Origin of the sequence: Cryobacterium sp. N19, assembly GCF_002929595.1 — a bacterium.
In the GTDB taxonomy this organism is placed as follows: domain Bacteria; phylum Actinomycetota; class Actinomycetes; order Actinomycetales; family Microbacteriaceae; genus Cryobacterium; species Cryobacterium flavum.
In genome coordinates, this window is record NZ_PJJR01000049.1 from 227494 (window position 1) to 285164 (window position 57671).

At 59.9% G+C, this 57671-nt stretch carries 51 protein-coding genes and 6 pseudogenes (2 of these 57 only partly in view); 41 read left to right on the forward strand and 16 right to left on the reverse strand.

Features of this window, described 5'->3' with window-relative positions:
• The 7 genes from CXY78_RS08990 to CXY78_RS09020 all read left to right on the forward strand — a co-directional run.
• On the forward strand, positions 1-676 hold the 3' portion of the coding sequence (locus CXY78_RS08990; RefSeq protein WP_158253296.1) for an ABC transporter substrate-binding protein. The gene continues 581 nt to the left of window position 1, outside the view; only the last 676 of its 1257 coding nucleotides appear in the window; its start codon lies beyond the left edge, outside the window; the stop codon is at positions 674-676.
• Positions 677-756: 80 nt separating this feature from the next.
• Positions 757-1680, forward strand: a complete 924-nt coding sequence (locus CXY78_RS08995) for a carbohydrate ABC transporter permease (RefSeq protein WP_104089047.1) — start codon at positions 757-759, stop codon at positions 1678-1680.
• On the forward strand, positions 1677-2513 hold the full coding sequence (locus tag CXY78_RS09000) for a carbohydrate ABC transporter permease (RefSeq protein WP_092340278.1): 837 nt from the start codon (positions 1677-1679) through the stop codon (positions 2511-2513). Before CXY78_RS08995 ends, CXY78_RS09000 begins: the two co-directional genes overlap by 4 nt.
• Positions 2514-2518: 5 nt before the next feature.
• On the forward strand, positions 2519-3694 hold the full coding sequence (locus CXY78_RS09005) for an ABC transporter ATP-binding protein (RefSeq protein WP_092340277.1): 1176 nt from the start codon (positions 2519-2521) through the stop codon (positions 3692-3694).
• Between the two features lies 1 nt (position 3695).
• Positions 3696-5273, forward strand: a complete 1578-nt coding sequence (locus CXY78_RS09010; RefSeq protein ID WP_104089048.1) for an amidohydrolase family protein — start codon at positions 3696-3698, stop codon at positions 5271-5273.
• Between the two features lie 60 nt (positions 5274-5333).
• On the forward strand, positions 5334-6065 hold the full coding sequence (locus CXY78_RS09015; RefSeq protein ID WP_092340275.1) for an IclR family transcriptional regulator: 732 nt from the start codon (positions 5334-5336) through the stop codon (positions 6063-6065).
• 52 nt (positions 6066-6117) lie between these two features.
• Positions 6118-6504: a RidA family protein gene (locus CXY78_RS09020; protein ID WP_104089050.1), complete on the forward strand. Its 387-nt coding sequence runs from the start codon at positions 6118-6120 to the stop codon at positions 6502-6504.
• Positions 6505-6529: 25 nt separating this feature from the next.
• Here CXY78_RS09020 and CXY78_RS09025 read toward each other — a convergent pair whose 3' ends face one another.
• From CXY78_RS09025 to CXY78_RS09035, 3 genes are all read right to left on the reverse strand, one after another.
• Positions 6530-6877 carry a DUF202 domain-containing protein gene (locus CXY78_RS09025; RefSeq protein ID WP_104089052.1) on the reverse strand — a complete coding sequence of 116 codons (348 nt, stop codon included), beginning with the start codon at positions 6875-6877 and terminating at the stop codon, positions 6530-6532.
• Positions 6878-6882: 5 nt separating this feature from the next.
• Positions 6883-7242 (reverse strand): YidH family protein, encoded by a 360-nt coding sequence (locus tag CXY78_RS09030; protein ID WP_104089053.1) that lies wholly within the window; start codon positions 7240-7242, stop codon positions 6883-6885.
• 288 nt (positions 7243-7530) lie between these two features.
• The gene (locus tag CXY78_RS09035) at positions 7531-8568 is read right to left on the reverse strand and encodes a LacI family DNA-binding transcriptional regulator (RefSeq protein WP_104089203.1); all 1038 of its coding nucleotides are present in this window, start codon (positions 8566-8568) and stop codon (positions 7531-7533) included.
• Positions 8569-8770: 202 nt separating this feature from the next.
• Here CXY78_RS09035 and CXY78_RS09040 point away from each other — a divergent pair, with 202 nt between their 5' ends.
• The 7 genes from CXY78_RS09040 to CXY78_RS09070 all read left to right on the forward strand — a co-directional run bounded on the left by CXY78_RS09040 (position 8771) and on the right by CXY78_RS09070 (position 14653).
• Positions 8771-9844 carry an asparaginase gene (locus CXY78_RS09040; protein WP_233206137.1) on the forward strand — a complete coding sequence of 358 codons (1074 nt, stop codon included), beginning with the start codon at positions 8771-8773 and terminating at the stop codon, positions 9842-9844.
• A complete protein-coding gene (locus CXY78_RS09045) occupies positions 9841-10731 on the forward strand; it encodes a polysaccharide deacetylase (RefSeq protein ID WP_104089055.1) in 891 nt (296 codons plus the stop codon). The genes CXY78_RS09040 and CXY78_RS09045 overlap by 4 nt, the downstream gene beginning before the upstream one ends.
• Positions 10728-12134, forward strand: a complete 1407-nt coding sequence (locus tag CXY78_RS09050) for an MFS transporter (RefSeq protein WP_104089056.1) — start codon at positions 10728-10730, stop codon at positions 12132-12134. The genes CXY78_RS09045 and CXY78_RS09050 overlap by 4 nt, the downstream gene beginning before the upstream one ends.
• Entirely contained in the window at positions 12127-12891 is a 765-nt protein-coding gene (locus CXY78_RS09055; protein ID WP_104089058.1) for an SDR family NAD(P)-dependent oxidoreductase, read from the forward strand. The genes CXY78_RS09050 and CXY78_RS09055 overlap by 8 nt, the downstream gene beginning before the upstream one ends.
• 2 nt (positions 12892-12893) lie before the next feature.
• Positions 12894-13598 carry an SDR family NAD(P)-dependent oxidoreductase gene (locus CXY78_RS09060; protein WP_104089059.1) on the forward strand — a complete coding sequence of 235 codons (705 nt, stop codon included), beginning with the start codon at positions 12894-12896 and terminating at the stop codon, positions 13596-13598.
• A gap of 70 nt (positions 13599-13668) precedes the next feature.
• Positions 13669-14037, forward strand: a complete 369-nt coding sequence (locus CXY78_RS21020; RefSeq protein ID WP_140425558.1) for a hypothetical protein — start codon at positions 13669-13671, stop codon at positions 14035-14037.
• 19 nt (positions 14038-14056) lie between these two features.
• Positions 14057-14653, forward strand: a complete 597-nt coding sequence (locus CXY78_RS09070) for an ArsR family transcriptional regulator (protein ID WP_140425557.1) — start codon at positions 14057-14059, stop codon at positions 14651-14653.
• A gap of 213 nt (positions 14654-14866) precedes the next feature.
• On the opposite strand, the gene CXY78_RS09075 is transcribed toward CXY78_RS09070, so the two are convergent.
• From CXY78_RS09075 to CXY78_RS09085, 3 genes are all read right to left on the reverse strand, one after another.
• Positions 14867-15478 (reverse strand): DUF916 domain-containing protein, encoded by a 612-nt coding sequence (locus tag CXY78_RS09075; RefSeq protein ID WP_104089064.1) that lies wholly within the window; start codon positions 15476-15478, stop codon positions 14867-14869.
• Complete coding sequence (locus CXY78_RS09080; RefSeq protein ID WP_104130450.1) at positions 15475-15795, reverse strand: hypothetical protein; 321 nt, start codon at positions 15793-15795, stop codon at positions 15475-15477. The genes CXY78_RS09075 and CXY78_RS09080 overlap by 4 nt, the downstream gene beginning before the upstream one ends.
• A 528-nt stretch (positions 15796-16323) precedes the next feature.
• Positions 16324-16803 carry a hypothetical protein gene (locus CXY78_RS09085; RefSeq protein ID WP_104089067.1) on the reverse strand — a complete coding sequence of 160 codons (480 nt, stop codon included), beginning with the start codon at positions 16801-16803 and terminating at the stop codon, positions 16324-16326.
• A gap of 877 nt (positions 16804-17680) precedes the next feature.
• On the opposite strand from CXY78_RS09085, the pseudogene CXY78_RS09090 reads away from it, so the two are divergent.
• Both CXY78_RS09090 and CXY78_RS09095 read left to right on the forward strand, forming a co-directional pair.
• Positions 17681-17896 (forward strand): annotated as a pseudogene (locus CXY78_RS09090) (transposase); the annotation flags it as partial.
• 349 nt (positions 17897-18245) lie between these two features.
• Positions 18246-18770, forward strand: coding sequence for a transposase (locus CXY78_RS09095; protein WP_104089070.1), 525 nt, complete (start codon positions 18246-18248; stop codon positions 18768-18770).
• Between the two features lie 125 nt (positions 18771-18895).
• Here CXY78_RS09095 and CXY78_RS09100 read toward each other — a convergent pair whose 3' ends face one another.
• Positions 18896-20500, reverse strand: coding sequence for a glycosyl hydrolase family 18 (locus tag CXY78_RS09100; RefSeq protein WP_104089071.1), 1605 nt, complete (start codon positions 20498-20500; stop codon positions 18896-18898).
• Positions 20497-22683: a glycosyltransferase family 2 protein gene (locus CXY78_RS09105; protein WP_369827289.1), complete on the reverse strand. Its 2187-nt coding sequence runs from the start codon at positions 22681-22683 to the stop codon at positions 20497-20499. Before CXY78_RS09105 ends, CXY78_RS09100 begins: the two co-directional genes overlap by 4 nt.
• A 386-nt stretch (positions 22684-23069) precedes the next feature.
• Here CXY78_RS09105 and CXY78_RS09110 point away from each other — a divergent pair, with 386 nt between their 5' ends.
• Together CXY78_RS09110 and CXY78_RS09115 are read left to right on the forward strand one after the other, a co-directional pair.
• Positions 23070-23270 (forward strand): hypothetical protein, encoded by a 201-nt coding sequence (locus CXY78_RS09110; RefSeq protein WP_104089073.1) that lies wholly within the window; start codon positions 23070-23072, stop codon positions 23268-23270.
• A 372-nt stretch (positions 23271-23642) separates the two neighbouring features.
• On the forward strand, positions 23643-24149 hold the full coding sequence (locus CXY78_RS09115; protein ID WP_158252857.1) for a winged helix-turn-helix domain-containing protein: 507 nt from the start codon (positions 23643-23645) through the stop codon (positions 24147-24149).
• Between the two features lie 27 nt (positions 24150-24176).
• On the opposite strand, the gene CXY78_RS09120 is transcribed toward CXY78_RS09115, so the two are convergent.
• Both CXY78_RS09120 and CXY78_RS09125 read right to left on the reverse strand, forming a co-directional pair.
• Entirely contained in the window at positions 24177-24926 is a 750-nt protein-coding gene (locus CXY78_RS09120; RefSeq protein WP_104089076.1) for a response regulator transcription factor, read from the reverse strand.
• 85 nt (positions 24927-25011) lie between these two features.
• Complete coding sequence (locus tag CXY78_RS09125) at positions 25012-26304, reverse strand: cell wall metabolism sensor histidine kinase WalK (protein ID WP_104089077.1); 1293 nt, start codon at positions 26302-26304, stop codon at positions 25012-25014.
• 233 nt (positions 26305-26537) lie between these two features.
• Between CXY78_RS09125 and CXY78_RS21025 the strand changes: the two genes are divergently transcribed.
• The 10 genes and pseudogenes from CXY78_RS21025 to CXY78_RS09175 all read left to right on the forward strand — a co-directional run bounded on the left by CXY78_RS21025 (position 26538) and on the right by CXY78_RS09175 (position 36926).
• A complete protein-coding gene (locus CXY78_RS21025) occupies positions 26538-26822 on the forward strand; it encodes a hypothetical protein (RefSeq protein WP_140425555.1) in 285 nt (94 codons plus the stop codon).
• A 79-nt stretch (positions 26823-26901) separates the two neighbouring features.
• Positions 26902-28139 (forward strand): annotated as a pseudogene (locus tag CXY78_RS09135) (IS30 family transposase).
• A 25-nt stretch (positions 28140-28164) separates the two neighbouring features.
• Positions 28165-28433: pseudogene (locus CXY78_RS09140) on the forward strand (integrase core domain-containing protein); the annotation flags it as partial.
• A 442-nt stretch (positions 28434-28875) separates the two neighbouring features.
• A complete protein-coding gene (locus CXY78_RS09145; protein ID WP_104089082.1) occupies positions 28876-30726 on the forward strand; it encodes a nucleoside-diphosphate sugar epimerase/dehydratase in 1851 nt (616 codons plus the stop codon).
• Positions 30719-31855 carry a DegT/DnrJ/EryC1/StrS aminotransferase family protein gene (locus tag CXY78_RS09150; protein ID WP_104089084.1) on the forward strand — a complete coding sequence of 379 codons (1137 nt, stop codon included), beginning with the start codon at positions 30719-30721 and terminating at the stop codon, positions 31853-31855. The genes CXY78_RS09145 and CXY78_RS09150 overlap by 8 nt, the downstream gene beginning before the upstream one ends.
• Entirely contained in the window at positions 31852-32490 is a 639-nt protein-coding gene (locus CXY78_RS09155) for a sugar transferase (protein ID WP_199182605.1), read from the forward strand. Before CXY78_RS09150 ends, CXY78_RS09155 begins: the two co-directional genes overlap by 4 nt.
• The gene (locus CXY78_RS09160) at positions 32477-33457 is read left to right on the forward strand and encodes an ATP-grasp domain-containing protein (RefSeq protein WP_104089086.1); all 981 of its coding nucleotides are present in this window, start codon (positions 32477-32479) and stop codon (positions 33455-33457) included. The genes CXY78_RS09155 and CXY78_RS09160 overlap by 14 nt, the downstream gene beginning before the upstream one ends.
• The gene (locus CXY78_RS09165) at positions 33448-34167 is read left to right on the forward strand and encodes an HAD family hydrolase (protein WP_104089088.1); all 720 of its coding nucleotides are present in this window, start codon (positions 33448-33450) and stop codon (positions 34165-34167) included. Before CXY78_RS09160 ends, CXY78_RS09165 begins: the two co-directional genes overlap by 10 nt.
• A gap of 142 nt (positions 34168-34309) precedes the next feature.
• Positions 34310-35350, forward strand: a complete 1041-nt coding sequence (locus tag CXY78_RS09170; protein WP_158253298.1) for a glycosyltransferase — start codon at positions 34310-34312, stop codon at positions 35348-35350.
• 505 nt (positions 35351-35855) lie between these two features.
• Positions 35856-36926 (forward strand): glycosyltransferase, encoded by a 1071-nt coding sequence (locus CXY78_RS09175; RefSeq protein ID WP_104089092.1) that lies wholly within the window; start codon positions 35856-35858, stop codon positions 36924-36926.
• Positions 36927-37033: 107 nt separating this feature from the next.
• Here CXY78_RS09175 and CXY78_RS09180 read toward each other — a convergent pair whose 3' ends face one another.
• Together CXY78_RS09180 and CXY78_RS09185 are read right to left on the reverse strand one after the other, a co-directional pair.
• Positions 37034-37237, reverse strand: a complete 204-nt coding sequence (locus tag CXY78_RS09180; protein ID WP_104089094.1) for an IS3 family transposase — start codon at positions 37235-37237, stop codon at positions 37034-37036.
• Between the two features lie 21 nt (positions 37238-37258).
• On the reverse strand, positions 37259-38284 hold the full coding sequence (locus tag CXY78_RS09185) for an IS110 family transposase (protein WP_199182606.1): 1026 nt from the start codon (positions 38282-38284) through the stop codon (positions 37259-37261).
• Between the two features lie 813 nt (positions 38285-39097).
• Between CXY78_RS09185 and CXY78_RS09190 the strand changes: the two are divergent.
• Positions 39098-40128 (forward strand): annotated as a pseudogene (locus tag CXY78_RS09190) (IS30 family transposase).
• A 41-nt stretch (positions 40129-40169) separates the two neighbouring features.
• On the opposite strand, the gene CXY78_RS09195 reads toward CXY78_RS09190, so the two are convergent.
• Both CXY78_RS09195 and CXY78_RS09200 read right to left on the reverse strand, forming a co-directional pair.
• Positions 40170-40850: a DDE-type integrase/transposase/recombinase gene (locus tag CXY78_RS09195; RefSeq protein WP_104089097.1), complete on the reverse strand. Its 681-nt coding sequence runs from the start codon at positions 40848-40850 to the stop codon at positions 40170-40172.
• A gap of 11 nt (positions 40851-40861) precedes the next feature.
• Complete coding sequence (locus CXY78_RS09200; RefSeq protein ID WP_104089209.1) at positions 40862-41152, reverse strand: transposase; 291 nt, start codon at positions 41150-41152, stop codon at positions 40862-40864.
• A 4-nt stretch (positions 41153-41156) separates the two neighbouring features.
• Between CXY78_RS09200 and CXY78_RS21640 the strand changes: the two are divergent.
• Positions 41157-41471, forward strand: a pseudogene (locus CXY78_RS21640) (transposase); the annotation flags it as partial.
• Positions 41472-41952: 481 nt separating this feature from the next.
• Here CXY78_RS21640 and CXY78_RS09210 read toward each other — a convergent pair.
• Both CXY78_RS09210 and glf read right to left on the reverse strand, forming a co-directional pair.
• On the reverse strand, positions 41953-42348 hold the full coding sequence (locus tag CXY78_RS09210) for a hypothetical protein (RefSeq protein ID WP_104089100.1): 396 nt from the start codon (positions 42346-42348) through the stop codon (positions 41953-41955).
• A 530-nt stretch (positions 42349-42878) separates the two neighbouring features.
• Positions 42879-44045, reverse strand: a complete 1167-nt coding sequence (gene glf / locus CXY78_RS09220) for a UDP-galactopyranose mutase (protein ID WP_104089102.1) — start codon at positions 44043-44045, stop codon at positions 42879-42881.
• 565 nt (positions 44046-44610) lie between these two features.
• Between glf and CXY78_RS20745 the strand changes: the two genes are divergently transcribed.
• The 11 genes and pseudogenes from CXY78_RS20745 to CXY78_RS09280 form a co-directional block, all read left to right on the forward strand.
• Positions 44611-45657 (forward strand): hypothetical protein, encoded by a 1047-nt coding sequence (locus CXY78_RS20745; RefSeq protein WP_140425683.1) that lies wholly within the window; start codon positions 44611-44613, stop codon positions 45655-45657.
• Positions 45654-46895: a hypothetical protein gene (locus CXY78_RS09230; RefSeq protein WP_140425684.1), complete on the forward strand. Its 1242-nt coding sequence runs from the start codon at positions 45654-45656 to the stop codon at positions 46893-46895. The genes CXY78_RS20745 and CXY78_RS09230 overlap by 4 nt, the downstream gene beginning before the upstream one ends.
• Positions 46896-46977: 82 nt before the next feature.
• The gene (locus tag CXY78_RS09235; protein WP_158253300.1) at positions 46978-48090 is read left to right on the forward strand and encodes an EpsG family protein; all 1113 of its coding nucleotides are present in this window, start codon (positions 46978-46980) and stop codon (positions 48088-48090) included.
• A gap of 396 nt (positions 48091-48486) precedes the next feature.
• Positions 48487-49299: a glycosyltransferase gene (locus CXY78_RS22110; RefSeq protein WP_104089108.1), complete on the forward strand. Its 813-nt coding sequence runs from the start codon at positions 48487-48489 to the stop codon at positions 49297-49299.
• 418 nt (positions 49300-49717) lie between these two features.
• A pseudogene (locus tag CXY78_RS09250) lies at positions 49718-51137 on the forward strand (IS3 family transposase).
• Positions 51138-51364: 227 nt separating this feature from the next.
• Positions 51365-53083, forward strand: a complete 1719-nt coding sequence (locus tag CXY78_RS09255; RefSeq protein WP_158253302.1) for a DUF4012 domain-containing protein — start codon at positions 51365-51367, stop codon at positions 53081-53083.
• A gap of 60 nt (positions 53084-53143) precedes the next feature.
• Positions 53144-53332 (forward strand): hypothetical protein, encoded by a 189-nt coding sequence (locus CXY78_RS20750; RefSeq protein ID WP_140425686.1) that lies wholly within the window; start codon positions 53144-53146, stop codon positions 53330-53332.
• Between the two features lie 387 nt (positions 53333-53719).
• Positions 53720-55156 (forward strand): integrase core domain-containing protein, encoded by a 1437-nt coding sequence (locus CXY78_RS09265; protein WP_104089114.1) that lies wholly within the window; start codon positions 53720-53722, stop codon positions 55154-55156.
• Positions 55157-55733: 577 nt separating this feature from the next.
• Positions 55734-56855, forward strand: a complete 1122-nt coding sequence (locus CXY78_RS09270; protein ID WP_104089115.1) for a helix-turn-helix domain-containing protein — start codon at positions 55734-55736, stop codon at positions 56853-56855.
• Between the two features lie 105 nt (positions 56856-56960).
• A complete protein-coding gene (locus tag CXY78_RS09275; protein ID WP_233206138.1) occupies positions 56961-57398 on the forward strand; it encodes a nucleotide-binding protein in 438 nt (145 codons plus the stop codon).
• A 200-nt stretch (positions 57399-57598) separates the two neighbouring features.
• Positions 57599-57671 carry the 5' end (the start) of a DUF262 domain-containing protein gene (locus CXY78_RS09280; RefSeq protein ID WP_104089117.1) on the forward strand. The gene runs 818 nt beyond the window's last position, so only the first 73 of its 891 coding nucleotides appear in the window; the start codon lies at positions 57599-57601; its stop codon lies off the right edge, out of view.

Genomic DNA, 57671 nt, shown 5'->3' on the forward strand with positions numbered 1-57671 from the left:
GATGAACGAGGAAACCCCGTGGTGGACCGACCAGTCCAACTGGGAATTCGGCTACGGCGGCGAGTGGTCAGACGGTGAGAAGCTCACCATCGACTCCGACGAGAACATCGAAGCGGTCGAGGCCTTCAAGTCGGTCTACGACTCCTCGGGCTTCGGCAAGGGCCAGGACGCCTCCACCTACCGCTCGGCTTTCGCAGCCGGCGAACTGGGAATGGCCATCGACAACTCCTCGGCCGTCATGACCCTGGTCGGCGACGCGGTTCCGGCCGACAAGATCGGTTCCGCCGTGCTGCCCTTCCCCGAGGGCGGCTCGGCCTACGCCGGCTTCTCCATCGGTGTCAACGCCAACTCCAAGAACAAGGAAGCGGCCAAAGACTTTATCAAGTGGATGCTCACCGACGACGCCCAGCAGGGCCTCGCCGATACGCTCTTCCCGTCGGCCATCGCCACCGAGATTGCCGCCTCCGAGGAACTGCTGGGCGCCAACCCCTGGGTTGCCGCGTTCCACGAGCAGGTCAACGACGCCAGCAGCGTCATCATCGCCGGATTCGAGGCCGACACCGCGGCCATTCGCACGATCGTGCTCACGCAGATCGAACGCGTGCTCACCGAGGGCATCTCCGCTGAAGAAGCGCTCGCCGAAGCCCAGAAACAGGCTGAAGCACTTACCCAGTAAAACAGCCTGCTCGGGTGTGGTGGCTTTTAGCCGCCGCACCCGAGCAGGGTCGCTCTCCACCCGACTTTTCGAGGAGTCGCATGGTCTCCGTAATGCCCCAGGCGCGGCCCGCTCGTACCAAGAAACGCGTGCGCTCGGCGCCCTACATCTTCATCGGCCTCGCCGTGCTCTACCTGCTCTTCTTCACGGCGTTCCCGCTGCTGACCGGGGTGAACCTCAGCTTCACGAACAGCAAACTGCTCAACCCCTCGGCCGGTTCTTACGTGGGCTTCGACAACTACACCGCTCTCATCACGAGCGGTGCCTTCATGAAGAGCGTCTACACGACGCTCATCTACACGGCGGCGACCGTGATCGGCTGCCTCGTTCTCGGCACGGCCTCTGCGCTCGTCATCAATGGGTTTCTGCCCGGCCGCGCGATCGCCCGCACCATCATGGTGCTGCCCTGGGCTGTGCCGACCGTTGCCCTCGCACTGGTCTTTCGCTGGATTTACAACGACACCAACGGCATCGCCGGCGACGTCACCCAGGGGCTCGGCCTCGGTCAGGTCGGCTGGCTCATCGACCCCAATTACGGCATGCTGGCCGTGGTCATCGCCACGGTCTGGAAGCTCGCACCCTTCGTCATGCTCATCGTGCTCGCTGCCCTGCAGTCCGTTCCCGAGGAACTCTACGAAGCCACCCGGGTCGACGGGGCGGATGCCTTCACCACCTTCAAACAGATCGTCCTGCCGCAGATTGCGCCCACCATGCGCGTCGTCGCCCTGCTCATGACGATCTGGTCGTTCCGTCGCTTTGAGATCATCTGGCTGCTCACCGGAGGAGGCCCGGTCGACGCGACGACGACGATCGTCATTAACGTGTACCGCCAGGCCTTCAATAACGGAAACCTGGGACTGGCCGCGGCGGCCGGCGTGCTGGGGCTGCTGCTCTCGCTCATCGTCACCGTCGTCTACTTCTTCGTCGAACAACGCGCGACCAAAGCGAACGGGATCGAATCATGATCGGCAGGCGCAATCTCAGCATCGGGGTGCGCAGTCTGCTCGCCCTCGTGCTCGTCATCCTCGCGGGCTTCCCCGTGTTCTGGATGATCAACACGGCCATGACGCCGGTCGGCGATCTCTACTCCAACAACCAGCGCATAATCCCCGACTTCAGCCGCACGCTGAACATCTTCCAGGTGCTCGTGAGCGACTCGCCCTTTTTGCGCTGGCTCGGCAACTCCGCCCTGGTGGCCGGGGGAACCACACTGCTGAGTCTGCTGCTGGCCTGCCTGGCCGCCTACGCGCTCTCCCGCTACAAGTTCGTCGGCAAGGGCCTGATGACCTTCGGCTTCTTCGCCACCCAGATGTTGCCCGAAGCCCTGCTCATCGTTCCCCTCTATTCCATGTTCATGACCCTCGGGCTGCTCAACGAGCTCTACGGGCTCGTGCTCGTGAACACGGCCTTCGCCATGCCGGTCGCGGTGTTCCTGCTGAAATCGGCGATGGACACGGTGCCCTACGAGATCGAAGAATCTGCGCGGGTCGACGGCTGCAACGCCCTCACGATTCTGCAGGTCATGTTCATCCCGCTGATTGCGCCCTCCCTCGCGGCGGCAGCCGTCATCACCTTCTTCGACGGCTGGAATGAATACCTGTTCGCGACCACCTTCATTCACGACACCGCGAATTGGGTCGCCTCCACCGGGCTCGCCTCCTTCATCGGCGAATTCACCACGCCGCTCGACATGGTCTTCAGCGGGGCGATCGTCTTCACGATTCCCGCAGCCATCTTTTTCCTTCTAATGCAACGCAAGATCGTCGCCGGTCTCACCGCCGGCTCTGTGAAAGGCTGACCCCGATGGCATCGCTCACATTTGACGCCCTGTCCAAGAGCTATGGCGCCAACACCGTCATCAGCGACTTCAGCGCCACGGTCGACGACAAGGAATTCCTGGTTCTGCTCGGCCCGTCGGGCTGCGGCAAATCCACCATGCTGCGCATGGTCGCCGGGCTCACCGACATCAGCTCCGGCACCCTGAAATTCGGCGACGACGTTGTGAACGCCCTCACCCCGAAGCAGCGCAATATCGCGTTCGTGTTCCAGTCTTACGCGCTGTACCCGCACATGACCGTGCGGGCAAACATCGCATTTCCGCTCATCATGGACAACTTTCGCTGGTGGCACCACCTGCCGTTCTGGGGCGCGTTGATGCGGTCACGGCTACTGAAGCGCCCCGACATCAAGGCCAAGATCGAGCGCACCGCCGAGATGCTCGAACTCACCGACTACCTCGAACGCCGCCCGAAAGCACTCTCCGGCGGCCAGCGTCAGCGGGTGGCCGTTGCCCGCTCGATCATTCGCGAACCCGCGATCTACCTGTTCGACGAACCACTGTCGAACCTCGACGCCAAACTGCGCATGCAGATGCGCGCCGAAATTTCGGCCCTGCACGCGCGCGTGCAGAAAACCTTCGTCTACGTCACCCACGACCAGGTCGAGGCGATGACCATGGGCACCCGTATCATCGTCATGAACGAGGGCGTCGTGCAGCAATACGGCACCCCCGCCGAGATCTACAGCGCTCCCGCCAACGAATTCGTCGCCCGGTTCATCGGCTCCCCGCCGATGAACATCTTCGCGGCGACGGTGCGCGACGGACTGCTCTATGTCGGCGATGTGCCGGTGCTAAATTCCGCCGGCTGGGCGGCATCCGTTGTGGCGCTGGGGTTGCAGACGGTGTCGCTGGGGGTGCGGGCCGAGAAGATCGGGCTCGATTCGCCAAGCGGCGACCTGCTCTCGATCGAGGCGCACACCCTTGTGGTGGAACACCTCGGTGCCGAAACCATCGTGGGCGTCAAGACCGGGCCGGTCGGTAGCACCGTCGACGTGGGGGTCGGTGCCAGCCGCGGCCTGCACTACGCCCGCATCGCCGGTGAAGAGCAGTTCACGACCAATAGCGGATGCCGCATCACCTTCGCCAGCGACGCCGTTCACCTGTTTGACCCCGAGACCGGCAAACGACTGGAGCCCTGACATGACCCGACTGGTGCTGCGTAACGGCACGATCGTCGACGGCAGCGCGACGGAGCCGTACCGCGGCGACCTCGCGATGCGCGGCGACCGCATCGAAGCCGTCGGCGAGGTCCCGGCCGAGCCCGGAGACATAGATGTGGACTGCACCGGCCGGCTCGTGCTGCCCGGTTTCGTCGACGCTCACTCGCACGGCGACGGCAAGGTCTTCGATCCAGCGGTGCAGCTCGCGCTGCTGCGCCAGGGCGTGACGACCATCATCGGCGGCCAGGACGGCATCTCCTACGCGCCCGGAGACGGCGCCTACGCGTCGGAGTACTTCGCCGCGATTAACGGCGAGCACCCGACCTATCGGGGCCCGCGCGTTGCCCACCTGCTCGCCACCTACGATCACACCACCCGGCTGAACGTGGCCTACCTCGTGCCGGCAGGAACCGTGCGGCACGAGGTGATGGCGCGCAGTACCGAGCCCGCCACCCCGGAGCAGCTGGGCCGCATGCGCGACCTCGTCACCGAGGGGCTGCGTGACGGCGCTATCGGCCTGTCGAGCGGGCTCGACTACGTGCCGGGGATCTACTCGGACACCGCCGAACTGGCTGCCCTGTGCGAGCCGGTCGCGGCCGTCGGCGCGGTGTATGTCACCCATATGCGCGGCGGCTATGAGGCCAATTCGGCCGCCGGAGTCGACGAGATCGCCGCGATTAGCCGGCACTCGGGGGTGCGCACCCACATCTCGCACTTTCACGCCGAAGCCGACACGCTCCTTCCCCTGCTGGATCGGTTGCGGGGCGCCGGCATCGACACCACTTTTGACGCGTACCCCTATACCCGCGGATGCACGCTGCTGGCCATGCCGCTGTTGCCGCCGGAATTGGCGATTCGCCCGGTGCACGAGATTCTGCTCGAGCTGGCCCGGCCCGAAGCGCGCGAGGCGCTCCGCCGGGAGTGGTTCCCGCAGATCGACCAGAAGCCGAGTCTCGGGCCGGACTGGCCCACCATGATTACCCTCGGCCACATCCGGGCGCCCGAATACGCCTGGGCGCACGGCCTCACGATCGCTGAGGGAGCCGCGCGGGCAGGCGTCGACACGATCGACTTCGCGCTCGACCTGCTCCTGGCCTCGCGGCTTGAAGTGAACGCCATCATGGCTGTGCGCTACGCCCGTCCGGTCGAGGAGCTGGGTCGCATCCTCTCGCACGAGCGGCACGTCGGCGGGTCGGACGGCATCTTTGTGGGTGCGCACCCGCATCCGCGGGCCCACGGAACCTTCGCCCGCTACCTGCGCGAATTCGTGTGGGAACACGGCTTCTACACCTGGACCGCGGCCGTGGCGCACCTCGCCACCCGGCCGGTCGACACCTTCGAACTCGGTGAGCGCGGGCGGTTGGCACCCGGGCAGATCGCCGACATCATTGTCGTCGACGGGGCCGCGGTGGCCGATCATGCCACCTACGAAGCGCCGTTCGCGCTGGCCACCGGCATCGACGATGTCTTCGTCGCCGGCCGGCCGGTGCTGCGCGACGGCCAGCTCACCTCCGAATTGGCCGGGCGGGGATTACGACGGGTCCCGATAGGGCGATAACGTCGCAGTGTTGCAGTATTTGCATCAACCGGTTCGGTCCTCAGACGAGAAAGTAGTCACATGTCGAAAAGCGTTCGTCGCGCCGCGCTCATCATCGACTCCATCGCGGAGGGGCCGAAGACGGTCGTGGAACTGTCGCAAATGTTCGAGCTGCACCGCTCCACCATGTTCCGCGAGCTGCAATCACTCGAAGAGGTGGGCTACGTGCACCGACGCAAGTCGGGCCAGTACACCCTGGGCCTGCACCTCATCTCGCTCTCCAAACTGGCCTTCGACAACCTCGACCTGAGAGAGGCAGCGCACGACCATATCCGTCGCCTGCACAAGGTGGTCGGCAATACCGTGCACCTGGCCGCGCTCATGGAGAGCAGCATCGTCTACGTCGACAAGGTCGAAGACCCCAACGGTGTGCGCATGTACTCGCGCATCGGCAAAGCCGTGCTGCCCTACTGCAGCGGCGTCGGCAAGGCCATCCTGGCCGATCTCGACGAGGGCGGCCGCAACGCGGTGCTGGCCGGGTCGACCTGGGAGAAATTCACCGAGCACACCATCACCTCTCGAGACGCGCTCGACCGCGAGCTCGAGATCGTCAAGAAGCAGCGGTGGGCGGCCGACGACCGGGAGTTCGAGGACTTCGTCAACTGCGTTGCCGTCCCCATCCACTCGTCGATGGGTGTCGTCGGTGCCTTGTCGGTGACCGCTATCCGCATGGTGCAAAACCTGCCCCAACTCAAAACTCACCTGCCCTTGATGCAACAGACTGCCGAGCTCATTTCTCGCGAGCTCGGATGATCACGGGTGTCGCGCCGCTGTCGTGGCGCGCGCCCACCACGAAAGGAACACCATGACGAAAATCGCCATCAGAACCGCCAACGCTCCCCAGCCGGCTGGCCCCTACAGCCAGGGCATCGTAGCCAACGGGTTCTTCTACAGTGCCGGTTTTGGCCCGCAGAACCCCGAGACCGGCGAGAAGGCAGCCACGGTCGGTGAGCAGACCCGCCAGGTGCTGCGCAACATCTCCGCTGTGCTCGCCGAGCGCGGACTCACCCTCGACGACTCCGTCAAGGTCACCGCGCACCTGCAGCGCCTCAACGAGGACTTCGCCGAGTTCAACGAGGCCTACAAGGAATTCTTCACCGCGCCGTTCCCGGTGCGCACCACGGTCGGCTCCCAGTTGGCCAACATTCTGGTCGAGATCGACGTGGTGGCGGTCCTCCCCGCATCCGAGTAGGCGCGACGCACGAGTTCGTCGATATCTAGCCCCAGCCCGCCAGCACCGCCGACTGGGAGACGACGAAGACGAGCGCAGCGAGCCCGATGAGTAGGGCGGTGAGCGTCACCGCGGCCACGGCCTTGCCCCCGCTGATGGCCGCGGTCGGGTTGTCCACCAGGGCCCGTGTGGCCCGGTGGTAGCGAATCGAGGTGAGCGCATAGGCAGCGCCGACGAGCGCGAGAGCGGGCACGCCAATAAGCAGTGCCAGCAGCGGGTCGGTGACGGCACCGAATCGAATCGAGACGGCGACTCCCAGCGCGAGCACGAGGCAGGTGCGTCGCCACGCTAGAAGCGTGCGCTCCGGCTGCAGCCCCGACTCGAAAATTCGCATCCCGCTCACACCAGCAGGCTCCCGACGATGATGCCGACGATGGCGATGGCCGCGCCACTGGTGATGATGGCTCCGACGGCAAGGCCGGGCAGCGGCTGCATCAGCCGCATGGACCGCTCGGTTGCGGCCCACGACCACCAGGCGTGCACGATCGACACCAGACCGAGGGCGATGAAGATGAGCGCGGAGGCGAGGCGAATCTTGGCCTGAATCGGAGCATCCAGCGCTTCCAGCGCAACGCCGGCGAGCAGCAGCGCGAGGGACGTTCGAATCCAGGCCAGAAAGGTGCGCTCGTTGGCGAGGCTGAAGCGCGGATCGGGCTCGTCGCCCACCTCAAAGACCTTGCGCGGAAACCGTGATCTCATATCCCCCGAGCATACCGGTGGGCAATAGCGGCCGTGCGGCGACCTGGGCGCGGCACGCGGGTGCCGCTACGCGACCCTCCGATGTCGGGTCGCGACGATCGCGCCCCCGGCCACTCGCGAGCTCGAAATTGCTGCAGACACCATTGAACCCCCAGGTAAAGCCGATCGTTGCCCTCACGAGGCGTCGCTGCCAGCCGATCTCAGTTTACCGACCAGAACGACCAGCCCCAGCGGATGCCGACCAGCCGCCAGCACCGGTGCAGCGCCCAGGAATGCGAGCGGCCGTCCCTACGTCGCAGTCCGCGCAAAATCGCTGCTGGCGCGCACACACAGGGTGGGGGCGAGTCGAACCGACTCTACCCGGTCGGCATTGAGTACGCCGAGGAGCAGTTTCATTGCCTCCCGGCCAATGTCGAGCATCGGTGACCGCACCGACGACAGCGCGATGGGCAGTTGCGCTGCCAGCGACGTGTCATTGAATCCCACAATCGCCAGATCCCGGCCCACGAGCAGCCCGAGAGAGTTCGCCGCGCCCATGGCACCGATGGCGGCGAAGTCATTGACCGCAAAGATCGCACTTGGTCGACGATTTGTGTTGCGCAGAATGGTGTCGGCCGCGGCCCGACCGCCCATCGTGTCAAAGGGAGCCCAGACAATCGCGCTCTCGGGAATCGCCCCGCCCAGAGCGCGAAAACGTGAGACGAAACCGCTGGTTCGATCGACCGCGGTACTGGCATATTTCTCACCGGCGATGACGGAGACAACTCGGTGACCTCGGTCCCACAGGTGCTGGGCCACCAGTGCGCCGCCGAGGGTGTCGTCGCAGGTCGCCGAGGTGAATCCGGCAATCGCACGGTTCATGAGCACGAAGGGCACCTGGCGTGCGGTGAGCTCGTCGAGAATGTTTCCATCGAGGTGCGCGTCGCCGATGATCAGGCCGTCCACCCGCCGCGACAGCATCACCTCCACCTTGCGCCGCTGCATTGCCGTATCGTCGCGGGAGTTCATGACGAAGGTGGAGTAGTTGGCGTCGTCTGCCGCTTCCTCGATTCCCTCATACATAACGGCCAGAACGAGGTCGGAGAGCCGCGGAACGATCACGCCGAGCAGATGAGTGCGCCGGGTGCGCAGGCTCGCGGCCTGGGGATCGGGCGAGTACCCGACTTTCTTAGCCAAATCCCGCACGCGCTGGGCCGTAGCTGGAGCGGCAGCCCCCCGCGCCGTGTCGGATTCCCCGTGCAGAATTCGAGACACGGTCGACGGATGCAGACCGAGTTCAGCGGCCAGGTCTTTGAGGGTGACCGACCCCGGTCTGATGTCTGTCATATCGCTGTCTCCAGTTTCCATTCCCGAGCTGAAGCTTGACGCGCCTGCTGATCCCATTCTATAGTTTGAGCACCTCGCTACCCAAACGATTGGGTAGCAGACGTTACTTACCCGCAACGAAGCGTGCAGTCGGCTGAAACATTGGGTAAATATTCCTTTCACCAATAACCCAATCGATTGGGTAACGACTTTCGGAGAAAACATGACAGATCGTGCCGGCACCCACGTGGTGCTGCTGGCGACCGGGGGAACGATCTCGTCGCGAGCCTTCCCGGCCGAAGGTGGTGCGGCCGTCGCCGCCGACGCTGGATCGCAGATTCTCGACGCCCTCGACGCCCCGCTTGCCTACCCGGTTCGGGTCATTGATGTCGCCTGTGAGGGGTCGTACCTGCTGACCCTCCACGACATGATCGCGATCTGCGCGCAGATCAAGATCGCCCTCGCCGATCCAACCGTGCGCGGCGTCGTCGTCACGCACGGCACCGACACCATGGAAGAGACTGCCTATCTGGCCGACCTCACCCATGACGATCTGAGCCCGGTGGTATTCACCGGGGCCCAGAAATCCGCCGACGCAGCCGATCCCGACGGTCCCGCCAATCTGGCCGCTGCAATAGCGGTGGCCGGGTCGCCCGACGCGGCTGGCCTCGGAGCGCTCATCGTCTTTGCCGGCGAAATCTTTGCGGCGCGTGGCGTGCGTAAGGCGCACACCTTCGCCCTGGATGCCTTCACCAACCCCGATTTCGGCTCGGCGGGTGTCGTGACCGCCGTCGGTGACGTCGTCATTACCGGCTCGAAGGAGCGGATGCCGCCACTTCCGCTCCCAGCCCTCCCGCGCGACCAGGCCCTGCGAGTCGACGTGATCTCTGCCTACCCGGGGGCTGACGGCGTCTTGCTGCGGGCATCCGTTGCTGCGGGGGCTGGCGGAATTGTGCTGCAGGCGACGGGCAGCGGCAATGCCAACCCCGCCCTGTGCTCCGCCGTCGCCGAAGCCGCAGCTCACGGAACCGTGGTTGTGACGAGCACACGGGTGAGCGCCGGCCCTGTTATCCCGGTTTATGGTGCCGGCGGGGGGCGCGACCTGGTCGCGGCTGGGGCTATCCCGTCTGGCCTCCTGCGGCCGTCGCAGTCGATGATTCTGCTGAGCCTGCTCCTGCTGCTCGGCCGCGACCACGACGACATTGCCCAAGCCTTCGCCGTACACGGCGCCGCTCCAGCACCAGACAAAACCTACGATTCTCTGTTCGTTCACTCCACACGAAAGGCACATTCATGAAGAAGGATATTCAAATCGCATTTGGAGTGGACGTCGACGCCGTCGCCGGAATGCTCGGCTCCTATGGCGGTGAAGACTCCCCGTGCGATATTTCCCGCGGCATGTTCAGCGGCGAGGTCGGGGGGCCGAGGCTTATTCGCCTGTTCGACAAGTACGACCTGCCCGCCACCTGGTTTGTTCCGGGGCATTCAATCGAGACGTTTCCCGAGCTGACCCGAATGATCGTCTCTGCGGGCCACGAGATTGGTGTGCACGGGTACTCCCACGAGAACCCGATTGCCATGACCCGTGAGCAGGAAACGGCCATCCTTGACCGCTCCATTGAACTCATCGAGAACGTATCGGGCCGTCGGCCCACGGGGTATGTCGCCCCGTGGTGGGAGTTCTCCTCGGTGACCAATGAAATTCTGCTCGAACGCGGAATTAAATATGACCACTCGCTCATGCACAAGGACTTCGAGCCGTACTACGTGCGCGTTGGTGACAGTTGGAAGAAGATCGACTACGCCAAGGACGCCCAGACCTGGATGGAGCCGCTCGTGCGCGGCATCGAGACCGACCTCGTCGAGATCCCCGCCAACTGGTACCTCGATGACTTGCCGCCGATGATGTTCATCAAGGCCGCCCCGAACTCGCACGGTTTCGTGAACCCGCGCGATATCGAGCAGATGTGGAAAGACCAGTTCGACTGGGTCTACCGCGAAATGGATCAGGCCGTCTTCACCATGACCATCCACCCCGACGTCTCCGGACGACCGCAAGTGCTCCTCATGCTCGAGCGCCTGATCGAGTATTTCAACTCCTACGAAGGCGTCAGCTGGAACACCTTCGACCAGATTGCAGATTCGTTCCTCGCCCGTTCCCCCCGAAAGGTCCCCTCCGCATGAAACTGAAATCCTCCACCCTCGATCTCACGGCGCCAAGCGTCAATGAGAAACGTCGTTTTCCCGCCTTCACCGTGAAGCAGACCCGCACCGCCACGATTCTGGCGCTGTTGGCCTGGACCGTTGCCGTCTTCGACTACGGACTGTTCGGCACTCTCCTTCCCGCCATGCAGGAATCCTTCGGGTGGACGGCGCCGGAAGCCTACGCGATCAACACCTGGATCGCCGTGGGCACCGCGATCGTGTGCTTCGGCGTCGGCCCGGTCATCGACCGCCTCGGACGCCGCAAGGGCATGATGGTCACCGTCGGTGGTACGGCCATCGTCTCCGGTCTCACCGCCATCATCCCCACCGGAATGGCCTTCCTCAGCAGTGGCTTGCTCGTGATCGTGCGATCCTTTGGCGGTCTCGGGTTCTCCGAGCAGGCCGTCAACGCGACCTACATGAACGAGGTCTACCAGGTCACCGAAGACGAGAAGAAGCGCAAGCGCCCTGGCCTGAGCTACTCCTTCATTCAGGGCGGCTGGCCGCTCGGCTTTCTGCTCGCCAGTGCGCTCGCCCTGGCCTTTCTTCCGACCTTCGGCTGGCGCGCCCTATATCTGATGGCCACCATCCCCGCCGCGCTCATCGTGTGGGCCATCGCCCGCAAGCTCAAAGAAACTCCGCAGTTCGAACTGCACAGTGAACTCACCCGCCTCGAGAAGGCCGGGCGCACCGAAGAGGCCCACCTGCTCGCCGGGTCGTATGGCGTCGAGCACTCCTCGACCGCGCCGCTCAAGCTCATCTGGCAGCCGCACCTGCGCCGCAACACCATCGTGTTCTCGCTCGCCTGGATCTTCAACTTCATGGGCATCATGATCTTCAGCATTTTGGGAAGCTCCGTGCTCAAGAATGCCAAGGGTGTCGAACTCTCCGACGCCTTCTGGATGCTCATCGTCATCAACGCCCTGGCCTACTTCGGCTACGTGTTTCACGGGTGGCTCGGCGACAAGATCGGCCGCAAGCGCACCATCATCAGCGGCTGGATTCTCGCATCGGTCGCCTTCACCATCATGTTGAGCCCCCTCGCTAACAGCCCCGTGACCATCGTCGCCAGCTTCGGCGCCGGCCTCTTCTTTCTCGTTGGCCCCTACGCGGCTATTCAGTACTTCATGGCGGAGTGCTACCCGGTGAGCTGCCGCGCCACCGGCACGGCGTTCATCGGCGCGATGAGCCAGCCCGGAATCGTCCTCGGCGGCGCGCTCTTCACCGCCGTCGCTGCCGGAGCCAACACGGGAACCGCCGCTCTCTGGGTTGGCGCCCTCGGCACCCTCATCTCGGGCGTGCTCATGATCGCCGCCAAGCCCATGGCAGAAGCTCCGCTCGCCATCGAGTCGGAAAACGAGCTGAAAGCCCAGCGTGCCTGAGCCCCGCGTTGCCATCATCACCGGAGCTGCGAGCGGAATCGGTCGGGCGCTAGCAGTGCACTACGCCGGTCAGGGAGTGCGCAGCATCATTGGGACCTTCTCGGGAGACCCGCACGATCCGCAAGAAACGCTGCGGCTGGTGCAAGCCGCCGGCGGTGAAGCAGTCGTGCACGAGGTCGACGTGCGCAGTACGGCATCCGTTGATGCCTTCGCGCAGCGGGCCGTCGACGAGTATGGGCGGCTCGATTATGCGGTTGCGAATGCGGGCATCCTGCGCAATTCGTCGCTCACGGAGATGACGGATGCCCGCTGGACCGACATGCTCGACGTCGACCTCACCGGCGTGCTGCGCACCCTGCGAGCTGCGGCCGATCGCATGACCGAGGGCGGTGCGATGGTGGCGACCTCGTCCATCGCCGGTGGCGTCTACGGGTGGCAAGGCCACGCGCACTATGCAGCGGCGAAAGCCGGCGTACTCGGCCTGATCCGTAGTGTCGCCGTAGAACTGGGACCACAGGGAATTCGCGTCAATGCGGTGATTCCCGGGCTCATTGAGACCCCGCAGTCACTCGACCCGGTGAATTCGCTCGGCCCCGACGGTCTCGCCCAGGCCGGCAAGGACATTCCGTGGGGCCGTGTCGGCACGCCGGCCGAGGTGGCGAGCGTCATCGCGTTTCTCACCTCAGCAGATGCCGGTTATGTCACCGGACAGTCCCTGATCGTCGACGGTGGACTCACCGTGAAAATGAGGGCCTGAAAATGAATCACACCGGGCGTGGAGTCGTCGTGACCGGCGGCAGCAGCGGAATCGGCCGGGCCATCGCCCAGGCATTCATCGCCAACGGCGACCGCGTGGTCGTCCTCGACCGCGCGGGCACCCACGAATTAGCAATCGGCGTCGACGTCTCGCAGGAAGACAGCGTGCGGGCGGCCTTCGCGCTGGCACGGGAACGCCTGGGCACCATCGACATCCTGGTCAACAGCGCCGGCCTGCTCACCGAGTCACCGATACAAGACATGACCCTCGCGATGTGGAACGAGACCCTCGCGGTCGACCTCACCGGGGTGTTCCTGTGCTGCCGGGAGGTAGTGGGGGAGATGCGCCAACAGAAATGGGGCCGCATCATCAACATCGCCTCCCAGCTCGCCATTAAGGGTGGTAACGGCCTAAGCCACTACGCGGCTGCCAAGGCCGGGGTCGTTGCCTTCACGAAATCGCTGGCGCTCGAGGTCGCGGGCGACAATGTGCTTGTCAACAGCATTGCTCCCGGCCCAATCGAAACCCCGCTCGTGCAGGGCATCTCCGAGCAATGGAAGCTTGCCAAGCGGGCCGAACTGCCCCTCGGGCGGTTCGGCATCGCGGCCGAAGTCGCCCCAACAGCGCTGCTGCTGGCCAGCGAACCGGGAGGAAACCTGTACGTGGGGCAGACCCTGGGGCCAAATTCCGGCGATGTGATGCAATAACGTGGGCCACTCGGTCAGTTAGGAACCCAGAGTGTGCGGAGCATGCGGTACGACGGTCCATCCCGACGCGGTGATGGGCGATGAACACACCTTGAGAAAGCGGATGTTGGTGGCGCAGACGGTGACCGCCGTCTGTGCCGGGCTGCCCGGCACACCCCGCATTGCGGCGCTCGCCGCCGGGTGGTCGGTGACCAGCGCCACCGGTTCGATGGCATTGTGCCCCACGGTGGCAGATGTCTGGCTTGCGCTGCTCTCCCGAAGCGGGCCGCACATTCACCAGGCAATCGAGGCTCGGGCGCAAGTCGAGGACCCTGACGGTCTCGCTGCGCAGGTCCTTGCCCTTGGCCAGCACCTGGCGCGGCAGCGGCCGCTCGCCGGCGCGCAATACGGAACGGCTTCGTTGGTACGAGTGATTCGAGATTACGCGGCGCCCAGTTGACTTTCAATAAAGATTGCATATGCTTTCTTTTATGAAACCGTCTGTCCCTCTGCTGAGCCCAATCCTGCGGTCTGACACCCAAGGACGTCTATTGGCTCAGCTCTTCGCGCGCCCGCAGCGCGAGGTCACCGTGAGTGAGCTTGCGCGGTTGGCTGAGGCCACGTTGCCCACTGCCCTCAGAGATGTCGATCGTCTCGTACGGGGTGGTTATCTGACCGAACGCCGCGTGGGACGCAACCGCATGATCCGTGTCAACGAGGAGCATCCGCTCTACGCAGCCCTGAAGCAGATAGTCACCTACGGATATGGGCCGACTGCCCTCATTCCCGATCTGCTGCGCGGTCTGCCCGGTATCGATGCTGCCTACATTTACGGTTCGTGGGCCGCTCGCCTGGACGGCGAGCCGGGCAACGATCCGAACGACATCGACCTGCTTGTTGTCGGCGACGTGGAAACAAGCCAGTTTTACCCGATAGCACTCGAGGCGACGAAAATGCTGGGTCGTGAGGTGAGCATCAACGTGATCTCACCGAACCGATGGCAGCGTGCTGACGACGGATTTATCAGAAAGGTGCAGGCTCGGCCACTTGTACAACTCGATCTGCGGGCATCGTGATTACGCGCTGGCACCAGGGCCGAGCCGGAGTCGACGATCTCATCGCTCGAGGTCACATCGAGAGAGTGCGAGCCGACCGCGCCTTGGCCGACCTCATGCTGCAGGAAGCCGTTCGGCATCTCGCGTCGTCCCGGCTGACCGCGGATACCGACCCAACCGGTAGTTTCGCGATGGCTTATGACTCCTGCCGCAAGGCTCTGGCATCGACACGAACTATGTGCCGCGGTGTCTCACGCGGCCACTGGGCAGTATCGCATCCTCTGCCGCCAGGGCGTCCGATTCCGTTTGGGCAACTTCAGCGATCGCGTGTCGCGCGCGACGAATAAAACGGGCCAGGCGCACAGTGCCGTAACAGCCAGCGGCGATCAGGAGAACGACTACACCAATCATCGCCCACGGGGTATAGCCGACCTGGGTCCGAACGTGATCCGTGCCGGCTTCTGAGACGATAGTTGCGACTGCGCTTCCGACCTGGATGGGAGGTATTCCTTCGAGTGTGGCGTTCAGCTCCACCCTCGACCCCGGCAGTACACTTTCGGGTTGGTCAAAGTTGACTTCACGGTCCGCTCCAAGCCATCCGCTGGCGTCAAGGGTGGCGGTGGGGTGCAGGATGGTATTTCCCGTGTTGTGCAGGGGAAGCGTGAACGTGATTGCCCCGCCGGTTTGTTCCCAGCTCAGGTCGCCAGGCTCCAGGGACTTGACAGCGGTGCCCGCAACAGTGAGGTAAATGCGCACCCCTTGGCGATGAACGACGTCCACCCGGAAGGCGGTTTCGCCGTCCACGACCGAGGTGTCGCCCTGCACGGTGGCACTTTGGATGATCAATCCTCAGCGTAGTTTACTGAGTCCACGGCGCCAGCCGCGCTGGTGAAGGCGGTGGCGGCGGCAGTGCGGCTCAATGCCGCCCCGGTTCCACGGGGGTCGCTGATGCTCCAGTCTGTAGCAGTGCTCCCCGTTGAGGTCGTGGTGGTTCCGTCCAGCAACACACTGCTCATGGTGGGGCTCGGAGTGCTCGCGACCAGGGCGCCGCCGGCAATAGTCGCGTTCACGGGTTCGGTTGCTGCCATCGCAGGCGAAAGACCTACCGCAAGGAGGAGAGCCGCGGTGGCAACGGCGCCGCTGACCTTGGTAATTTTGCGCATTTTGGAACTACTTATTGGTTGATGATGAGGTGAAGCGGAAAAAATGATCCTGTGCCCCCGGCGCATAGCACAGCGCATGATTGAGGCCGGCGCTTTACTGCGCATCTCAATGACGGACACACCGGGGCAGGCGAACGGGACGAAAATCGTCGTCGAAGCTAAGGGAGGTGAGGGCGATAAAGCGCAGCACCATATGCAGTCAAAGAATTCCGACGGGGACTCGTCATCTGCTCTCGGTGTACCGCTCGCATTGTCGTCAGACGTCGCGAATGGTGTATATCGCGCAGAGATAGTACCTAATTAGATCGTTTATTTTCCATTACAGGGATAGCAATATCAAGCAGGTTGAATCTCTTCGATTCTCCCCCCGTTCGGGATAAAGAAACGTATTAATGAGTGTTGCTCGATGTCAGGGCAGGTTGGGGTGAATGAGACGCACTGAAAGGTCTCGTAATTGCTAGGCGGACGTGTCTTCGGCGAGGGTGTTGCGCGGCTGTACACCTAAATCATGCGCCATCGTGGTACCTGTCAACGACCGCCCGGTTCGCCAGTGATTTCCCATCCTTTTACGAAGGAGCTGTGTGTAATGTGGCGTGCAGTTTTTCTGGCGTCTATGAGCTTCCCGAGGTATTGACGCAGCAACCCCACACTGACCGGTGAGCTATGAACACCGTTACACACCCACGCCATGTGTGTGAACACGGCGCCACCCAGCGTGTCATCGTCCACGTCTGATAATGCTTCGTTGTAGGTGGACGCGATGACCAGCACGTTTTCTGCGCGTTCAATGTCGTTAATGCTGAACATCAAGTTGCCAGCATCACGAAAGTACGGTACACCAGACGCGTCAGTGAAAATATGCGCAGACCGTAATTCTTCACCGCCAGTGAGTGTCGACAGCATGCCCGCTTGGCATTCATCGGCAGGGAAAAACTGGCGGATATCTTTCCATATACCAGCGTTAATATCTCGGAAGAAAGCCTCAGGGTCGGGAATATACGTCGTCATGAGAGTTTCGCACACGGTAGCCCGTTAGCAATAGCGCGGGTGGTGGTCCAGACTGTGCTCTTGTGAAATCCCGGTTCGATCTGAGCGGGGTGGATAGTCGTTGAGGTGATGTTGGCTTCCGTGGCTGTGTGCCGTAGCGCCGATCTGCGCTTGGCGAACATTTTCACCTCAGCTATGTCATTTTGAGGTTGTGTACGCACGAGACGTTCTCCTTGTGAAGTCGAAGATGTTGCCGAGCGGCGTCTACACGAGTCCCTACGCAACTCCCCAACGAGATCACTCCCGGGTACCGCCGCGGGTCCCTCGCCACGTCACTGACAGGTCAACAGGTAAAGCCGAGCCGGTGCATCTCGTTGCACAGGCATGTCGAAGAAGGGCTCGACAACACCCGGTATCTACAAGAGGAACGCGTGAGTCAGAAGATCAGACGAGATGTGGCACACGCAGGACCGACCAGAGCCGCAGACTTGTGCCCTCTCCCCACCATGTAAAACGAGACAAATAAGCGTCATGCACCTGCCAAAAAGTTTCACCCAAAAACTTGATCTGTATCCGATGCGCCGCACATATATTCATCACAAGACACGCTTGGTATAAAACCGAGTGACAAACTTTGCTAAGTAAGCAAATTAGTTTTCTAAAAAAAAATTTAGCAGAATAAGACGGGTCAAATTTCCGTATGAACAACCCAGTTCGGGGAGTACGGCGCAGAAGAAAAAGTGAGTAATATTTGTCCACGCAGTTATCGCATGCTGGGTTAGTGGGAACTGCCGCGGATATCTTGGACAGTGGGCCCTCTTAGAATGAGGGTTCACTGAAAGTGGAGATCATCATGACCGCAGGACATAGGCGTTTCACTTAGGAGTTCACAGATGAGCTGTGCCGCAAGGTGATCGACACGTCCAAACCGATCAAGGCCGTCTCTTCCGCGTACGGCGTCGGCCCCGAGACTCTCCGGAACTGGCTCAACGAGTACCGCGAGGCCAACGGCGTCACAGAGACTGATTTGACAATGTCGGAGCGAGCTCGTTTGAAGGAACTCGAGCGGGAAGTTCACGAGTTGCGGGCGGAGACCGCATTCTTGAATTGTTCTGATGTTCGGATTATGCCGATGTTTGCCTGAAAGCCCAGATCAGCGGCGAGTGATGGCCACGAACATGGGCAATCCAGCCGGCCATTTGATACTTGTCCTCATCTATGAGGAAGGACAAGGATCATGAGCGATCCTGAACATGTGCTCGTCGAGGGAACTGCTTCGGCTGCGCAAAGAGAACGCGGACCTGAAGCTCGACCGGATGTTCCTTAACCTCTGTAATGGTTATCGGCTGGCAGGTTGGTCTTGATGCTTGCAGGAGTTTGACTCACTAAGCCTCTGACCGTTCTCCGGGAGGAATCCCAGACCGGCACGTAATAGCACCCGCATTTTCAATGATGAAGAAGTTATGGTGACCATCGTCTCACAGGTGTTCGACCATGTCATCGGCGTCGATACGCACGCCAAAACGCACGCATTAGTGGTGCTCGATTCCGACGGCGCCAAGCAGGCTGGGGACACGTTCCCGACGAGCCCGGCCGGGCTCAAACGCGCCCACGCCTGGATGCTGCGCCATGCGCCTGGGCGCATGCTGGTGGCGATGGAAGGCACCGGGTCCTATGGCGCCCAGTTTAATGATCTGTTGACATGGGAAGGCATCGCCGTCGCCGAAACACGACCTCCCAAGCGCGGTGTTCGCCGTGTCGGCAAGACCGACCAGATCGACGCTGAACTCGCCGCCCGCCAAGCGCTCGCCTTGCCCGTCGAACGGGTGATCGCGTCCCGCGCACACACCGGCGACCACGCCGCGTTGAGCGTGCTGCTGACTGCCCGAAACGCCATCAGCACCGCCCGAACAGCGACCATCAACCAGCCACGCACCAAAGATCCTGTCCATTCCCGCGACGGCATGGATCAACAAACCAGCCCATAAACCCACCGAGAATGCCGGGCTCGAACCAGCTGCCTAAACTCCCACTGGCCTCATTCGCCTTGACGGTTTCCGAGGGGATGCTTCAGCTCAAGCGCGTGAGAGTGCTCTCGTCGAGCCGGATGCTCTTATTGCTGCGCCAGTTTTTCCGTCACCTCGGCCGCTGTCAGCAGGCGCCACGGACCGGTCTCGCCGTTGAGTGCTGTGGCGCTCGGGCTGGCGGCTTGGTTCCACCATTTCGACTGGTAGGGCACGCCTGCGAGTAGCACGCGCTCGGTAGCCTCGTAGATTTTGGTCGGCGACCAGTTAGCGTAGCTTCCCTCTGGTAGAAGAATCTGCACCTGCGGCGTGTCGGTGGCCATCACGGGGCCCACGAGCTCCCACGGAGTTTCGAATGCTTGCAGTGCGGCGTTGTCGGGGATATCGCCCAGGCTCCACCACTTGGTCTCGTACACGTTGCTGTTGCGCACGACCTTGGTGTTTTTGGCATATGTCGTGTCGGCTGACCAGATCGGATACGGGCTGGTCAGAGGGTTGTCTTTGATGATGGCCACTGGCGCCGTCGTTGCCTGAGGCTTGAGCGCCGCGTCTGCTGCTCCGGTGAGGGGCGGGGCGCTTCCGGGAATGGCCGTGAACTTCGCGCCGAGAATGTCGGAGAAACTCTGGTCGTTCTGGTCGACGCCGCTGCAGGCGTCAGACACCTGCTTAATGTCTACATAGTTTGGGCTGCAGGCGCGATCCCGGTTGAGCGACCACATCGACATACGGCCGAGTTGCTTGTCTTGTGCGAAAGCATTCAGCGTGCGCGCATCGGCTAGTCCGAAGACCTCGTCAACCGTTCCATTCTGTCCGATCATCGGTGTCGCACCGATACGTGACCAGAGATCGGCATCGGTCATGGCGATGCCAGCGGCCGAGTTCAGTGCGGCGAGCTGAGCGTGAGTGGCGTTAAGAGCGTCGATCGACGCATCCGCCATCGACGCAGTTAGTTTCTTGCTTTCGCCATATTCCATGGTCATGACGTTGACACCCGCGAGGTCGACCCCGGCGGCCAGAAGTTGCTCGACGGCCCGCTTGCCATCGTCAGTGAGTCCGTGTGGAGCCACGGGAAGGGTCAGCCAGACCACCAGGGGTTTGCCGGCAGCTGCCTGCTCATCCTGCACTGTCTTGATTGCGGCGGCGCGTCGTTCACCGGCGGCCGAATCCGATAAGGCTGTGTTCTCAATGTCGAGGTCAATGTTCGACGTCTGGTACCGGTCAATAACTGTGGTGTATGCCTGGGCAAGTTTGGCGGTATTGGAGCAGCCGGTGGCTAGCTCGTCGTTGATGGCGCCACCGAACGAGATCGTGGCATGGCCCCCTAGTTGGCTGAGGCGTGCAAGTCGACGATCGAGATCGAGGGATGCGGATGCCTCGTCCAGTGAATACGCCGTTCCCCAGGTCGGCTCGCAGGGGTCATCCGTGGCGGCGACGATGAATGAGAGTACAACGTTTTTTCGTGCGGTTGTGGTTGGCGATTCGAAGGCGTAGCTCGGGGTCGCGGTCACGTCGACATAGCTGGCGAACCACGGATCGTAGGAGGCGACGGCGCGGGTGGCCGTCCACCACTGCCAGCCAGCGAGGCTGCCGGCGGTGAGGCCGAGCACGATGAAGGTGGCCAATGTCATTCGCCAGAATCCTAGCCGGCGGGTCGGTCGAACGTAGGTGGGCGCGGCGACACTCTGCTCGGTCATGAAAGTTCTTCGACGCGCGAGTGCAGTTCGCGACTGGTTGATGGCATGAGAAAGTCCTTTTCGTTGGACCAGCGAACTACTTCGCTACTTTTTGGCACGGGTGTGGTGAGTTGTGGGTGGTCAGTTATTTCACCGTGATAGAGCACGGAACGCCAATTGAGCGAAGGGCTTGGCGGCGCCGTCTGCGCTGGAACGAAATCGCGATTGCGTTTCTTCTCGATCCACAGCCAGTTGGTAAGACCGAGCCAGACGTCAACGATTGAGTTCCAGATTCCGATGGTGGTAAGAATGGTGGCGAGAGCAAGCACCGTGTTGACGGCGGCGAAGAGAGCGTTGCCCCAGTTCTCAGACGAGATATTGCGCCACGCGGTGAATGCGGAGAACGCGACGATCGCGTAGGGTGCGACAACGAACAGGAGGGGTGCTGACGTGCGGCTCTTGACCTTCGGAGTGCGCGCGAAAGGAATCTTCTTTCCGGTGATCGCTTGGTGCAGAGATTTGAGTACTCCGGCGAGGTTCACCGGTAAGAGAATGAGGTTGAGGCCGTATATGCGCAGAACGTCTGAGAATTTGTAGCCGTTGTAGCGCAGGTCGCTGCCCATGAGCAGAAAATATGGTAGCGATGCCAGCAGCACGGTTGGGCTGAGCAGGCGGCTGTCATAGGGGTAAACGAGCAGGAACAGCAGCCCGACGTTGGCCCAGGCGATCGAGCTGATGTAGTTCAGCCGAAGGCACAGCTCCAGAAGTGTCACCGGGTTGTCGGTTCCATGCCGGGCACGCACCTGCTTGAGAAATTTTGGAAGGATGAGCAGACCGCCGTTGGCCCATCGCCGGCGTTGCACGATGAGTGATCCGAAGTCCGGGGGGGTGGCACTATAGCTGAGGCGTTCCGGGTAGTTGACCAGACTCCAGCCGTGCACGCCGAGGTCGATGCTCGATTCGGTGTCTTCAATGACGGTGCGGTCCTGCACGTAGCGTCGTACCTCAAAGCCGCCGACTGTTTCGACTTCAACGATGTCTTCCAGGGCGCGTTTGCGAATGACGGCATTGGCCCCGACCCAGAAGGCCGCTCCGTAGTGCGACATTCCCTGGTGCAAAATGTGCTGTATGTCGGTAGTGGCGCCGGCCAACCGTTCGAGTCGGGTCGGTGCGCCCCTAAATGATGAGTAGGGCGTTTGGGTGACGGCCACGCGTGAGTTTTCTGATTGTTCCAGAAAGTAGACAAGCCGCAGGCAGTAATCGCGTAGTAGCACTGAGTCGGCATCGAGCGTGAGCAGGTAGACAGCATCGGGCACAATGAAGTTGGACTTGGGCGCGTCGAGTACCGGCCAGAGAATACTGCCGTTTGGGCCTTCTTCGCGCTGATAACAGCCGCCCATGAGGCCTATATAGGCGTTGAGGTTCATAGCTTTGTTGGCCTCGTGCGAGAGCGATGAAAACTGCTTGCGCTCAAAGGTATCGACGGTAGCCGTGAACGTCCAGACGAGACGACGATGAAGCTCCATCATGCGTTTCGGTGTCGGCGCCAGCTCTTCCCAAGCGGCAGCGTCGAGCGCCGAACTGATGAGACCAAAATCGCTAGCGAGTCCGCCCAGTACCTCGTCGACGAAGAACTTCTCCACGTGATCCCGGGTATCGTCTGCGTTGGTGTGGGTTTTGAGCCAGCGTGCAGCCCATCGATAGTGGGCGGACAGTCGTCTGACGGCGTCGCCGGTCACCTCGGACGAGTCGTTGAGTTCGAGTGTGTACAGAAGCAGAGCGTCGGCAAAACGACGACTTGGTTCCACCAATGCGTCATTGATCTCGCTGGCAATTCCGCGTGTCTCGTCCAGCCGACGCTGCACTGCAGGGTCGGCGGGATTGGGCTCATCGTCAATGAGCAGTACGAGTCGAATCGTGGGGTACTCCTGAAGTGCCGCCGACCAGAGAGTTGCACGAATGACCGACGGTTCCTCGGCATACGACGGTACGAGAACGGTCAGTGCACTGTGGTTTTCGGTGAAATGGTTGTCGAGAACGCTGCGTGGCACTCGTTGGTGATGTCGAAACCGTTGCAGAGCACCCTGGCGTGAGATGAGATACATGAGCGCCGAGAACATGAGAACGGTCACGATCACTACGTAAGCGAGGGCCTCGGTGGTGAAACGAAAACCGGCCGTGCCCGAGTTGAGAAACTCGCGCACCACTGTGTAGATGACGTAAACCGCCCAGAAAATGATCGTGGCGACAATGCCCAGGCGTCCTCGGAGTAGCTTTCCGTCGCTGGGGCGCGGATGTACGCTGGGTAGTGGGGTCGTTGATTTTTCTGACCCAAGTTGGTGTTTTCGGTTATCAAAATTGTTGAGTTTACGCAAGGACACTCCAGATATGCGATCGGGCAGCGGCGTGAGGTCCACTCAGAAAGGTGGATCCGTGAAATGTACCCAGACGGCGAAATTTACCAATCGTGGCCAGAAAAGAAGTTATTTCAACTACGACCGCGTAGGTAGTGCCCGTCGTGGGGTAACGCTCATGAAACGTGCCGACTCGCCCCGCTGACGAAGAAGGCGTCGTCGGGAAGGCGTCAGCTATGCTGCTGCTCGTCGAGCAGAAGCTGCTTCGAATGTCACAACATGACGCAAATGAACAACGTGTTGTGCTTCGCGTGGGCGTACCCAACCTGCAAGGGGAGAAGAAGGTCATGATGGCTGCGAAGCGACGGCGGGTGGGAAGAATCGTCATCGCAAGAATTCCTGACTGTCTGCGGCACCAAGTTGACGTCGCCGTCTGAGCGTGTCAGATCAGACTCAGGATTTGCGGCAGATCGCAGCCTGCGAATCGCAGGATTAACATAATTTAATTCACTTCTCATCTGGGGTAAAACCTTAGAATCGGTTTCTGTAAACCGCGGGCTGAGCCCCTGGGAACAGGTCAGCCAAAGAACCACACGGGCTGTTCTCTTTTAAAATGTCAGAGTGTTGTGTTCGGGGCTCTGGTGTTTGTGGGAACTGGAGTGGTGCTCAGCCGGCCGCTTTCTGGCGTCATCGCCCGGCGTTACAACGGGAGGCGTTTATTTCGCCCAACTCACGGCGTTTCCTCTGACGCTGGTCATTCTGGCCACCGCAGCGGTGAGCCCGGGCGCTTCTATGCGTCGCGAGGGGCCTTGTTCGCCGAGCAGACCGAGCAGACCGAGCAGACCGAGCAGGCGGTCCTGCGACGTGCGCCGACCAAACACGTCGAAGTGCCCGAGCCCACACAGAACGGGTGGTTACAGCGCGATGGCCTGTGCTTGCACGTCGACCGTCGGATCGTGCAGGTAGCGAACACGGTCGTTTCGCTAAAGCGCAGCGAGTTCGACCTGCTGGCGAGCCTGTTTCAACCCGGCAATTGGGTGCACACCAAGACGAAGACCATTCTCGAGCTGCGCGGCGACAGCTTTGCCACGGGCGGTCTCGTGACGGATTCCGACCCGCGCTTCCTCGAGATGCACGTGGCGAATGTGCGTAAAAAGATCAGCCGGTCTGATGAAATGACCAGTTCCACGGCCTCGGCCCGGAACTCAGCAGTGAACTTACGACGATTAGTCATGAATCATGATTCTCCTTACCTCTGTCTCGACTCACTACACGGGTGCAGTTGTTCCGGCCAGGCCCGAACTCCCATGTACTAGCGCGCCTCCTGCGCAGCGTGTACGTGGTCAGAAGGGACCATCGGCGAGCCGATATCCGACCCCGCGCACCGTTTCAATGCGGTCGGCGGGCCCGATCTTCTTGCGCAGGTTGGCCACGTGCACCTCAAGCGCGCGCTTGTCGGAGTGGGTCAGGAATCCGCTCGCGTAACTGTCGCTGCGCACCTCGAGAATCAGGTTGGCTTTGCTGTGCACCTGGTCGGCGGGCTGCAACAGCTGCGCGAGCAGGTCGAATTCACTGCGGGTCAGCACAACGGATGCCCCATCTACCTCCACTATGCGCCGTGCTTTATCGAGGCGCAGACCGTCGTGGTGTAGCCATCCGCTTGATTCGAGCCCCGGCGAGTTTTCGAACGGCGTCGGCTCGGCCGGGCCGAGCCCGGCCACGGTTGACGCTCGCCGCAGCACTGCGTCGATGCGGGCGCGCAGTTCGCCGATGCGAAACGGTTTAGCGACGAAGTCGTCGGCGCCGGCGCTGAGGCCGCGCACGACGTCGATCTCGTCGAAGCAGGCCGAGATCATGATGATGCTGCTCGCGGTGATTTGGCGTATGCGTTTGAGGGTTTCGAAGCCGTCCATGCCGGGCATGTTCACGTCGAGGGTTGTGAGCGTCGGCGCATGAACTCGAACGAACTCGATGCCTTCAGCGCCTGTGCTGGCGAGCTTCACGTCGAAGCCGGCCTGGATGAGGATCGCCTCGATCACTTCGCCGACATCAGCGTCGTCTTCGATGACGACTGCGATGCGGTCAGTATTCACGCGAACCCCCGGTTTGCTCTGTCCGCTAACTCTACCCAAGGTCTCCCAGTACGTGAGAACAAGAAAAATGTTGCTTCACGGGTGCTCACGCAACAATTTGCTCATTCTCACGTCCAGACGGTGCCACGGTGTCCTCGTGACCAGCAGGTGCGAGCGATAGGGTCAGCTCGAACCTGCTGCCGTGCGCCGATGACTCGACTAGGCGCAGGTCGCCGCCGTGCTGCCGCGCAATGTCACGGCTGATGCCCAGGCCTAGCCCTGAGCCGTCTTGCGACGAGCGCCGCGCCGATTCGGTGCGATAGTACGGCTCGAATACCCGTGCATGGTCGGTGGGGGCTATGCCGCATCCGCTGTCGGTGACGGCGAAGGTTGCCATGGTGACCGTGCGGGTTTCGCTCACGACCACCGTGCCGCCGACCCGGTTGTATTTGATGGCATTGGTCAGCAGGTTGTCGAACACCTGCCGAATGCGATTGGGGTCGACGTCGGCCCAGAGCGTGTCGGACGCGATCACGTCGATCGACACCCCGCGCGCGTCGGCTGTTGTGCGACTTGCCGCGACGCAGTTCTCGATGAGCCCGCGCACGTCGGTGGCCGTGATGTGCAGCCCCAGCAGTGCCGTGCCGGTGCTGCGCGCGAGGAGCAGGTCCGCGAGAATTGTGTCCATCTGCTCGGCGTTGCGCACGATTACCCCGACGCGCCGCTCAACCGCCGGCGCATCATTCGTGTGCAGCACCAACTCGGCATTGCCCAGAATCGATGTGAGTGGAGTGCGCAGCTCGTGCGTGACCGCTTCGATCAGGTCGTCGCGGGCCTGCACCGCTTGCTCGGTGAGAGCGGTCTGCGCCGCGAGTTGCACCTTTTTTCGACGGATGCGTGCTCCCGACACTCCTGCAGCCCCCGCCAAAATCAGTAGCGTCAGCGGGTAGGCCACGATGCGGGTGAAATTGCCCGGTTCCATGTCTCCGCCGTAGGCCTGCAAGAGTCCCACCGGGCTTGTGACCACGAGAAGGGCAACGCCAGCTAGCACACCCCGCACGCCGAACGAGTACGCGATCCAAATCATGGGCAGAATCAGCAGCAGGGCGCCGCCCGAGAGCGTTGCGTCTTCCGCGTGCGCGGTTAACCGAATACCGAGCAGGTCGAGAAGCGGGAGCAGCACCGCAAAGCGTTGCAGACCCGGCCGATTGTGCCAGATCACGGTGATCACGGTGATCACGGTGATGATGCCAGCGCCGGCGGCGTAGAGAAACGGGTTGAGGGCAGCCGGCTGGCTGAGCAGTACCGCCGTGCCGACGATCACCAGAGCCCCGAACACGACGCCTTGAAACTCCAGCAGGGCTCGACCTGTGTCGCGGCGTGCCTGATCTCTCTCCATGGACTCAGACTAGAGTTTCACGCGTCCATTACGGGAGTAAAGCCCACTATGGGGGCCAAAGAAACTGGGTCAATCCTGTGGTTAGCGGGCCGAAATCTGCCGTGAATCCTGAGCCTGCTTTGGCATCATGACACGTACATGCATCTGCGTAGCGTTGCAAACAGTGAGAAACCACTGCATGACGACCCTGTTCACCCGGGCACCTTGCGGCCGTTGCCACCGTTCTCGCACTGATGGTTGGTGGTCTGGGCTCCGGTGGCACGAGCGCGATGGCCGAGCCCGGCGGTGTGCCCACGCTTCGTACCAGCTTTCCATCGAACCCGACAACCAGCGTCCTATTTCAGAGCTGGCAGTACATCGGTGGGTACCGACGGGAAGCTGTATCAGTGGAACGGTATGACCGCGCCCGTGAACGGGCCCCGAAATGCATCACGAATGCTGTGTTGTCGGGCAGCTATCTCTACGTGCTGTCCGCGCCGGAGAATGACATGGAGGTCATCCTGCGCTTCGATCAGTAGAATCCCGCGAGGGCGCATTCAACTGGTCGTCGCAACACTCCGATCATGGAGGTATCTGATGGGACGTCCCGCAGGTTGGATGAAGGAGTTAACGAGTAGGTCCCCGATGAAGTCGCCGGGGGCGCCGTCGCATCGGCGAAGGTTGAGCGAGCGTTCTGGATCGAGATCGCGCGCGGGCTCTCGAGCGAGAACGCGGCAACGGCTGTTGGCGTGTCGCAGGCAGTCGGTGCCCGCTGGTTCCGACATCGTGGTGGTATGTCTCCCTTCACGCTCGCCCCACTGGCTGGTCGCGATCTCTCGTTTGCTGAGCGTGAGGAAATCGCGTTGTTGCGGGTTGAGGGCACGAGTGTGCGTGGTGTTGCCCGGTCGATGGGTCGGTCTGCGTCGACGATATCGCGCGAGTTGCGCCGCAACGCTGCCACCCGTGGGGGAAAGCTAGAGTATCGGGCTTCTGTTGCGCAGTGGAAGTCGGACCTTGTGGCACAACGCCCGAAAACGGTGAAGCTTCTGGCCAATGACCGGCTGCGCGATTACGTCCAGGACCGTCTCTCGGGGGCAGTCAAAGACGCCAACGGTGTGCCCATCTCCGGACCGACGACACAAATGTGGAGGGGGCGCAACAAGCCCCACCGCCAAGACCGACGCTGGGCGACGGTGTGGAGTCCGGAACAAATCGCTGGTCGCCTCCGCATCGACTATCCCCACGATCTGTCGATGCGGATCTCCCACGAGGCGATCTACCAGGCGCTGTATGTGCAGTCCCGAAATCACCCACCACAACAACGTAAGGAGGGTGACCTCATTATCGGAACGGATGGGTCGGCGATCGGCACTCTCGTGGAACGCACGACCAAAGTCACAATGCTCATCCACCTGCCAGCGATGGAAGGTTACGGAATGCAGCCGCGGGTCAAGAATGGCCCGGCGATGGCTGGGCATGGGGCCGAGGCCACGAGGAAGGCTCTGGCGATCCAGATGGGTGCTCTGCCGTCGGCGATGCGTAAATCATTGACCTGGGATCGAGGCAAGGAGCTGGCCCAGCACGTGGAATTCACGCATGCGACCGGGATTGCCGTCTATTTCGCTGACGCCCACAGCCCGTGGCAACGACCATTGAATGAAAATACGAACGGACTGCTGCGCCCGTATTTCCCCAAAGGCACCGACCTCGCACGATCGGGCGCTAATGAACTCGACGCCGTTGCTCTGACGCTCAACAACCGACCACGCAAAATCCTTGGCTGGACAACCCCCGCCGAGATGTGGGCAGAGCACCTACTATTGACCGAACAGGCCGGTGTTGCGACGACCAGTTGAACTCGCCATCTATGCCTCGTCCGAATTTCGGCTGCTGGTGACCGGCCTGGGGATGCGGTCATCGATGGGCCGCACGGGCGTGTGTTGGGACAACAGTATGGCGAAAAGTTTCTTCTCGAGGCTCAAGAACGAGCGTGTTTACCGCACCGCGTATGCCACAAAATCACAAGTTCGCAGCGACGTCATTGGCTATATCGAAGGGTTTTACAACAGTCGACGCCAGCACTCCGCGCTTGGTGACCGCCGGCCTAACGAGGCCCCTATGGTTATCAGCAGCTAGCCTTAGCAGCGTAGAAAAATCTACTAATTCCGCTGTCCGAAATGCCCGCAGCAGGTCATGGTGTGCGCCACACACACGCCCGGTCCGATTATTTGCCAGTATGACTGAATGACCGCCTCTCCCTTTGGCGACAGTATGCCAACGGCAAAATAATCAAGCGTCTGCCTTCGTGCGCTGGTGGCCCGTTCGGGTTTCCTCGTGCGCCCACCAAAATTATTTATCGTGAATCGGTAGCCACACTAGAAAGAAGATCAGGGCTCGGCTTGACGCTGAGCGGTCCGAGGCGGCGTGTTCTCCCGGCGCGCATGCGTGGAACGACATAGAGATGCACAGTGAATACCTTCCTGACCAGCCATGTACCCCCCAAACACCCAATTTTTTCAGCAGGTAGACTCAAATTCTACGAAGAATACAGCGCCCCACGGCGTTGCAATCTTTACTCTGGGGGAGTAAGCCGTGTCAGTAAACGAAGCCGCGACAAACGCGCTCAGGGACCTACATAGATCTGTCCCTCTCGTTCGTTTCGGCGCGCAGTTCGGCTTTGACGCGGCCTCCTGGGTCGTTGCGCTTCTTCTGGCGCAGGCGTTTCGCTACGAGTTTCACGTTGACCTTATTGTCTGGCCCCCGTTGCTGCTGTTGTGTGCAGCCGCCATCGTCTTGCAGCTGTTTATCGGCTCGCTCTACCACCTCTACCGAGGGCGCCACCCATACGGCAGTTTCGCCGAAGTGCGGTCGCTGCTCTGGTCGGTGCTGGTCATTGCGCTGATCCTCGGTGTGCCGGTCATTATCTTCGGTGGAGCCTTCGACATCCCCCGCAGCACGGTGATCATTGCGCTCCCCATGGCCTTCATCTACATGGGCGGAGTGCGCTACTACAAGCGCCTGCTGGTGGAACGGGCAATTAAGCCCGCCGACAATGCCCTCAACGCGCTCATCTACGGTGCCGGCTATCTCGGCGGTTCTGTCGTGCGCCGCATGAAAACCGACCCTCAGTCGTCTTTTCGGGCAGTTGGCCTCATCGACGACGACCCCCAGCGCAGCAACGTCTGGCTGCACGGGGAACGCGTGCTCGGAACCGGCACCGACCTCGCCAGCATCGCCAAGGCCACTAAGGCAACCGTTCTCATCGTGGCCATTGCGCGGGTAGACGCCGCGCTTCTGCGCGAAATATCCGACAAAGCGGATGCCGCCGGCCTGCGGGTCAAAGTGTTCCCCACCCTCGATGACATACTCAAGGGCAAGGTTCAACTCAACGACCTGCGCGACCTGTCGATCGAAGACCTCATCGGCCGCCAGCCGGTCGATACCGAAATGGCTTCCATCGCCGGTTACATCGAGGGTAAGCGGGTGCTGGTCACCGGTGCTGGCGGGTCCATTGGCTCTGAGCTGTGTCGCCAGATCAACAAGTTCGGGCCCAGCGAACTGATCATGCTCGATCGTGACGAGACCGGCCTGCAGACCACGCAGATCTCCATTCTCGGACACGGCCTACTCAACACCAAAGATGTCGTGCTCGCCGACATTCGTGACCTCGACGCCCTCACCGAGATCTTCACCGACCGTCTCCCCGATGTGGTCTTTCACGCCGCCGCACTCAAACACCTGCCCATGCTCGAGCAGTACCCCGATGAAGCCTGGAAGACCAATGTGCTGGGCACCCGCAACGTGCTCAAAGCCGCTCAGCTTGTGGGAGTGGAGACGTTCGTGAATATCTCGACAGACAAGGCCGCCAACCCCACGAGCGTGCTCGGGTATTCCAAGCGCGCCGGCGAACAGCTCACCGCAAACGCTGCCCGGCAGACGGGGCACGATTACATATCGGTGCGTTTCGGCAACGTCATCGGCAGCCGCGGTTCAATGCTGCCCACCTTCACGGCACTCATCGAGGCAGGCGGCCCGCTCACCATCACCCACCCCGACGTCACCCGGTTCTTCATGACCATCCCCGAGGCCTGCCAGCTCGTCGTGCAGGCCGGCGGCATCGGCCGCCCCGGCGAGGTGCTCATCCTTGATATGGGGGAGCCAGTGCGCATCCTCGACATCGCGCAGCGCATGATCGCCCAGTCGGGCAAAGACATCGAAATCGTCTACACGGGCCTGCGCGACGGCGAGAAGTTGCACGAAGAACTCGTGGGCCTGGGCGAAACCGATGAACGCCCGCTTCACCCCAAGATTTCCCACACCAAGGTGGCCCCCATCGCTCCCGAGCGCCTCGACGAACAGGCATGGCATCGCAGTCACCAATTGCCCGCGACCTCGACCAGCAGCGCTCCCGCGCGACACAGAGAAAGCGTCAGCCATGAATAAACGCATCTACATGTCCTCGCCCGACGTCGGCGAACTCGAAGAACAATACGTTTTGGCCGCCATGCGCTCGGGTTGGATAGCTCCTCTCGGCCCCGACGTCGACGCCTTCGAAGCCGAGATAGCCGCGCGAGTCGGCGTCACGCACGCCGTGGCCCTCAGCTCGGGAACCGCTGCGCTGCACCTCGGCCTGCTTGGGCTCGGCGTGGGCCCCGGCGACATCGTGGTCACCTCAACCATGACTTTCGCGGCCACCGCGAACGCCATCGTCTACACCGGTGCCGAGCCTTACTTCATCGACTGCGAACTGGCCACCGGCAACATGGATCCAGTGCTGCTGCGTGAGGCCCTCAAGCAGCTCTACCGCGGCGGCGAGAAGGTGGCAGCCATTGTGCCCGTCGACTTGCTCGGCAAGGCGGTCAACTACACGGCTATCTGTGCGATCGCTGACGAGTACGACATTCCAGTGCTGGCCGACGCCGCCGAGTCACTCGGTGCGAGCCATAACGGTCAGGCGGCCGGCTCCTTCGGGCGAGCCTCAATCTTGTCGTTTAACGGCAACAAGATCATGACCACGTCGGGGGGTGGCATGCTGCTAACGGATGATGCGGATCTCGCGACCCACACCCGGTACCTCGCCACCCAGGCCCGGCAGCCTGTTACGCACTATGAGCACACCGACATCGGCTACAACTACCGTTTGAGCAACCTGCTAGCCGCCCTTGGTCGGGCTCAGCTCACCCGCCTGGATGACATGATTGCGCGCCGACGTGCCATGCGTGAGACCTACCGAGAACTCTTTGCAGCCGTCCCCGGGGTCGAGATCTTCGGCGGCGAGAACGATGAGAATGACAATTTCTGGCTGACGTCCATTGTGGTGGATTCGACGGTCTCCGGATTTGCGGCTGCCGAGCTCAGTGCGCATCTCCTGTTCGACAACATTGAAAGTCGCCCCTTGTGGAAGCCGATGCATCTGCAACCGGTCTTTAGTGGCGCGCGGTCTATGTCTAACGGCACCGCTGAACGGTCCTTCAACAATGGGCTTACCCTTCCCAGCGGGTCATCGTTGGGGCCCGACGAGATAGAACACGTGCTCACTCAAATCGACGACTTAATAATGAGCCGAGTGTGAATAACGCGCAAGAACAGCGCCGGTTTGATACCACGAAACGAATTCTCGATCTGGTCGGCGCATCGGCCGCACTGGTCGTCACTGCACCAATCCAACTTCTAGTGGCCGGAGCGGTCATCGCAAAATTGGGTCGCCCGATTCTGTTCAAACAAGAACGCCCAGGGCTCAATGGACAGATCTTCCTTCTTCGCAAGTTCCGAACGATGAGAAACGTGTCACTAGACGGACGGCTAGTGACTGACGACGAACGACTGACGAAATTCGGTCGAATTTTGCGGTCAACCAGCATGGATGAACTCCCAACCCTGTGGAATGTTATCAAGGGCGACATGAGCATCGTCGGCCCTCGGCCCCTTCTAGTGCGATATCTGAGCCGGTACTCCCCGTTCGAGAACCGCAGACACGAGGTACGTCCCGGGGTAACGGGGCTGGCACAGGTCAGCGGCAGAAATTCCTTGTCTTGGTCGCGAAAATTTGAACTGGACGTTGAATATGTCGACCATCGGTCTCTCGCTCTCGATGCCTCCATCCTTTTGCGAACTTTGAAATCCGTCGTGCTCCGAGAAGGAGTGACTGCAAAAGGTAACGCGGCCATGCCTGAATTTGGGGAAGAAAATCAAAATGTATCCGCGTAGCTGGCTTCTTTCAAGCGGTGGGCGTCGGGGCGCTCTCGTCGAGCTCCTTCGTGATGCAAACCCTGGTAGACCAGCGAAGGTAATTGTAACCGACGCATCGGAACTCTCCGCTGCCGGGCGCTTGGCTGACGAATTCAAGATCGTTCCCCGAATCGATTCGGGCGAATTCATTACAGAAACTCTTCGTATTGGTCTTCTGCACGGCGCACAAGTAGTCGTGCCAACAATCGACCCTGAAATCGCAGTCTTCTCAGATGCCCGGAACTCGTTTCAGAAACGTGGCATCGATGTGTGGGTGTCTAGCCCTCAAGTAGCCGAACTGGGCTGGGACAAATGGAAAATGTTCCAGTGGATGGTTAGCAATGGTTTCCCGACCATTGAGACGCAGGAGATCGTCGAGGCTCGGCATGCTCGCTTCAAGGGGAAGGTTGTCGCCAAACCTCGATCAGGATCATCTTCCATAGGCGTAATCATCGTTGAAGACTCATCTGATCTAAAGCTCGATGTGCTGGCGGACGACTATATTATTCAGCGGTTCGCACCGGGCATTGAGGTGACCGTAGATGTCGCCGTCGATGATCGCGGAAGAGTATTGGCTACGATTCCTCGCCGCCGTCTGGAAGTGCGTTCGGGAGAAGTTTCGAAGGGTGTCACAATCCAGGTACCTGAGATCGAGTTGTTGGTCCGAGAGGTCGTCACGGCTCTGCCAGGCGCCTACGGAGTGCTAAATATCCAGGTAATTTTCAACCCTGTGACGAAATCGGTGCAAATACTGGAGATAAATCCACGATTCGGCGGGGGGTATCCATTGAGCCACGCTGCCGGCGGCGACCTCATAAGCGCTATGTGTCTCAGCGTAGTAGATCATGTACCTTCCGTCGTCTGGCGGCCAGGGACTGTCATGTTGCGTTATGACGATGCGGCCTTTTATCGCGACCCGAAGTTTGATTTGAACCCATGGATATAAAACTCGTGGTGTTTGATATGGATGACACCTTGTTTCTTGAACGTTCATATGTAGAAAGCGGTTTTCGTGCGGTTGCTGAGATGCTTGCGCGCGAATACCAGGTGGATGCCTTTTACGAAGCCGCATGGGGGCAATTCGAGCTCGGTGCACGTGGCGATATATTCGATTCCGTCCTCAATGGGGTGGCCAAGTCACTCCCGCGCAACATAGTTGACCGCTGCGTTAGCGTCTATCGCGAACATGAACCGCAGATCGAGCTCTTGGATGATTCCTTGGCCTTGTTGCGCTCCTGTCAGACTAAATTTCAGACGGGACTTGTGACTGATGGCCCAAGAAACAGCCAACGTGCCAAAGTACGTAGCCTGGATCTGAATAACCTGATCACACGTATTGTGATCACGGACGAACACGGCCAGGGATGGCCGAAGCCGGCTCCAACAGCCTTCGAGGCACTTCAAAATTGGTTTGGTATCCGCGGGGCGGAATGTGTATATTTCGGTGACAACCCTACGAAAGATTTTGTCGGGGGACAAGCATTGGGCTGGCGTACCGTCCGGGTTCGCCGGCCGGGAGGTCTCCACGCCGCCCTCGAGACTGACACTGATGCTGAATTCGAAGTGCCCGACTTGACGTCAAAGTCGTTGGCGGAAATCGCGCTTCCAAAAATTTACGATGAGGTTGCAAAGGCCAGTCGGTGGGTCAACAAATAGGTACTGGGTTTGATTCTGGCGTGCTGCAGGGATCACTCGTCGGGCAGATTAATCGTCAGGTCGTGTTCTTGAGTTGGAAAAGACCTACCCGCACTCGCGGGCGCAAGGGGAAGTCCCGCGACGCTGAAGATGGATGGGAACTTTGAATATCGGACTGTTGACAAGTGTGGGAAGCACTCTGGACGCGTTCTTCCCCGAGATTGTGCAAGCGTGGGAAGAAAATGGCTCCCAGGTAGGCACCGCAGCTTCCACCACATCACCAATAGGTGACTTCACCCTGTTGCGTTCCGTCACCCGGCGACCTGGACTGAAAAATATGGGCGCACCCGCAGAGATCAAGAGATGGCTGAAGCGAACAGGTGCTGATGTGCTCGTGACGAATACAGCAACGGCATCGGCGATGGCAAGGGTTCAACGGATGCCCGTGCCGGTGGTTTATTTCTGTCATGGATTGCACTGGAATAAGGGAACGTCGCCGGCTGACAAACTGTGGAGAACAGTTGAAGCAGCGCTGACGCCTTCCACTGCCGGTGTGATTGTGCTTAACGGCGATGACGAGGAATGGTTTAGAACTCGCCTTCCTCCTCATCGCATCCTCCGTTTAGAGCTTGGGGTTGGCGTGCCGCTTGCGAGTTACCCGAGGACCGCGGCGATGAATGGAAAGCAAATGCGTCTTCTGTGGGCTGGCGAGTTCTCTAAGAGAAAGCAGCCTTTACAAGCAATTGAGGTGATGAAGCATCTTCGCGATGCCGGTTCGGACGTCGTTCTTACCATGCTGGGTGAAGGCGCATTGCGAGACGTGACCATCGCTAAAGTTCAGGCCGCCGGATTGAGCGACGTGATCAGTGTTCCTGGAAGGTTGGATTTCGCTCCGCACATGATCAGAAATGACGCGATATTGCACACAGCCAAGTGGGAAGGACTCCCAAGGGTCTTGCTGGAGGGCTTCGCAATGGGGCGTCGTTCGTACGCCTATGATGTCAAGGGCGTTCGAGACATCCCCGAAGTCACGCTGGCCGCTGATGCCGATACACGCGGCCTTGCCGACCTCATAAGGCGAGACATATTGAGCGGGCGCATTCGTCAACCCACAAAACAAGTTGATGGGCTGGAAACTTTCGAAGCTGCGCGGCGCATCTATGAGTTCCTGCAAAGGGTATTGGCCACACCAGTGATGAGGTAATTGCGATCTATCCAGTCCGTGTGACGGGAAGCGGTGCCAGCTCGCCGCCGCACACTACTCTTATAGAGCGGCGTTGGCAATTTGGAAGGCGAATGTCGCGATCCAAAATGCCCGTAGCAACAAAAGTTCTTACTTGAACGGGCCTAGGCTCCGATGAAGGCTGTCAACTGATTCGACCGAGGTTGCCATCGATGCGCGTACAGCGATTGCTTCTCTATTTCATTTCCGATAATCAGTGCCGCAACCGGTGTAATCGTATTATCTACCGCAATTGCCGAGTTTGATGTTCAGGCGTGGGCCATCATTGCCATCGGGCAATCCAATACCCACCGCGCATTTGGCGCATTGGAGGGAAGGTTTTTTGCTGAGTTTTCGTCGTCGTCGTCCTCTAGATTCGCGCCCATGGAATTTCGAAGTTTTATATGAATTGCCCTCGGTGCGGCCTGCGCGTTTGGCTTATATTTACTTTTAGTAGTTTCAATGTGAGCATGGGGGCAAGATAGGAATGAAAATAGTATTTCTAACACCAGATATCAGCCAAAACTCAATCGGACGGACTTATTGTTTGTGGCAGTTGGCTGAAAGTCTTGGATGGACTTCTAAAATAGTTTCAACGTTAGGGGTCAGCGTATGGGGACCACTTCGAGGATCTCATTTCGGCGATCAGTGCACTGTTCTGTCGCCCAATACCGTGATTACAGAAATAGCACGTTTTTCCCCGGATCTCATAATCGCTGTAAAGCCGCTTCCGGAGTCGTTTGGCCTTGCTTTGCACGCGGCCCGAGAAACTGGAATCCCAATATTATTGGATATTGATGACCCCGATCTAGAGGCTCAATTGGCCTACGGCGACCCGATCCGGAGAATTGCCAAGACTGTACTTCGCTCGAAACGTATGACCATGCTGAAGTCACTTCGCAGCGCGGCAATGGTCACGCCGACCATTGTGAGCAATCCGATACTTCAGGCGACCTATGGCGGGGCCGTCGTGCCCCACGTACGTCCGGACCTCGGATTTGGCGCAACTCACCAGTCAGGATCGCCGACAATCGCTTTCGTTGGTACTGCAAGAAGACATAAGGGACTGAAATCATTGCGTGCTGCCGTGGCGCAGTCTCAGGGACTCGGTGTGAACCTAATCATTACAGATACGATTCCGCCTGATGCAAAGGTTTGGGAGGAATGGGTGGGCGAGACATCAATGGAACGCGGGCAAGAAATTGTTCTCAATAGTGACATCGTCATCATTCCCAGTCTGAATTCAGTCTACGGAAGGGGGCAATTTCCGGTCAAAGTCGTCGACGCGATGCTGAGCGGGAGAGCTATTGCTGTCACGGAAGTGGGGCCACTACCATGGGCGGTTGGAGACGGCGGATTGGTTGTACGGCCTGGCTCGGTAGCCCAGATCAAGGCAGTGATTTCGACGCTAGCAGATCCAGTATTCCGCAGGGACATAGGAATAAGAGCAAGGGCCAGAGCCCTCGCTGTGTTTAGTGTGGGTGTGAATCGCGATAACTTTGCTCGCGCGTGCTGTTCGGCATCGGACCGCGATTCTGAAACATACTCGGGAAGGTAATCGTTGGGAGTATTTGCTCACGAATTCACGGCACCAGGGTCCCAGGGGTCTAGACATGGACGATGTGCGCCCGTCAAGTTATTGAGACAATCTGATTGATTTTTCTTCTACGCCGCTGCCGTTAGGCGGGCGTCGCGGTGAGCGGCCAACGCGGCCGCGGGTTGGAACCCTCCGTTGTGGGAATGAGGGCGCCGCCGGTTGTACCAGGATTCGATGTATTCCATCACCGCGGTCCTCGCGGCGAGGTGATTCTCGAAGTTGTGCTGGTAGTACATCTCGGTCTTCAGATGTGAGAAAAAACTTTCCGCCATACTGTTGATGCCCCTATGTTGTCAATTCGTGCTGCGCGCGGTTTTGTGCTGGTCGGGAAGCGTTTTCAGGATGGTAAAGATTTTGCGTGCGAGGTATCGTTTGAGGCAGCGGATGACGTCTCGCTTGCTTTTCCCTTGCTCGGTGCGGTGCTGTAGATAATTCTGGGTGGTTTCATCCCACCGAAGCCGCGTCAGCACGATTCGATACAGGGCCGCGTAGGCTTGACGGTTCCCACCGCGATTGAGGCGACGCTTCGTCGTTTTCCCTGACGAGAACTCGACCGGGCTGACGCCGCAGAGCGCTGCGAAGGCGGCCTCGTTCTTCATTCTTTCGGGATTGTCGCCGACGGCGATGAGTAGCGCCGCAGCGCTGTCGTAGCCGACACCGGGGCGGTCCAGGAGCTCGGGCGCGCAAGCCATCACCGTGCGTGTCATGGCCGTTTCCAAGCGGCCGAGCTGCTCGGTGAGGTGGTGGATGCGGGTGGCAAGTTCACTCATGAGCATTCGTTCGACGGTGCTGGGCAGCAGCAGTGCGCAGGCCCGGCTGAGGGCTTTCGTGCTGAGTCCACGGAGCTGATCGCGCAGTGCTGGCTCTGCGCCGACAACGAGGCCTTTGAGCTGGTTGATCGCGGTCGTTCGTGCCTTCACTGCTGACGATTTCACCAACCGCATTTGGCGTAGGTCTTCGGCGGCACCGATACCGGTTTTCGGCGTGGCCAAGGACCGGCCGGCGATGACTGCCCGGGCCGCGGCTTCAGCGTCAACGGCATCTGTTTTCCCGGCTTTGCGCCGCAGTGCTCGGTCTGGTTGATTCACCTCGAACACTTTCACGTTCTGGGTTTGGAGGTATTTCATCAGCGCGGAACCGTACGAGCCGGTGCATTCGATACCGGCCGCGTTCACGTCCCCGAACCGGTGGGCCCACTCCAATGTCGCCGCGTAGCCATCGCGTGTCGTTGGGAAGCTCTGGGTCGCTAGAAGAACTCCCGTGATCGTCAGGATCGCCGCGACGTGGACATCCTTGTGTGTGTCGACGCCAAGGATCACCCCTTCGCCGTGGAGCGCTGGTCGCGACTTTCGCGGGTGTTTCAGAACAGATGAGCTCATGGCTGCCTTTCGTGGGGTGTTGACGAGCAATTCCACGAGAGGAAGTCAGTCAGGACTGTGACGATCCACGCCGGCAGCGAACGCCTACGGAAAGGCCCCTATTGGGACATGGCTTGGCCAGGTGAAACTGCAGGCACCAGACCCGGTCGCGGCCGACAGATCAACGCAAGGACACGCCGACGATGAGGCCAGCTGTCAATCCCAACACGGGTCAAGCCGCGACCCGGCCTGATGCGTTGATCGTCTCACAGTCCCAACACACGCCCGTGCGGCCCATTGTCGGCGGACATGAGAAGCTGCCCGTAGGCGGCCACGGAATTGCCCGCTGACGGCCAGGAGAACTGCTTGGGTTCTATCGGTCGTTGCAACACTCAGCACTATTCAGGAGTTGCAACCATGGTTTCCGAACAGACAACACGAGCACCAGCCCGAACGTTCAACGACGGCGAGAAAGCATCCTTCTTCGCCGCGTTCGAACGGCTCGGAAGCATCCGCCTCGCCGCCGAGGAACTCGGCTTCAAGCCCATGACGTGTCGGCATTGGGTAACCCTCGCGGGCATCGACGTGAAGGTCGCCCAACGTGCACGACGGACCGAGTACTTCCGTCTGCGCGCTGACGCCGTCCCACGAAAAGAGGCAGCCCGGCAGGTCGGGTTGAACATTCGCACAGCGGTCGACTGGGACCAGGGCATCCGGCACGCCGACAACCGCCGGGTCCTGCCCGATGGGCGCATCATCGACTACAACAAGACCGTGACCGTACTGAGTGATTCCCATATCAGGCTGACTCCCGCGCAGCTGAAACCCATCAACTCGAGATACCTGTCGTTGGTTGATCGGGAAGCGATCCGTGACCTGTCCGCGACGGGCACGTCGATCCGGTCGATCGCGGCGACACTCCGCCGGGCGCCGTCGACGATCAGCCGAGAAATCATCCGCAACAGGCAGAACAATCTCACCTACCTTCCGTATGCGGCCCAGCGTGCTGCCGCCGCACGCCGACCACGGCCCCGGGAAGCGAAGCTCGTGACAGAGGAGGGCCTGCGGCAGCTCGTCCAGGAGAAGCTGCAGATCCGCTGGTCTCCGGAACAAATCTGTCAGGCTCTGGTCAAGCACTACCCGACCGACAAGGACATGCGCGTGGTACCAGAGACGATCTATCAGGCGCTCTACGTGCAAGCCAGGGGCGGCCTGCGCCGTGCAGTGCAGGAGGCGCTGCGGTCCGGACGAACACGCCGCAAACCGCAGAAGACCGAATCTGCACGGCGGCCTCGATTCCGCGACCCGATGGTAATGATCGCCGATCGGCCACCCGAAATCGAGGACCGTGCCGTCCCCGGTCACTGGGAAGGCGACCTCATCACCGGCAGACTCAACAAGACCGCGATCGCGACCCTGGTCGAGCGCACCACCCGTTACGTCATGCTCGTCCACCTGCCCGGAGCCCACACAGCGGACGCCGTCCGTGACGGGGCACCCTGCCGGCACACCTCCGTGGGTCGCTGACCTGGGACCAGGGATCAGAGATGTCGACCCACAAGTCATTCACCACAGCGACAGACATGCCGGTGTACTTCTGCGACCCGGCCAGCCCCTGGCAGCGGGGCTCGAACGAGAACACCAACGGGCTCCTGCGCCAGTATTTCCCGAAGGGAAGCGACCTATCGGTCTATAGCCCCGAGGATCTGGAACGGGTCGCGCAGGAACTGAACGGCCGACCCCGCAAAACGCTCGGCTGGGACACCCCGGCAGAGCGATTCCGTGATCTACTAATCAGTACTTAATCAGCGCGGTGTTGCAACGACTGATGGAATCCAAGCAGTTTTCATGGCCACCAGCGGGCATTTCTAGTGGCCGCCAGTGGGCCGTTCCTCATGGCCCTTGACAGCCCATCGAAGACCGCATCCCCAGGCCGGTCACCAGAGCGCGAAATTCGGTCGAGGTGACCGTGATCCCGCGCCATCTCCATGGCGTCAACGATCAGGCTGGTGCGCATATGACTGGCCATCGACCAGCCCACCACCATGCGGGTGCAGAGGTCGATGACGGTCGCCAGATACAGCCATCCCGAACCGGTACGCAGATAGGTGATATCGCCGCAGAGCCGGGTTCCCGGGACGGTTGAGAGGAACTCACGCTTCCCGTCCCCGTCGAGCATGTGATTGCGGATGTGCTCAGTTCTGGCATCCGGATCGACGGTGGTGGTCTTCTTCCACGCCCGCATATGCACGGCCCGCAGGCCGCGGCCAGTGAGGATCGTCCCGACCGTGCCGCTGGCGATGCTGACGCCTTCCTGGCTGAGGATGGTGGTGATCTGGTCCCGGCCGGCCATGCCTTTCTCGCGCTCGTAGATCCGCACCACGTGCGCGTCCAGCACGGTGTGACGCACCTGTGTCGGCGTTGGAACGGCCGGTCGCAGCGAGCGGTAGAACGAGGCCCGCGAGACCTTCAGCTTGCGGCACATCCAGTCGATGGGGAAGGAGGCCTTCTCCGCCAAGATAAACACGAAATAGTCGTTTATCGTTGCTTCGCGGCGAAGAAGGCGCTGACTTTTCCCAGAAACTCGATCTCCCGTTTCAGCTCCGCATTCTCCGCTTGAAGAGCCTTGTATTTAGCCCACTCGACGGGCCCCGGCGCGGCAGCACCAGCTTCGGGGTGTTCCTCTTTCCAGAGGCGCACCCAGTTGCCCAGCGTCCCCTCGACCACACCGATCTCGGGGTCCACCTGCGCGATCGGCCGGCCCGATGAAATGACCAGCTCCACGGCCTCGGCCCGGAACTCCGCATTGAACTTTCGACGATTAGTCATGAAACAGATTCTCCTTACCTCTGTCTCAATTCACCCTACGGGCGCAAACCCCCACCGGATGCACTCCGAAGCCGCGTTCGCGATGCTCTGCGGGGCCGCGCCACTTCCCGCATCATCGGGCAAGACGAACAAGTACCGGCTGAACCGCGGCGGTGATCGAGCCGCCAACGCTGCCTTGCACCGAATCGCAGTGGTTCGCCTCGGCATGGACCCCGAAACCCGCGCCTACGCCGCCCGCAGCGCCGCCCAAGGCAAAACGAAGAAGGACATCCTTCGATGCCTGAAACGTGCCATAGCCCGCGAGGCATACCGTCTCATTCTCGAGCCGCAACCAGCCGCCGACACCAGCCTCCGACCCACCAGAAGGGCTCTCGGCCATACCCTTGCGACCGTCGCCGCAGCCCTCGACTGCTCAGTGATGACCTTCTCCATCATCGAACGAAGACGCGTCAACAACCGCGAATTCCTCACCCGCTACCGAGACTGGCTCAACACCGAAACAACCCAAACCGCCGCTTGACAAGATATAGGAGCATCAGGCTCCACAGATCGTCGTGCCCGATTATGTTCCGCGGAACATAATCGGGCACGTCCCGGGGAACCGTTCCGCCGAACCCCGAACATCGCGACGTTGGCCAGCAGCCAGTCTTGCCGCATATCCAGCGAGGGTTCCACGAACGCATACCGGGAAAACGGCAGACATGCCACGAACAAATACACCCGAGACGTCTCGCCCGTCACCGGGGTCGGTGAGCTGCATCGTCGGCCCGGCCCAATCGACCTCGACCGTCCGCCCCGCCTTATGACCCACCCGGAAGGCCGCCTCCGTGATCAGCGTATGCGTCGCGTATGCCTTGCAGAATTGGTCGTAACCCATCGCCGGCTGCCCCGTCGACATACTCGCCATGGAGCAGTTTCAGCGCCATCCCGACCGTGGCGAGCTCTTTGTGCACCCCTTCCCAACCGGGCTGCACGAACACACTCTCGTATTCGCAGCGGCTCCGTAATAGCAACGCATATGCCTCGGCATCGCTGCGGCCGACGTGACCGTCACCGCCGATACCGGCTTTCTTGGCGGCGTCGAACACGGCCAACACACTCTTACGCGACATGCCCTGCGCGAGAGAGATCGCGCGCCCCGATATGCCCGCGCCGCGGAGCTTGAGCACCAGTTCCGCTTTGATCCTTCGTACCATTACTAATTATTCCTTCCGCCGCGTGTCCATACGCGCAGCGGAAGGAGCTAAGCACATGCTCCCCAACGGAAATACTCGGTGGCCCCACACCGCGCTACTGATCGGATCGACCTGTGGCCCCGAACGTCAATATCGGTGGCCCCCAAAAGCTCGAATACTCGCGAAGCCCACAATCTGGTACGGCAAATCCTCAAGCAGCCCGGTGCCATCGACCCCACCCAGCCCGGTCTCCTGCTAATCACGTTGGACCCGATGCCGACAAAGCGCGAAGCCGCTGCCGTCACAGAGCTCTGCGCAAGCCTGACAGAGACCCAAACGCGGTATCCGGGCACGTACTTGATTCTGCGATATGCTATCAAAGAACGACTTTAAGTTCCGTCGAAATATATCGAATCAAGCCGCCCATGTCAGGACCCCTGGAACCCGGTGCACAATAAGTTGGAAGCCACCTCTCAACGAGTTCGCCATCACCTTCCGAGACCGCTGGCCGAACGCAGACGCCTACTAAGTGAGAAACGCCGGAAACACCGCTAACGAGACACTCCCTTGAAGAGCGGCTTGAGCTTGTTTTCGTACAAGGCCAGCGCAGAGCCAATGGCCATGTGCATGTCGAGATACTTATAGGTACCGAGACGGCCGCCGAAGAAGACCTCGGACTCACCGCGCTGCAGGGCGCGGTACTTCAGGAGGCTATCTCGGTCGTCTGCGGTATTGATCGGGTAGTAGGGCTCGTCGGCGCGGGTTGCAGCGCGCGAGAACTCGCGCATGATGACGGTCTTGTCGGTGGGGTAATGCGCCCGTTCCGGGTGGAAGTGCCGAAATTCGTGGATGCGCGTGTAGGGCACCGCCGCATCGGCATAATTCATGACGGGCGTGCCTTGGAAGTCGCCGATCGGCAGCACCTCTTGCTCAAAATCGAGAGTGCGCCAGGTGAGCTCGCCGCCTTGGTAGTCGAAATAGCGGTCGACCGGGCCGGTGTAGACGACTGGGATGCGGCCGACGACGGACTTGCGGTTGAGCTCCTGCGTCTCGTCGAAGAAGTCAGCGTCGAGGCGCACCTCAATGTTGGGGTGATTTGCCATCCGCTCGATCCACGCGGTGTAGCCGTCAACGGGTAAACCCTCGTGGCTGTCGTTAAAGTAGCGATTGTCGTAGTTGTAGCGCACGGGCAGCCGGCTGATGATCTCGGCGGGCAGCTCCGTCGGCGAAGTCTTCCACTGCTTGGCCGTGTAGTCACGAATGAAAGCTTCATAGAGGGGGCGCCCGATGAGGGAAATGCCCTTCTCTTCGAGGTTCTGACTTTCGCCGGTGGCGAACTCGGCGGCCTGACCGGCGATCAGCGCGCGTGCTTCGGAGGGGGAATAGGCGGCACGGAAGAACTGGTTGATCGTGCCGAGGTTGATCGGCAACGGGAAGACCTCACCGCCGAAGTTTGTGAAAACCCGGTGCTCATAATTTGTGAACTTCGTAAACTTGTTCACGTACTCCCAGACCGGTTCGTTTGACGTGTGAAAAAGGTGCGCGCCGTACTGGTGCACTTCAATGCCGGTCTCAGGGTCAGGCGCGCTGTAGGCGTTACCACCGATGTGACTACGTCGGTCAATCACGGCTACCGTGAGCCCCAGCTCGGTCGCAACCCGCTCAGCAATAGTTAGGCCGAAAAAGCCAGATCCAACGACCACAAGGTCAATCGCCATTCTAAGACTCCTCATAAATTTGAAATTCGCTTGTGGCTAAAAAACGAGAAAATTGCAGGTCAAGCTGTGGCGACGCGAGCCGCTGGATGCGGCACACTAAAACAACATCTGAGTCAGGGGCAGTGTCTCAGTAGGCGGTAATGGACAGTTTAGACCGACGCCTGACGAGCCTTCTGGGGTGCGATCAGATCCCACTGTCTCACATCGCACTATTGATGGATGAAGGCGTCTCTTCCGAGCAGGCCGCCAGTGAACGCTGCAATAGAATTAGCCGATGCACTGGCCGGAGGCTTCGTTAAAATCGATGTCGCTGAGTAAGGCGCTTGCACTTTAGCCCAACGATACACTTGCACAATTGTCTTACACTGAAAGACAATTTTCTGCAAAACAGGCCTGCGGAAGTTTCGCGATCGTATCGGTCCTTCTTGGAGTAGTTTGCTACTTTTGTCATGTGCAGGCAGGTGCCGCTTTGTAACGCCGTAGTGTAGACCTTGATGTCTCGCATATCAGCCAGCTCCGGGGCCAGCGTACATAACTCGCTCCACTACTATTTGGAAGGGACTCCTTGACTGGCATCTTTCGTAAAATCTTCGTCATTTACCCTCGCGGAGTTCAAACCGGCGGTCCGGAGGCGCTCCACCAACTGGTACACACCCTGCGAATTCTTGGCCAGGATGCATATCTTGTGCCGCGACCGGGCTCGGAGAAGGCAGAACGAGTCGCGGCATACGCGCACTATGACGCTCCCGAAAGTGCCCACATAGAAGATATTTCAGGAAATGCTGTTATCACTTCTGAATACGTACTGCCCTACCTCGCAGGCGTCAAGCAAGCACAAAGATTTTGCTGGTGGCTAAGCATCGACAATTCCCCCGTCTTCAGAGATGAACGCCGCGCGCATGGACTGTGGGAATCAGCCCAACAACGCCATTTGCAAGTGTCTAAGTATCGAACACTAGCTTTCGCTAGGGCCGCCGTCCGCCGACTGAACGGCCAAGATCGGCTCCTCCACGAGGTTAGTCACTTGACACAATCACAGTATGCATGGAGCTACCTGTATTCCAAATTAGACATTATATCAACAATGGTTAGCGATTATGTACCCTTGGCCGTGCTGCGGTCCGTTGAACCACTTCCTATTGCTGAACGCGCTTTCACGATTGCTTATAACCCTAAAAAGGCAGCTCGAATAACAGAGCTGCTTAAAGACCGACTACCTCAAGCAACATACTTGCCCCTAACTGGAATGACTTCATGCGAAATTGCGAAGTCGCTCAGTTCCTCCATGGTCTATTTAGATCTTGGATACCATCCGGGTAAGGATCGAATGCCGCGAGAAGCCGCGATCTGCGGAGCGGTATCTTTGGTCGCACGTCGTGGGTCGGGTGCATTCTTCGAGGACGTACCCATCCCGTGGGAGCATAAGATTTCTCCAAATGACAATATCTTGAACAATTCATTGACAGCCATCAACAGGGTCTTCGAAAACCCAAAGGGTAATCAGACACTTCAGGATCCGTACCGCGAACGTATATTTCGTGAGGAACAAACATTTAAGGATGAAGTTCGCAATGCGCTAGTAATGGGCAAGTTTGAATCCAACCGTGCATGATCAAATCCTCATCACGAGACATGAGTGAACGAAGAGCCTTCGCGAGACGGCTCGGTGGCTTTGCCGGACTACCTCTTCTTTCTCTTTTAGCACCGTTCCTTCTCTTACCCATTATTGCTCGATTAGGAGGCGTAGAGGGTTGGGCGGCCATAGCGATTGGCCAATCATTTGGCGCGTTCGCGGCAATTGCTGTGACTTTCGGTTGGACGCTGGTGGGGCCCGCGAAGGTCGCTGGCGCGAGTGAGTCACTTCGGCGACTCCATTACGGCGACAGTATGATCTCACGCCTACTAATATTGACGATCGTGGTCCCACTGGCTAGCGCCGCAACTTTGGCACTTGCACCAGAAAGTCACCGTTTTGACGCGTTGGCTATGGCCGTCGCGATGGCTATCGGCAGTCTCTCTCCCGCTTGGTACGCCATTGGCGTCGGACGACCCGGCTGGATCGCTCAGTTCGACGTGGTGCCCCGGCTAGTGGCAGTGGGAGTCTCCGCCGCTCTCCTTCTTTATACAGGATGGATCATCCTTTATCCGATCTGCCTGATCTTCGCCACGATAATTGGCACGGGTATTTTCAGTTTTCGAATCGGTCAGCTACACCTTCGAAAAGGAACGGAAATTGCCCGTGTTCTTGGACAGATGTGGGCCGATCGGACAGGCGCCTTGACTGTCATTACGGCTGGCGCATACAGCGCCACACCCGTGGCGCTACTTAGTTTGGTTGCACCGGCCGGCAGTGTGGCTATTTTTGCTTCGGCGGAGAAGTTGTACAAACTCTCGCTATTTTCTGTTCAGTCCCTAGGTGGTGCGTTTCAAGGCTGGGTTGCAGAAGACGCCCCGACGCACGTCACAAGAAGGATGCATTTTTCCCTTCTTTCACACACCTTGCTCGGGCTATCCGGTGGAAGTGGGATAGCCCTCTTGGGCGAGCCAATTACACGGCTCTTGTTTGGCGAGGCCGTTGCTGCCGATCCTATGACGTCCTTGTACTATGGGCTGGCGTTCATGGCGGTTTCGATTAACACCTCGACAGGTCGGCATATATTAGTCCCCCTTGGACAACTTCGGAGCGTGCTCGTGAGCACACTTGTAGGAGCGGTTGTGGGAGTCTCGTCCATGATCGTGCTTGGAACTATTTACGGTGGACCAGGCGGGGCTGCTGGCCTTGCTGCCGGTGAGATCGCAGTGTGCGTTGTGCAAATTACTGCCCTTGCGACAGGTACACGAAGAATTTGACACTGCTCCAAATCAGTGTTTTCAGTGCGTCACACAGCCCTTGTAAGATGAATGAATACGGTCTGATGAGCAAAGGAGGCTCTTGCTCGCCTACTACTTGCTCACGGTCGTCCTGGGAATACTCTCGACAGCATCAAGATTCATCGATAATTCCTTGGTCAAATCCCGGCGGCAGCCAGCAATCGCATTATTGACGAGACAGGTTTCACTCAAGTGGAATCCCTTCGATTTCCTAGTAGTTTCTGTCTTGGTAGCGTTCTCAGCTCTTCGCTTTGAAGTGGGCACGGACTATGCGGCCTATGCCTCTACTTTCTCGAGGATCCAACCCCAGTACTGGCAAGAAACATTGGCGCACTCCCCGCAAGAATTCGGGTACACGGTTATGACGCTGGCGTTAAAACTAGTCTCGGAATCGCCTCGGTTGCTATTTTGGGTGACGTCAATATTAACGGTCGTGCCGATTTACGTAACCATTAAGAAAAAAAGTCTAGACCCGACACTCTCAATCCTTCTCTATGTGCTATTGGCTTTTTACGTCGCGCCTTTTAACGTAATCCGGCAGGGAATGGCAATAGGACTCAACTTTTGGGCAAGCACATTCCTGGAGAAAAACAAAATTGCCTTTTGTGCAATAAATTTCGTTGCTAGTCTTTTTCATGTTTCAGCGCTTTTAATCGCAGTAATTCAGCTTCTTATACATAGATGGCGACCCGGAATAAGAGGTCTCTCGGTTCTCCTCGTCTTGGGTATTGCTTCCGCTGGCTTAGTAACAAATGTTTCAGCTCTATCCGACCTAGTTACCCTTTTAAATCCACGGTATGAGTCGTATCTTCTTGAAAACGCAACAGGTATTGGCACCTTTCTGGTGATCGCCGCAAAGCTTGCCCTCTTGTCGATTGCTGTATATTTAACCTTGGGGTCGAATCGATCTCCATATATTACCTATGTTGCTTTCGGAGTTGTCTTCTTGTTCCTGGGCACGCAGGCCCTTGTTCTTGCTCGGATAGAGGGCTACTTCAGTATCTTCCTGATACTTTTACTTCCCAATGCATTAATGGAAGGTCATCTTGCACCGAAGGTTCGGGGCGTTGTTGAAGTACTCCTGCTCGTGATGGCATCCGTTTATTTTGCGGTTTACCTGCAGAATTATGGTGACCTCATCCCCTACAAAACAATTCCGTCTGGAATTTATTGACTCAAACTTGCGCGCGCCTTGCTACAGCGCTTTATAGTCGTTCTCGCGTGAGAACCCGTCGTCGCCCGGACCTCCGATCCGTCGGTGATAGCTGGACGGCGCAGGTCGACATGTGGTGCTGCACGGGCCTCCCGTGCCGGTCAGCCGTGAATTGATGGGGCCGCTGTATCGAAGTATGTATACTTCCTGTGGGTAACTGTGAAAGAGTGCCCGAGTTTTGATGCTGTGACCTTCTTATTCAGAGGAATAGTTTGAATTTGACAACGCTTCAACTCGGGTCGCAGCACGGAGCTCATTCAGGTGCGGCTGATGCGATGTCAAAGGAACCGTCGGTTCTGTTTGAATTCTTCGATCTAGGGGTGAGTGAGTTGACTATTGGCAGCAAGAAAATATGCAATGGAATCTAGTTTGACAACACCGCTCGTTTCAGTGGTGATACCCACAATCAAGATTGACAGTTTTTTGCGGGAGGCTGTCGAATCGATCCTTTCACAGAATTATATCAACTTTGAGTTAATCGTAGTTCTTGATGGATTGCTGGTACCTCAAAATAGTCCGGAATGGATGGGTGATCCTAGGGTTCGTGTGGTACCGCTCGCAAACAACGTTGGAACTCCACGGGCGCTGAACATCGGTATCAGTCAATGCCGTGGCATATACATCGCGAGGCTAGACGCTGATGACATCGCGTATCCCGGCCGACTTCAGGCGCAAGTGACAGCTTTCAGTAATGCATCCGGACTCGTATGCCTGGGAACTGGTACGGATGTTATCGACGATGCAGGCCGTTTGATCCGGAAAATGATTGGGTCAGGTGAAAGTGGTCGAGCTGGACTCTTGACGAGAAACACGCTCGTTCACTCCTCTGTGATGTACCGGCGGGATGTGTTCTTAAGCCTTGGTGGCTACAATCAGCTATGCAAGCGGGCGCAGGACTATGAACTGTTCTTGCGTTTCGCCGCTGTCGGGGAAATCGCTAGCTTGCCCGGAGTCTTTACGGCTTACAGGACGCACCCGGCACAGCACAGTAAGAATACGAGTCCCTGGAAGATCTATACTCGCGAAATCCTACGGCGGCGACTCGACTTAGCTCGGGCGATGGGCAGGGCCCCTATTGGGCAAGTCCTTCGAAATGTTCAGTGGTTCACTTATCAGGTATTGCGGCATCACGGCATATTTCGGCCGAGGTATCTCCTGCGCGACAAATAGACGGTGGCGGCAGTGGTGACTCCGCGCGGCTTGGTTGCCGCCAATCTTCACGTAACTAGGCGTGTGGAAGTGAGACGGTTTGTCGTCCATGAATGGGCCTGTCTCTTAAACGGCTCTTCGCATTTGAGGGTGTAGTTGAGGTGCACGAAAGGGGCGCGAACCACGGCTGCTGGGGCCGAAGACGCCTACGGGTAACTGCCCGGACGGGTTCCGCTGGGCCAGAGCCGGCCCGGGCAGCAGGTCTTTGATCAGGAGATGAAACGCTTCACCCACATCATCCGACCCCTCTCTGTCAACCTTGTTTGAGGCACCGGGATCGTCCCGAATAGTGTCGTAGAAGGCGGGGCAGGAGTTCCCTTGACGAACGCAGTGATGACAGGACCCAGCTCGAGCGGGCAGGCTGTAGGGATGGAAAGGGATGGAAGATGTTCCCGATCCCCAAGTTCCCGAGCGTGCACGGCGGCGGACGTACACAGCCAAGTACAAACGCGACATTCTGACCGAGTATGACAGCCTCGATCGGCAGGGCCGCGGTGCGCTGCTCCGACGAGAAAAGCTGTATACCTCCTTGGTCAGCTCGTGGCGTGACCAGCGAGATAAGGGAGTGCTGGTTGCGTTGGCACGGCCGACGGGCGCGCCACCTGCCAGCATCGCGGAGAAGGATGCGGTCCGGCTGCTGAAAGAGAATCTCCGACTGTCGGGTGAGTTGGATACGGCGAGGCAGGTGATCGTGATCCAGGGAAAACTCTCGGCTCTGTTGGATCAACTCTCGACCAACAGCAGCGGGACGAACACCGAGAAGTAATCGACGCCACCATCACCACACTTGTCCCGCTCGTCGGCACCAGGCACGCATGCCGAGCCGTGCGACGATCCCGGTTTACGCACTACCGGCAGCACCCCCGCGCACCGCGGCCGCCCTCATCCCCGCGGCCCCGGCCGGAGCCGATGAAGCAGCCTCGGGCACTGACCGAGCCGGAGCGTACCGCGGTTCTGGAGGTCCTGCGGTCGAGCCGGTTCGTGGACAAAGCGCCGGCGGAGATTCAGGCGATCCTCCTCGACGAGGGCACCTACCTGTGCTCGGTGGCGACGATGTATCGCCTCCTCCGCGCTCACGGCGAGACCGGGGAACGTCGCGCTCAGCCGAGCACCCGGCACGCGTCAAGCCCGAACTCATCGCCACCGGACCCAACATGACCTGGTCGTGGGATATATCCAAGCTCAAGGGGCCGGCCAAATGGTCGTACTTCCATCTGTATGCGATCATCGACATTTACTCGCGGTACGTCGTCGGCTGGATGGTCGCGACCCGGGAATCTCACCAACTCGCCGCGCGGCTCCTGTTCGACACCATCGAGAAGCAAAACATTCGTCGAGACCAGCTGACGATCCACTTCGACAACGGGTCCTCGATGGCGTCAAAACCCGTCGCGTTCCTCCTCGCCGACCTCGCCGACCTCGGTGTGACCAAGTCGCACTCCCGCCCACATACGAGTAACGACAATCCATTTTCGGAGTTGCATTTCAAGATTTTGAAGTATCGGCCCGAGTTCCCCGACCGGTTCTATAGCCTCGCCGAAGCACGCTCGTTCTGCACCGAATTCTACGACTGGTACAACGGTGAACATCGTCATTCGGGTATCGGAATGCATACCCCGTTCAACGTTCACCACGGCCGCGCACCCGCCGTTCAGCACGCCCGCGCCCGCGTCCTCACAACGGCCTATGCCGAGCATCCTGAACGCTTTGTGCGGCAGCACCCGCAGCCACCAACGTTCCCGACGACGACTTGGATCAACGAACCAAAGAAGGAAGAAACGAACTCAATGACCGGCTAAAGGAACTGACTCATAAAGGTTGACATCTTCCGCTCAGGGGGACGCAACCGTCCGGACGGTATCCGTGACGTGATCTGGCTGAGTCAGTAGAGCTGGAGCGGTACGTTCGGGTGTCTGTTTACTGATTGAATCTAGGAATGGGGATGCATCGCAGTGGGACGCACGGCGTAACTGGCGGCGAGCGAACGCGCAATGTTTGGGCCCGAGTTGCCTTTGGGACGATTAGCGTGATTGCAATTGCCGCAGTTTGGGTGGGCATTCAGGTGCTCATGGCCAAGTCGGAATTGGAGCAGGCTGTGCCGCTCGCATCCGCTGTTCAGGGTGCAGTAGCTGCTGGGGACTTGGGATCTGCGCGGAGCTCCGTGACAGCATTGAGCCAACATGCTCGGGCAGCTGCGAGCCACGTTGGTGATCCGGTCTGGCTCGCCTTTGAGGCCGTTCCTTTCGTGGGGCCGAACCTTTCTGCAGTTCGGCAACTCACTGAGATTGTTGATCGCATAGGTGAGCATGCCGGTGAGCCTTTAGCATCATTGGCAGCGAGCGTTGATTTGGCGGGGTTTGTACCTGTTGGCGGGGGGGTGGATCTTTCCCCGATATTGGAATCTGAGCCCGTCATTCGGGGTGTTAATAGCACTCTCACTCAGGCGTCTGTCGATGTGGCTGCCATTGATACCTCCAAAACCGTGGACCAGGTGCGATCTGCTGTTAGACAACTTGCCACGGTCGTCCTCACCATGAAGACGAGCGTAGATGCTGTCAATCGCGCGGTTCTTTTATTACCAGCCATGCTGGGCGCAGATGAAAGTCGCAGCTATCTCTTGCTTTTTCAGAACAACGCGGAAGTGCGGGCAACAGGGGGGCTACCCGGTGCGTTCGCTGAAATTAGTACCAGTGACGGTCAGATTGAGATCACACGCCAGGAATCGGCTGCAGGCATTGTGTTCGAAGACCCTGTTCTCGACCTGCCGCAGGAAACCCGTGGTATTTACTCCGAGCTGGTGAGCACGTTTATGGGCGACGTCACGCTCACTCCACAATTTCCCATCACGGGTGCGCTAACGCGTGAGATGTGGAAACGCACCTACGGCACCGAGGTCGACGGGGTTATTTCGCTGGACCCGGTTGCGCTGAGCTACCTGCTGCGGGCCACCGGGCCGATTACCCTGGCCACCGGCGAGGTGCTCACGAGCGACAACGCCGTGCAACTGCTGCTCAGCGATGTCTACGCGAACTACGACGATTCGGCCGATCAAGACGCAGTCTTTGCGTCGGCCGCGGCTGCTGTGTTTGCTGCGTTGGCCGGCGGCCAGGCCGACCCCACGGCACTCATCTCTGCCCTGGCGCAGGCGGGAGATGAGCGACGCATTCTTATCTGGAGCGCGCATGAGGAGGACCAGAAGCTGCTTGAAGGCACGACGCTCACCGGCGATCTGCCGGTGAGTGACGCATCCGCTGAGCGAATTGGCGTGTACTTCAACGACGCTACCGGTGCCAAGATGAACACCCTGCTTGATACCCGTATTGATGTCGGTGAGGTCACCTGCCGCAATGATTCTCGACCGTATTACGCCGTCGACGTGACCCTGGCCAACACGGCGCCGCTCGACGCTGCAACGTCGTTGCCGAAGTCCGTCACTGGGCCCGGCACCTACGGGGTGGTGCAAGGGAACATTAGAACGATCATGCTGGTCTATGGGCCGCCGGATTCGCAAAACCTGGGAGTGTCACGAGGGGGAGAGCGGGTTCCCTATCACCCGGCGACTGACCTTGGGCATCCAGTGAGTCAGGTGGCGGTGGAATTGGCCCCGGGGGAGTCGGTGACGACGCGGTTTTACCTGCTGGGTGGGGACGACGAGCACGGGGAGCTAGAAATAGTGCACACTCCGGTACTGAACCTGCTCGAGTCGCAGGAACTGGTCGTGGGGTGCGATGAGGTGGAGCGGTGAGCATCGGGCCGCGATGAAAATGACGGATACCGAGGTGTATGACACGGCGAGGTTGCTGGAGTGCACCTTGTGCACGGGCAGTCCAGCGATCCGCAAACAGACGATTCGGGCGTTGAAGTCGAGCGGTATCAGCCAGATAATGAGGGGCCGCTGGCCAATGTTGTGACTCTGGGCAACGTGCGGGTCGAGCTGGCGCAGACGTTGTCTCGTCTCGACGCCGTGCTCGCCGAGGCAAGCCCGAGGCCATAGACCTCGGGAGTGGTGCGGGGTGTCGGCGCGAGCCGCAAGCTCCTGTTTCGAGAGGAACTAGTTCCTGTCGAACAGCAGGACTCCGGCTGCTGATCGAGCACGAACTCAGCATTAGCGTCTTTTCGAAAAATAGAAAGATGCTAATAGTCTTGAAAGCGAGGCTCATGCTCTTACGGGTTGGCGAGTAGCGCTTGATGGTAGCGCCAGTCCAGATAGTAGGTGTGTAATCGCGTGACATCGTGGACAGTGGATCTCAGTACTTCGTGGACGCGGGGTCTCATGGCTTCGTGTGTCCTGTCTCAGCGCATCGTGGACACACGATCTCATGACATCGTGGACACGATGTCTCACAGCATCGGAGACACTTGCGCCGATGATAGTTAGGGAATGTCGAATTCTCTTTCACCCCAGACTCGTGCCGCGATCATGAATTACGATCCGACCCAGCCTCACGCGCTGTCGATTATCGGGTTCTGCCGCTCTCTGAAGATCTCTCGGAGCGTGTTCTACAAGATCCGCGGGCGAGCTGTCCACGAGGCTGCTGCTGCGCTGCACCCACGCTCCCGCGCCCCGAATGTCCCAGCCCGGCGTTATGGGCAGGTCGTCGTGAATGAGGTGGTGAAGATCCGCAAACAGCTCAAGACTGATGGCTGGGATTATGGTCCCCGCTCGATCTACTACGAAGCGGCCATGGATAGCGGGTTCCCTGGAGGGAAGGTCCCGTCGGTGGCGACGATCGCACGTCTTCTGGCCAGCGTTGGGCAGGTGGACGCGTCACCAAAGAAGCGACCGAAGTCGTCCTACATCCCGTTCGTGCGCGCGACGGCGATGTCGCTGTGGCAACTGGACGCGTTCGAGTACCGGCCGGCGAACGGGCAAACCGTCACGGTGTATCAACTGCTCGACGACGCAAGCCGATACGACGTGGGCTCCGACGCGTATTCGCGCCATGAGAACAGTGCTGATGCCAAGGACGTACTCGAACGGGCAATCGCTGCATGCGGGGCACCCCAGGAAGTGTTATCGGATAACTCGATGGCGTTCAACCAGCTGCGCGCAGGCACGATCGGCTCCGTGGAGATCTTTCTGGCATCGAAAGGCACCATGCCGATCAGCGGGCTGCCGGGCAAGCCCACCACACAGGGCAAGAATGAGCGCTCCCACCAGACGTTGATCCGTTTCCTCGACGCCGATCGGCCGGCCACTCTCGAGCATCTCCGTGTCCGGATCCAGCGTTTCCGGGAGCACTACAACAACCGCCGACCGCATCAAGCCCTCGAACAAGCTACGCCGCGGGCGGCGTGGGACTTGCTTGAGCACACGCCAGCGACCGGGCCGATCCCGCTGTCGGTATTGGAAGCGAAAGCCTCGGAGTACCGGTGGGCTCGCGCTCGACGACAGTCAGACCTTCACCGGGCGTCGTTGACGATCTCCAAGTCCGGGCAGGTTATGCCCGACGACAACGCACGGCCGCAAACAGCGGATCAGTCACTTGTGGAGGTCACCAAAGCCAACCGGCAGGTCTACTTTCAGGGCTACCAGGTCTCCCTGCCGACGACGTACGCCGACCGCACGTTCTACCGGACGATCACCGACGACGCGTTCTTGCTCACCGATCCCGTCACCGCTGAGATCGTGTTCTCATTCCCGCTGCCGATGGTTGCGCTGAACGTCCGGGGCCGATACGTTGCCTCATACTCCATCCAGGGCGTTGGAGTGGCCCACCCGACGAAGCCCTGGGAACGCAAGAACGCGGAATATCAGACACAGTTCGCCCAGCGTCAGATTGATCTCCCCGCAGTGCTCGGTGAGCCAGGACGGTAGATGTGCACGAAGCCATGAGACCCCGCGTCCACGAAGTACTGAGATCCACTGTCCACGATGTCACGCGATTACACACCAAGTCGCCGGACTGGCGCTACCCACAAGCCCTACTCGCCAACGGGTGAAGAATCTGACGCAGTCCGCCATCAGGGCGCTCAGCTCGCCTCGCGAGGTGAAGAGTTATGCCTGTCTCGCCGGCTGACCTCGCGCATCCGCCTGCCTGCATCCGTACGGTCACCACAGCACGTGCGGGGCAGCGCGTGAGCCAGCTGGAGGGCGGCCGCCGCACTACGCGGAAGGCGAACTGAGCGCTCTCGGGCGGAACGTGGCAGACGAAAATTGCGTCATGTCGGGTATTTGGGGGTCGGCGTCAAAAAACGGGTCGATGGATTGTTTAGCCATGGCTCAGCATTAACCGGTCGCGCTGTGTGCGCGCCGGCCAAGGGAATCACAAATGGCTCAACTCGTTCGAACGTCCGCGGTCATTGCGCCGAGCAGCGCTGGTGTCAACGGGCGTTGTCTGGCCGAGTGGCGCTGGATATAGCACTCTTCTCGTGTATGTGCGAAAATGGCACACATGAATGAGATTAATGCGAACACACTCGGCGCGCGCATTCGAGAAGCGCGCGAACGCGCTGGCCTCAACCAGGGAGAGCTGAGCAGTCTTGTCGCGCTAGATCGCACGGCCGTGAGCAAAATCGAAGCGGGCACGAGGAAGATTACAGCGCTGGAGCTCTCAAGCGTCGCCCAGGCGATTGGAGTTCGAATGACGTCGTTCTTCTCCGACCCGCTCCCGGCACTGGTGTCGCATCGCTTCAGTCAGGGGCTGGACACCGTCGATTCGAAGGTCGACCAACTGCTCGCCGGCCTCGCAGCCGATGTAGAACTTGTGCAGTCTCTTGCGGCATCGGAACTCGGCCCGGAGCGACTCGCGGCAACGCCGTACCCCCGCCCACTGAGCAACTCCGCCGCCGACGACCTCGCCGCCACAGCGCGACACCTACTCGAACTGAACAACACCGAGCCCGTGCACGACCTAGCGAACCGAGTCGCCAGGATCGGCCTATTCGCCTTCTCTATGGACTTGGGAGTCGACACTGCTGACGCTGGCACCATTTTGCTGACGAGTGGTGGTGTTTCGTTAGTAAACAGCCACAACAAGGTCGGTAAGAGGCGGTTGGCTCTCGCCCACGAGCTCGGACATTTTCTCGTTGCAGACGACTACACGATTGACTGGCGAATCTCCGAGCAAAACGGCGATATCGAAGCTACGCTCGACCGTTTCGCTCGAGCGCTGCTTCTTCCCAAAGATGGCCTCGCTGGGTTGTGGGAAGAAAAGCGCGCAGCTCACGGCGTGCGTGAGACCGCCGTGCTCTGCGCGAGCGACTTTCGCGTCGACATGGCGACCCTTGCACGCCGACTGCGTGAGCTGGAGGTAGTCGAGAGCGACGTCGCCAATTTCATCCGTACTATCTCCACGACCCGTGCGGACATAGTTGAATTCGGGCTCAACGTACCGACGGAGCTGGAAGCAACGAGCCTTCCGATTGCGTTCCAGAAAGGCGTCCTGCGATCGTTCCGCGAAGAAAAGATTAGCCGGGAGCGTGCGCTTGGTCTGCTGCGCGACACCTTTGAAGACGAGGATCTGCCACCTCTTCGGCCTCGGCGCGAAGATGAACTCTGGAATTTCGTTTCGTGACGGATTTACCGGAGGCCCTTGTCTTCGACACGGGGCCGCTTCGACACTTTGCTGTGGAAGGCTTGGCTTGGGGTACTTCACTTTCTGGCCGGTAACCGACCCGTCGTGATCCCGGACAGCGTGGAAGCGGAACTTCGGCGGCAGTCGCACGAGGTTCCCGTCCTCAAGCAGGTTCTGGACGCAGACTGGATTACCGTTGATCGAAGTACTGATCTCGCCTACATGGTTTCCTTCGCGGCGTTTGCAGATCGACTTGTCGAAGGCGGCCGGAACACTGGCGAATGCGGTGTTCTCGCTCTTGGCAAGGTGCGCGGGTTCGAAATCGTTCTCGATGACGCAGTGCCACGGCAGATTGCACATGACGAGGGCATTCGTGTCACCGCAACTCTCCCGTTGCTGTGTAAAGCGATTCGCGACGGACAGCTAACCTTGCCCATGGTCGAAAGCCTCGCGGACGACCTCATCTCGGGCGAATACTTTCTGCCGTTCGAACAAGGCGGCTTTCGGCAGTGGGCCGTGGGCGAGGGCTTGATCGACTACTAATCACGCGTTCTCGGAACGCGGCTATGAAAGCTGGCCCGGTATTGGTCGCAGTCGCCGTATTGATGCCGTCGTGAGCCAAGTGTGTCGGGGAGGCGACCCGTCGCATCCGCTTGCCGCCGCCGTCCTGCCAACACGCTGGTCAGATCGTCTTTGTAAGTTGGCCTTGCTGCCGTACTCGCGGCGCGAGGGGCGGGGTCCAAATGTTGGATACTGATGGCGTCGTCTCGGTTCGTGACCTGGTTCTGCAGAAGCTGAACCCCGACGATCGCTGGA

Coding starts and splice junctions, on each gene's coding strand:
- CXY78_RS08995 (WP_104089047.1), top strand. CDS start 757: ATGGTCTCCGTAATGCCCCAGGCGCGGCCCGCTCGTACCAAGAAACGC.
- CXY78_RS09000 (WP_092340278.1), top strand. CDS start 1,677: ATGATCGGCAGGCGCAATCTCAGCATCGGGGTGCGCAGTCTGCTCGCC.
- CXY78_RS09005 (WP_092340277.1), top strand. CDS start 2,519: ATGGCATCGCTCACATTTGACGCCCTGTCCAAGAGCTATGGCGCCAAC.
- CXY78_RS09010 (WP_104089048.1), top strand. CDS start 3,696: ATGACCCGACTGGTGCTGCGTAACGGCACGATCGTCGACGGCAGCGCG.
- CXY78_RS09015 (WP_092340275.1), top strand. CDS start 5,334: ATGTCGAAAAGCGTTCGTCGCGCCGCGCTCATCATCGACTCCATCGCG.
- CXY78_RS09020 (WP_104089050.1), top strand. CDS start 6,118: ATGACGAAAATCGCCATCAGAACCGCCAACGCTCCCCAGCCGGCTGGC.
- CXY78_RS09025 (WP_104089052.1), bottom strand. CDS start 6,877: ATGCGAATTTTCGAGTCGGGGCTGCAGCCGGAGCGCACGCTTCTAGCG.
- CXY78_RS09030 (WP_104089053.1), bottom strand. CDS start 7,242: ATGAGATCACGGTTTCCGCGCAAGGTCTTTGAGGTGGGCGACGAGCCC.
- CXY78_RS09035 (WP_104089203.1), bottom strand. CDS start 8,568: ATGACAGACATCAGACCGGGGTCGGTCACCCTCAAAGACCTGGCCGCT.
- CXY78_RS09040 (WP_233206137.1), top strand. CDS start 8,771: ATGACAGATCGTGCCGGCACCCACGTGGTGCTGCTGGCGACCGGGGGA.
- CXY78_RS09045 (WP_104089055.1), top strand. CDS start 9,841: ATGAAGAAGGATATTCAAATCGCATTTGGAGTGGACGTCGACGCCGTC.
- CXY78_RS09050 (WP_104089056.1), top strand. CDS start 10,728: ATGAAACTGAAATCCTCCACCCTCGATCTCACGGCGCCAAGCGTCAAT.
- CXY78_RS09060 (WP_104089059.1), top strand. CDS start 12,894: ATGAATCACACCGGGCGTGGAGTCGTCGTGACCGGCGGCAGCAGCGGA.
- CXY78_RS09070 (WP_140425557.1), top strand. CDS start 14,057: ATGCTTTCTTTTATGAAACCGTCTGTCCCTCTGCTGAGCCCAATCCTG.
- CXY78_RS09080 (WP_104130450.1), bottom strand. CDS start 15,795: ATGCGCAAAATTACCAAGGTCAGCGGCGCCGTTGCCACCGCGGCTCTC.
- CXY78_RS09085 (WP_104089067.1), bottom strand. CDS start 16,803: ATGACGACGTATATTCCCGACCCTGAGGCTTTCTTCCGAGATATTAAC.
- CXY78_RS09095 (WP_104089070.1), top strand. CDS start 18,246: ATGGTGACCATCGTCTCACAGGTGTTCGACCATGTCATCGGCGTCGAT.
- CXY78_RS09100 (WP_104089071.1), bottom strand. CDS start 20,500: ATGACCGAGCAGAGTGTCGCCGCGCCCACCTACGTTCGACCGACCCGC.
- CXY78_RS09110 (WP_104089073.1), top strand. CDS start 23,070: ATGCTGCTGCTCGTCGAGCAGAAGCTGCTTCGAATGTCACAACATGAC.
- CXY78_RS09125 (WP_104089077.1), bottom strand. CDS start 26,304: ATGGAGAGAGATCAGGCACGCCGCGACACAGGTCGAGCCCTGCTGGAG.
- CXY78_RS21025 (WP_140425555.1), top strand. CDS start 26,538: ATGGTTGGTGGTCTGGGCTCCGGTGGCACGAGCGCGATGGCCGAGCCC.
- CXY78_RS09150 (WP_104089084.1), top strand. CDS start 30,719: ATGAATAAACGCATCTACATGTCCTCGCCCGACGTCGGCGAACTCGAA.
- CXY78_RS09160 (WP_104089086.1), top strand. CDS start 32,477: ATGTATCCGCGTAGCTGGCTTCTTTCAAGCGGTGGGCGTCGGGGCGCT.
- CXY78_RS09165 (WP_104089088.1), top strand. CDS start 33,448: ATGGATATAAAACTCGTGGTGTTTGATATGGATGACACCTTGTTTCTT.
- CXY78_RS09175 (WP_104089092.1), top strand. CDS start 35,856: ATGAAAATAGTATTTCTAACACCAGATATCAGCCAAAACTCAATCGGA.
- CXY78_RS09180 (WP_104089094.1), bottom strand. CDS start 37,237: ATGGCGGAAAGTTTTTTCTCACATCTGAAGACCGAGATGTACTACCAG.
- CXY78_RS09200 (WP_104089209.1), bottom strand. CDS start 41,152: ATGACTAATCGTCGAAAGTTCAATGCGGAGTTCCGGGCCGAGGCCGTG.
- CXY78_RS09210 (WP_104089100.1), bottom strand. CDS start 42,348: ATGGTACGAAGGATCAAAGCGGAACTGGTGCTCAAGCTCCGCGGCGCG.
- glf (WP_104089102.1), bottom strand. CDS start 44,045: ATGGCGATTGACCTTGTGGTCGTTGGATCTGGCTTTTTCGGCCTAACT.
- CXY78_RS09230 (WP_140425684.1), top strand. CDS start 45,654: ATGATCAAATCCTCATCACGAGACATGAGTGAACGAAGAGCCTTCGCG.
- CXY78_RS22110 (WP_104089108.1), top strand. CDS start 48,487: ATGGAATCTAGTTTGACAACACCGCTCGTTTCAGTGGTGATACCCACA.
- CXY78_RS09265 (WP_104089114.1), top strand. CDS start 53,720: ATGTCGAATTCTCTTTCACCCCAGACTCGTGCCGCGATCATGAATTAC.
- CXY78_RS09270 (WP_104089115.1), top strand. CDS start 55,734: ATGAATGAGATTAATGCGAACACACTCGGCGCGCGCATTCGAGAAGCG.